Raw genomic sequence first — 47377 nt, forward strand, 5'->3', positions numbered from 1 at the left:
CCGCCGGAGACCCGGAAATGCGCCACCAGCTCGGCCAGCTTGCCGGCATCGGTGTTCAGCATGTGGCCGGCCGCAGTGGCCTCTTCGACCATCGCCGCGTTCTGCTGAGTCACCTGGTCCAGCTGGGTCACGCCGGTGTTGATCTCGTTGAGGCCGGTGGACTGCTCCGCCGCGCCCTCGGCAATGCCGGAGACCAGCTGCGAGATATGGGTGACCTGCTCGACGATGCTCTGCAGCGCCTCGCCGGCCTTGCCGACCAGGTCAACTCCGCGCTCCACCTGTTTGGAGCTGTCGGAGATCAGCGTCTTGATCTCCATCGCCGCGTCCGAGGAACGCTGCGCCAGGGCGCGCACTTCGCTGGCAACGACCGCAAAACCCTTGCCGGCCTCGCCCGCCCGCGCCGCCTCGACGCCGGCATTAAGCGCCAGCAGGTTGGTCTGGAAGGCGATGTCGTCGATCACGGAGATGATCTGGCTGATGTGGTTCGAGGACTGTTCGATCTCGGTCATTGCCGCGACCGCGCTCTGCACCACTTCGCGGTTGTTTTCCGCCTCGGTGCGGGCCTCGGCCATGGTGGCCTCGACGCTGCGGGCGCCGTCGGCGGCGGATTTCACCGATGCCGTCAGCTCATCCAGCGCTGCCGCGGTTTCCTCCAGCGTTGCCGCCTGGCTTTCGGTGCGGTGCGACAGGTCGTCGGAGGCCTGGCTGATCTCGGCAGCGCCGTTGCGGATGCTGCCGGAGGCTTCGATCACCTGCTGCACGGTGGTGCTGAGGTTGCTGACGGTGCTGTTGAAGTTCTGCCGCAGCTGCTCGTACTCTTCCGGGAAGGCGGAGGTGATCGGCTGCGAGAAATCGCCATCGGCGAGCTGCACCAGGCCGAAACTCAGTTTCTCGACCACCTGCTGCTGCTGGCGCTGCATCTCGGCGCGTTCCTCTTCGGCGGCGCGGGCCAGTTTCAGATCGTCCTGCATGGAGACCAGTGTCTTGCCGATCTTGCCGATCTCGTCGCCGCGGCTGGCCGCCTCGACCTCAGTATCGAGATCGCCAGAGGACACGGCCTCCATGTCAGCGCAGATCCGGTCGATCGGCTTGGTCACCGACCGGGCGAACAGCCACCCGAAGAAGGAGATGCCCCCAGCGCAGATCAGAGAGATCAGGATCATGATTTTCCGCTTCTCAACTGCAGGCGCCATCAGTTCTGCCCAATCCTGTTCGGCGATGATTGCCCAGTTGGCAAAGGCCAGCGGCAGCGGTTCGGAATAGGCCAGAACCTTCTGGCCATTGAGGCCGGTTACACCTTGCAGAACATGTGATTCGCCGTCAAAGGCAGTTTGCACCTGTTCCGTTTTCGGCAATTGCGACAGCACGTCGAAACCGCCTTCGAACCGGGAGTTGGTCCGTGCAAGCATGTCTGCGCCGGCCAGATAAACCTGTGTGGTTTGCCCCATGCCCTGCTCGTTGTTGACGATGGCACCCAGCAGGTCCACGGGGATCTGCACGGCCAGCACGCCGACGGTCAGATTGGCATCATTTACCACCGGAGAGGCTGCAAAAGCGGCAGCTGCACCACCGGAGGGCGCATATGGCTTCATGTCGGCAAAGAAGACTTCGCCACGGCTGCCTTCCAGGGCTGCACGGTAAACATCGGCCAGACCGGAGTCCTTGAACGGGCCGGTCATCATGTTGGTGCCGAAGTCGTTTTCCTTGAACACCGAATAGACGATGTCGCCGGCCAGGTTGATCAGGAAAGCATCATAGTAGCCTTTGCTCTCGATCAGTGTCTTGTAGGCCGGGTGGAAGGTCTCATGGTGCATGTGGTAGGGCGACTCACCCTGGCCGCGCACCAAAAGGTGCTTCTGCCCGATCGGATTCGGGTTGTCGTCGATATAGGCCTGGCGCAGGATCTGGCCCGGATTTCCTTCCAGGTCGTTCCAGGTCATCGTCAGCCATTCGATGGCGGTTGCCGTCGATGGAACAGCCGCCAGCGTCTGCACATCCGCGTGAATGCCGTCCAGCAGGGTCTGCACTGAGTACTTCCGGTCCGCCACCATGGAGCGGAACTGGTCTTCCGCGGTTTTCTCGGCGCTTTTTTGGAAGCTGATCGTGCTGATGGTGACGAGAATCGCCGTCACAAGCACACCGAACCCAACAACAAACAGCGGCAATTTATGTGCCAGCTTGAGCGATTTGAACGTTTTCATTCCGTCCTCCTAAGAGAAGTGCGGTCTAGGCCACCGCAATAGTGATGCCAGTCAGATTGGAGGGCAGATGTTAATTTGCCGCTTACGGCGCAGGGCCTCTGCCGCATTTCAATGTGGAATCCGGCCGAATCCTGCTGCGCTCCGGCGTCACTTTCTGAAGACCTGGTAAAGATGCGGCCATAGGTTGTTTTGAGCGCTGAAAAACACGCCTTCTCAGGCCCCGCCGGGTGATTCTCCGACCGTCAGAACACAGATAAAAATTGATCGGATTTCTGCCGCGAAAATTGCGCCGGTCTCCTTATGAATCCCCTTCTGCACGGGTGTGGCGGCAATCAAATGTTAAGGCCCCGCCCCTAAGAATTGCCTCATCGAACTCGAACTGATCGCCGACAACGGGGGTGCGAATCGCCGACAATGACTACGGAAACGCAAAAGCATAATCTGGATCTGCCGAACGCCTTCGCGGAGCTGGATCCGCTGATCGCCTTCCTGCAAGGGGCGCGCGCCAAGGCGGTCGAAATCGACTGCAGCGGTGTTGCCCTGATGCCCTCGCGCTGCTTGCAGCTTCTGCTTGGTGCAGAGCAGCAATGGCGGTCCGAGGGGGTGGGCTTCGCAGTCACCAATATCACCGAATCCTGCCGCAAGTCCCTGACGCTTCTGGGGCTGGAGCCCAACCGTTTTGAAGACGAGGAAACAGCATGAAAACCAAAGTTCTGGCAATCGACGATTCCCGCACGATCAGGAATCTTCTGGCCGCGACCCTGGAAGAAGCGGGTTTTGAATACCATTGTGCGGTTGATGGCCGCGAGGGTGTGGACATGTACCCCGACGTGGATCCCGATGTTGTGATCACCGACATCAATATGCCCAACCTGGACGGGTTCGGCGTGATTGAGGAACTGCGCGGCACCGGCATCAATTCCAAGGTGCCGATCCTGGTTCTGACCACCGAAAGCGCACCTGAGCTGAAGGCCCGTGCCCGCGGCGCCGGTGCCACCGGCTGGATCACCAAGCCGTTTGACGATGCCTCGCTGATTTTCGCGCTCAAGCGCGTGACCGGAGCCGCGGCCTAAGATGTCGGGATCTATTCAGGATACCTTCTTTGAGGAGTGCGAAGAGCTCCTTGAAGCAACGGATGAGGGTCTGACCGCCATCGAAGGAGGCGATCACGACCCTGAGGTGGTCAATGCGATCTTCCGCGCCGTGCACTCGATCAAGGGTGGCGCGGGGGCCTTTGGCCTCGATGATCTGGTGGCCTTTGCCCACCGGTTCGAAACGGTGTTTGACGAAGTGCGGTCCAACCGGCTGGACTTGGATGAGAAGCTGATCCAGCTGCTGCTGCGCTCCAGCGATCAACTGTCAGCACTGGTCGAAGTTGCCCGGGACGGTGGCGAGATCGACGAAGCGCACAATGATACGCTGTTGGCGGCGCTGGATGAATACATTCCGGAAGAAGAGGAAGACCTCACCTTCGAGCCGATGGGGCTCGGCGGCCCGGCACCCATGATGGATCTTGGCGATCTGGGCGGCGCCCCGGCGGAACCGCAGGAAGAAACCTACCGGATCCGCTTCCAGCCGCTGAAGGAAATGTATGGCACCGGCAACGAGCCGTTCTTCCTGTTCCAGGCGCTCAAGGATCTGGGTGAGCTGACCGTCACCATGGACGAGAATGAGTTGCCCGGTTTTGATGCCATGGACATGGCGGAAGCCTATCTGGCCTGGGATCTGGTGCTGGTCACCAAGGAGACGCGTTCGAAGGTTGAGGCCGTGTTCGAATTCGTTGAGGGCCTGTGCGAGCTGTCGATCAACGGTGATGGCGATGCCGAGGCGGAAGCCAATGCGTTGGCCGCGCTGGATGCGATGTTCGCTGCACCGCCAGCCGCAGATGCCGCAGCTGCCCCTGAGGGGGAGGCGCCTGCAGCCCCTTTTGAGCCGCCGGTCCCCGCACCTGAACCCGAAGCCAAACCGGCAGCCGCCGAAGAAAAGGCCTCGGCCCCGAAAGCCGAGAGCGGCAAGCAGGAGCAGCGCGGCGGTCCCAAGCCGACGCTCCGCGTCGAGCTCGAGCGGGTGGACCGGCTGATCAACGCTGTCGGGGAGCTCATCATCAACCATTCGATGCTGGCCCAGCAGATCGCCAATCTCAACGTTTCGGATACCCGCGACGTCGAGACCGAGCTGGAAGGTTTCAAAAACCTTGCACGCGACATCCAGGAAGGTGTCATGGCCATTCGCGCGCAACCCGTGAAGCCGCTGTTCCAGCGGATGGCCCGGATTGTCCGCGAGGCTTCGGCTGCCACCGGAAAGACCTGCAAGCTGGTCACCGAAGGCGAAAACACCGAGGTCGACAAGACGGTCATCGAACGGCTGTCTGACCCGCTGACGCATATCCTGCGCAACGCGGTTGACCACGGCGTGGAGAAGCCCGAGGACAGGGAAGCCGCGGGCAAGTCCAAGGTCGGTGAGATCCGGCTGTCAGCCTCCCACCGGTCCGGCAGCGTCTGCATCGAGATCAAGGACGACGGTGCCGGTGTGAACCGTCCGCGCGTCAAGCAGATTGCGATCGAGAAGGGGCTGATCCCGGAAAACGCTGAACTGACCGATGGCGAGATCGACAACTTGCTGTTTGCGCCCGGCTTTTCAACGGCCAAGGAGATTTCCAATCTCTCCGGCCGCGGCGTCGGCATGGACGTGGTGAAGAATGCGGTGACCGGCCTCGGCGGACGCATCAACATCTCTTCCGCGCCGGGCAAAGGCTCCACCTTCACCATCATCCTGCCGCTGACGCTTGCGGTGATGGACGGCATGGTGGTGTCGGTTGCCGATCAGACCATGGTGGTGCCGATCACCTCGATCGTCGAAACCATGCGCGGCAGCGACGACATGATCAACAGCCTGGGGGCCGACGGCACCCTGCTGTCGATCCGCGGCAATTTCGTGCCGATCTGTGATGTCGCCGGCGCCCTTGGCCTGTACCGTGAAAGCGACCAGCAGGCCGGCGTCTACCTTCTGGTGGAAACTGAAACCGGCCAGCGCTGCGCCTTGGCGGTGGATGACATCCACGACCAGCGCCAGGTGGTGATCAAAAGCCTGGACGGCGTCTGCGGGGAAATCCCCGGCGTCGCCGCGGCGACCATTCTTGGCGACGGTAAAATCGCCATGATCCTGGACCCTGAAAGCATCATTGCGGCCTCGCCCACTGCGGCCGCCTTTGACACCGAGCGGAGAATGAGCAATGCAAGCTGAAGCGAAGCAAACCGATCAGGAAGTGAGACACGCTGAACACAGCGAGTTTGTCAGCTTCACCGTGGCCGGACAGGCGTTCTGCCTGAAGATCACCCAGATCCGGGAAATCCGGCGCTGGTCTCCGGTGACCATCCTGCCGCATGCCCCGGCCGACGTTCTGGGGGTTATGAACCTGCGCGGCGCGGTGATCCCGATCTATGATCTTTCCGCCCGTTTCGGCCTGCAGCAGACCGAAGCAAGCGAGCGCAACGTGGTCATCGTCGTCTCCGTGCACGGAAAACCGGTGGGCCTTCTGGCTGAGTCGGTTTCCGAGATCATCTCGATCAACCCGGACGACATCCAGGACACCCCGCCGGTGGATAGCCGCAACACGATGGAGTACATCCAGGGTATCATCTCGCATGATGACACCATGGTGCGCATCATCAATCTTGATGCGGTGATCTCGGCTCCGGAGCAGGTGATGCCGTGAGCGCTGAAGGTACCATCACTCCCAATGCGGACAGCTTTTCGCTGTCGGACCAGGAATTCGAAGCCATTGCGCAGTTCGCGCATAAACACTTCGGCCTGGCCATGGCGGCCAGCAAAAAGCCCCTGGTGTCGTCGCGCCTGGCCCGCAAGCTGCGCCAGCGTAACATCACCAATTTCAAGGACTATCTTGCCAGCCTGGACGGCCCCAATGCCGACGACGAACGCAGCGGGCTGCTGTCGCTGCTAACCACGAATGTGACCCATTTCTTCCGGGAGCCGCATCACTTCGAAACCCTGCGCAATGACGTGCTGCCACCCTTGGTGGAACAGGCGCGGCGCGGCGGCCGGGTGCGGTTGTGGTCGGCAGGCTGCTCCAACGGGCAGGAGCCCTACTCGATTGCGATGACGCTGCTGGACGTATGCCCGGAAGCCGCAAAGCTCGACATCAAGATCCTGGGCACAGACATCGACCCGGTGGTTGTGCGCCATGCCCAGGCGGCCAAATACCCTGAGGACGAGCTGGCCCAGATCGACGCCAAATACAGCAAGCTGGTGCCGAAACGCGACCCTGACGGGCGGTTGCCGGACAGCCTGCGCAAGCTGATCACATTCGGGGTGCTGAACCTGATTGAACCGTTTCCCTTCAAAGGGAAGTTCGATGCGATTTTCTGCCGGAACGTTGCGATCTATTTCGACAACCCGACCCAGCAGAAAGTCTGGAGCGCCTTTCAGAATGCCCTGAACCCGGGCGGTACCCTCTTCATCGGTCATTCCGAGCGCATGTCAGGCCCGGCTGCGCAGCACCTGAAGACGGCCGGGATCACCACTTACGTCAACTCACCCGCTGGCAGGTAACCCTGGCCACGGCTGCAAGCAGAGCAGAAGGAAAGAAAAATGAGCTTGAAAGACTCTCTCCGCGTCATGGTTGTTGACGATATGTCGACGAGCCGGGGAATCATCACACAAAGCCTGGATGAGATCGGCATCAAGAACTACATGGTCGAAAACTCCGGCCAGGGCGCCTATCAGAAGCTGACCCAGACCCCGGTTCACCTGGTGCTGTCCGATTACAACATGCCTGGCATGGACGGTCTGGGACTGTTGAAGGCACTGCGCAGCCATCAGGTGACCCAGCGCGTCGGTTTCATCCTGGTGACCGGCAAGCCGACACCGGAGATCATCCAGGTTGGCAAGCAGATCGGCCTGAACAACATCGTCCGCAAACCCTTCACGGTAGCCACCATGAAGCAGGCCATCGAACAGGTCGTCGGGCGGCTCTGATCATGGAGCATCCCGACAAAGCCTTGGGCGAACTCTGTGCCGCATCGGCCTGGGAAATGGAGCAGCTGCGCAGCCAGATGCAAGCGCTGGAGGACGTTGTCCTCGACGTTCTGGAACGGGGCACCGCTCCAACCAGCCAGGAGCTGCGCTCGCTGCAAGACTTCGACCTGGTGATCCAGACCTTGTCGGGCCTCTCCGGGTTCTACAGGCGGGTGCAGTCCCAGGTCGACGAGTCCGGCCCGGCAGATCTTCCGGCCGCTGCGGCAGGAGTCACCCTTGAAAAGCTGCGTGACCGGCTCCGCTCGGCCAGCAGCATGGCCAGTACCTGAAACTTCCCTGCCCCGCCCGGAAACAGGTGGGGCAGATGCCGCGGGCAAATTTGCTTTCTATTTGCCGCCGCGAACGCGTACATTGGGGCATAGCAAAATTCGCGAGCCCGGGTACCCGCATGTCCTTTCTTTTCAAACCCTTGATTTTCACACTGTGCCTGCTCACCGCTGCCGGCGCACAGGCTGCAAGCGATCGCATCGCTCTGGTCATCGGCGTGGCGGACTACCAGTATCTGCCGCCGCTTGAGAACACCCGCAACGATGCTGTTGCCATGGCGGATACGCTGGAGGGCATCGGGTTTGATGTGAGCCTGGCCTTGGATCCCGGCACCTCCGAAATGGAGCAGATGCTCGATGATTTTGCCTTCCGCTCTGAAGTCGCCGATCTGGCGCTGGTTTATTTTGCCGGCCACGGGATCGAAGTGCAGGGGGAGAACTTTCTGATCCCTGCCGACGCAAAGGTGGCCAGCAACCTTGATGTGCAGCGCCAGTCACTGTCGCTGAAGCAGCTGCTGAATGCGGTCGACCGGGCGCGCAAGATGCGGATCGTGATCCTGGACAGCTGCCGCGACAACCCGCTTGGGGATTCCATTGCGCTGGAGGCAAGCATCAGCCAAACAACCGAGACCACGGAAACCACCCGCGGCGGCGGCGGCATGGCACCCGCTGACCCGGATCGCGGCACCCTGGTGGCCTTTGCCGCCAAGGACGGCCAGGTGGCGCTGGACGGCAGCGGCAGCAACTCACCCTATGCCACCGCGCTGATGGAAAAGATGGTGCAGCCCGGGCTGGAGATCAGCCTGATGTTCCGCCAGGTGCGCGATCAGGTGCTGCAAAGCACCGCGAACCTGCAGGAACCGCACACCTATGGCTCGCTGACCGGTGTGCCCTTCTACCTGGCGGGCCCCGGCGCAAATGACGCTCCAGTTTCCGTTGCTGATGCGTCTGCTGCTTGGGCCGCATTGAAGCCAGACCAGGAAGAACAGCTGCTGGCACTTGCCGAATTGGGCGACACCCGCTCAATGCTGGGTCTCGCCTACATCCGGCTAAACCCGAACCAGGGCCGTTTCGACCCTAAGGCTGCAGTGGATTTCCTGCAGCGTGCAGCGGATGCCGGCTCACCCGAGGCGCAATTCGAGCTTGCCAAGCTCTATGAGCGCGGCACCGGTGTCGACGCGGACCCCGCCAAAGCGCTGGAGCTTTACCAGGACGCGGCCGCCCAGGATTTCGCCGATGCGATCAACGACCTCGGCTTCCTGCACTATCAGGGCGGCTTAGGTCTGCCGGCCAATCCGAAAAAGGCGCTGACATTCTTTGAACGGGCTGCCGACCTGCGCCATCCGCAGGCCCAGTTCAACTTTGCTGCGCTGATTGATGACGGGCTGATCCCCTCGAAAGGTCCGGGGGATTCCGCCCATTACCTCTATGCTGCGCTGCGCAGCGGAAGTTCTGACGTTCTTGACCTTCTGAGTGAGCGCCCGAACATGTTCACCACCGAAACCCGGAGAGCTCTTCAGCAGAAGCTGAAAGAGAACAACTTCTATGCCGGGGCAATTGACGGAGACTTCGGGCCCGGAACACAGCGGGGCATCCGTCAGGCTTACGGGCTTGAAGGCTGACATTTTATAACGAGGATACGCGTGTGCATCGGTCATTTTTTACTATTCTAACAGTGTTTTGCCTCTCGGGCCCTCTGTACGGGCAAGAAACTGGCGACGAGGGTGAAGGCAGCACAGGAGAAGAAGGCGTTTCTGCTGAAACAGGCGGCAGCCACAGCGGTGAAGGCGGAGCCAGCGCAGAAGGCCGCTCCATCACAACACGGATCACGGCGCCTTCCGGCGTGCCCGCGCGCATTGCGGAAATCGAGGTGTTATGCGGTGCTGCTGGAGATTACAAAATCGACTGTATGGCTGAACGGTTTGAAGCCATGGAGAAGGATATGGCTTTGCTGGCCGGGCATGCGCCGGTGCGTGAAATTCTAGCGCAAACCGCCCGCGGCCTGCGCGGGATCGCCCGCGAGAACCGTGACCCGCAGCAACCAAGGATCAAGCTGCGATCTGGAAGCCCTGAACAATCCTCGCATCGCCCGATTGTCGCGGTAGCCCCGCAACGGAAAGCTGCCGCATTGGCTGCGGCGGTGGCAGTGCTGGAAGAGGCGGAAACTCTTCTGCTGCGCTCTGCCGAGAATTCCGCGTCCCGGGCGGTCAACTACCAGCAAATCGCCGCCGCGATCGGCTCCAGCAAGGTCTTGCTGCGGTCCAGCTAGCATATTCCGGACTCACCGCGCGTCACAGCAGCCCGTCAGCGATCCATTGGTCCAACTGGCGGCGGCTGATTTCAAAATGCATACTGTCTTCGCGCCGGAAACCAGCCCCCCAGACCCAGCCCTGATCGTAAAAGAAATCCGCCATGATGGTGAGCCCAAGCTGGGTTTTGCCATCCGTGAAATTGTCCAGCTTGCCGTCAATGTTCAGATCCACGGCAAGGCCATAGCTGTGGGTGGACAGCGAATTTGTGGTGCCGCGGATCCGCCGCACGCACAGCGCCCCGGCGGTGTTGATCCGGGCATAAAGGTCGGGGTCGGCCTGGCGGATGTTCTCAAACACCACTTTCAGGCTTTCGATGGCCGGGCGCAGCATGCTGACCCGGATCGGCCCGACCTGTTCAGTCACCAACTTTTCCTTGAGATCCGGATTGGTCATCGGCTGGCAGGTGTCGTTCAGATCTTCCCGCGGGCGGCCCAGCCTCTCAGTCAGATAAGAGCCGCCGGTGACCCGCAGGCCGCGGTTCACGTTCAGCCGGTCGGCGATCAGCACCACTTGGGCATAATCCAGATCGGCGCCGCCGGTCTGGTTCCAGATCGCGGCCTCTCCGGCCGCGTCATCAGTGAAAGGGCTTCCGGCGCCTGCCCCTCCTGCGGGCAGGCTGGCGACTTCATTCTGCAGATCTGACATCCGGGCCTGCAGATCTTCGACCTGCTGGCGCAGCATTTCGATCTCGATCCGCGCGGTGGAATCAACGCCTCCGGCGCCTTGATAGTCCTCCTCGCTCAATAGCCAGCTGAGCCCGAACCATATAGCCGGGGCCAGCACCAGGCCAATCGCGATAATCACTGCTGGTAAAACCCGCATTTTTCCTCCAGGACCGTTTGCGCCCATTTCAATCCCTAGCCGCCGGGCAGTAAACCCCCTGTTTACAACTTGCCGGAAACACCGTGTTTTTTTCCCGTGCGCAGCCCTGCCCGCCATTGGCAGCCTGATAGTGCTGGTATAGACTGCCTGCAATGTTGAAACGGTAGGGGAGGGCGCAGAGCATGATCCGCCTGAAAGGTATTTTCACAAGTATTCTGGGCGCCGGCCTGATTTTGGCACCGATGGCGCAGGCGCAGTCGAACAGCGGCGAACTGTCGGTCGAAGAGATCACCGAAGCGTTCAAGAAACAGAAGACCCGCGGTCTGGTCATCGTGCCCAGCAGCACGGACGCAAGCCAGGACAGCACCGAAGAGGCCACAACCGTGGCCGCTGCTGCGGAGGAATATACCCCCGTTGATCAGCAGGCGCAGATCAACATTCAGATCTCCTTTGACTTCGACAGCGCAGCCCTGCGCGCCGATCAGGAGCCGAAACTGGCGAATATGTGCGCCTCGATGAAAGCGCTGGACGGTACCGTCTTCCAGATCATCGGCCATACCGACAGCTCCGGCTCAGCCGCCTACAACGAACGGCTATCCCTTCTGCGCGCGCAGGAAGTGCGCCGCCATCTGATCAGCTCCTGCGGCGTGCGCGAGGATATGCTCAAAGCAATCGGGATGGGTGAGACCGCTCCGTTCAATCAGGACAACACGCGCGCCGATGAAAACCGCCGCGTTGAGTTCCAGGCTCTGGGCTAACAATAGCCCGGACCCGCGCCGGATAAGAGGTCAGGGAGACTTCCATGCTTGAATCGCGCCCTGGCGACTTGTTCCAGCCGGGTGATTTGCTGAACAATACCTACAGGATCGAATGCCTGCTGGGCCGCGGCGGCACGTCCGACGTGTACAAGGCCCGGTCGGAAATTTCCGGCAACCTGGTTGCCCTGAAGGTGCTGAAACAGGAACTCGCCGCGAATGAGGACTTTACCGTCCTGATGGCGCGCGAGGAGAACATCCGCGAAATCCGCCATGCGGCGGTGGTGCGCTATTCTGAGAACCACCGCACGCCGGACGGCCACATTTACCTGCTGATGGACTATGTTGACGGCCCCGGCCTCGACAAGCGCCTGAAGCAGGGGCCGATGCCGGCTGAAGACCTGATGGTGATCTGCCGCCGGGTAGCTCAGGGTCTGCAGGCGGCGCACGCGCGCAATATCGTGCACCGCGATCTCAGCCCGGACAACATCATCCTGCGCGGCGGCGACCCGGCAGAAGCCGTAATCATCGATTTCGGTATTGCCAAAGATACCAACCCGGGTGCCCAAACCATTGTCGGCAATGAATTTGCCGGCAAGTACTCTTACGCTGCGCCGGAACAGATGAGCGGTGATACAGACGCCCGCTCAGACATTTATTCGCTGGGCGCGCTCTTGCTTGCCAACTTCCGAGGCGCCGCGCCCAAGCTGGGCGCCAACCCGATGGAAGTGGTTGAAAACAAGCAAAAGCCGCTGGACACCGACGGTGTGCCTGAGCCGCTCAAGACTTTGATCGGCCGGATGTGCGCGCCAGATCCTGCCGACCGGTTCCAGAATGCAGGCGAAGTGCTGGCTTTCCTCGACAATCCCGACGGCGGCAGTCTGGACGACGTGCTCGATGCCCCGAACGAAGACGCCACCATCATTGTGCCGAAGGCCAGCAAGCCAGCTCCAGCTTCTCCTCCGGCTTCCAAGCCCGCGCCGGACAAAGCAAAGAAGAGCGGTGGCGGCGGGCTCTGGGCTGCGTTGGCTGTCCTCCTGCTGCTGGGCGGCGGCGGGGCGGGCGCCTATTTCGGCGGCTTTCTCGACAGTGTCCTCGATCCTGGCTACCCGGAAGTGCGCCCCTATTCCTTCATTGCCGAAAAACCAGCCGATGGCCCGGTGGAAATTGTCGGAAACGTGCCGTCTGAGGCAGTGCGGGATGCGCTACTGGCGGTGTCTCAAGATGCTGACCTCACTCTGGCATCCGGCGCGATTGCCGACACCTGGGGGGCCGACGTCCTGGATACCGTGAAGCCGCTTGAAGGCCTGCGCGAATGGCGTCTGGTCATCAGCAACAACAAGGCCCGGCTGACCGGCACCACGGATGACACCAACGTGGCAGAGATGCTGAATGAGCTGTTCCGCAACGGATTGCCCGGGGCCTTGGAAGGCAAAGCCGAAATCCGGTTTGAGCTGCCGGTGCTGCCGGTGGCTGAGGTCAAGGCAATCATGGACAGCTTTGCGGACTGCGGACCGCTGGCACGCCAGGGCAATGGCCATTTCGACGGCTACGGCCCTGCAGACCCGATCCTGATCAGCGGCCGTGTTGCCAGCACGGCCACCCGGCTGGAACTGTTCGATGCGCTGCGCGCGCTGGCGCACGAACGCCAGGTGGTTCTGGATGTCGAAGTTTTGAACGACTCGCTCTGCGTGGTTGAACAGCACCTGCCCAAGGCCCCGCCGGGCGGTGCCGAAGTGGAGTTTGCAGTCGGCGGAACCACGGTGGAGCCGAACCCTTCCGGCCGCTTCTTTGTGGGTGAGAACCCGGTGATCGATGTGGTGCTGCCTGATGACGTGACCGACGGCTACCTGACCGTCTCCATCCTCGATGTTTCGGGCAATGTGTTCCACCTGCTGCCCAACATTTCGCGCGAAGACAATGCGGTTGCCAACTTGCGCGACGGCGCCGCCGGAGAGATCCCGGTGCGGGTTGCCTACAGCCTGGAGGAATCGGCGGCCAACGGCGGCATTGCCTTCAAAGTCGACGACAGCACCTTGGGCAAGAGCAAGGTGCTGGTGCTGCATTCCGCTGAACCGCTGTTTGACGGCATGCGCCCGACCTCGGAAAGCGCGGTGGGTTTCGCCGAAGCGCTGAAGGCAAGCTACGAGGCAGACTCCAGCCGCATCCGTTCGCTCGACAGCCGTATCCTGGTCACCGCCAAACCCTGACCGGATATCCATACTGAAACAAAATTCGACCCGGGAAACATACGTTTCCCGGGCCGTCCTCTAAGCCGGAAACAATTGCCCTACAAAACGTCAATCACAACGGCAGTGATGTTGTCCGCGCCGCCTCCGGTCAGGGCAATCTGGATCAGCTGATCCCCCACTGTTTCCAATGGTGCGCTGCCCAGCAAGTCCTCCAGAATTTGGAAAGTGGCATATTTTGTCAGCCCGTCCGAGCAGACCAGGAACCGGTCGCCAGGCTCCGTATCGCCGCGGATCTTGTCGATCTCCAGCTCATCCCCGACCCCGACGGCGCGGGTAATGGCATTGGAATGGGGGTGCTGTTCTGCCTCGTCCCAGGTCATCTTGCCCGCCAGAACGTATTCCGCCACCGCGGAATGATCCTCTGTCAGCATCTCGATATGGCCATTGCGCAGCCGGTAAATCCGGCTGTCCCCGGCCCAGAGACCAACAAAATGCTGGTTTGCCATGATCAGCGCCGCAACGGTTGATCCGATGGTCCCGCCACCGCGGGCCGCGGCCTCGGCGCGGATCGCCTTATGCGCATTCTGGATGGCATCGCGCAGCGCATGCATCCGCGCCGCCGGGTCAAGGCCCAGCGGTATCATCGCCACGGCATCCGCGATCAAGCGGCTGGCAAAATCACCTGCGTCATGGCCTCCCATGCCATCAGCCACCAGCCAGATGTCATGTTCAGGCAACGCCAGAACGGAGTCTTCATTGACCTTACGCTTCAGTCCCACATGGGTCTGCGCGGTATAGCGGTACTTGCGCAGTTGATTCATCATGCAGCCTCAACCCCGGCCCAGACCGGCGCCCCCAGATCAAACAGGCCCAAGGCGACGCTTCCCGCTGGCAGCCCCTTGCAAGCCAGTGTCCGCGGCACCCCGTCCAGAACCGCGGTCCACAGGCTGCAGTCTGCAAGGCCAGGATGGATCCGGCCGTCAGATTCCGAAACCGTCAGCCGCTCCAGGCCTTTGGGCCCGGCCTTGACCACATCCGTTGCCTCTGACTGAACATCATCGGGCACCGTCAGTGCTGCAAGCCGGTCTGCTAGCCTGTCTTTGGTCATGCTGTCCTCCAATGCGTCCAAGGCCAAATCCTCCAGCCGCTCAAACAAGACGCCTGCGCCCAGGTGGCCAGGGCCGTTATCGGCAACCGCCGACAGCGGTGCAACCAAGGTCAGCGGAAACCGCCGCCCGACCCGGTCAACCGACGGCATCATCACGCCCCAGACCGGCGCCACCCCTGCCAGTCCTGCTGGTAAGGTAAACCGCCAGATCGGCGCGGTCATGTAATGCGCGTCAAAGCCAGCGCCGTATGCCGTCTTGCCGTCCAGCATAAGCTGTTGCAGCCAAGCGTCCCAAATGCGCACGAAGCCGCCGGGTGTGTTCAGCCGGAAAAAGTCCCCGGCTGAAGGCATCTTTCCGAAGGCACCAAAGCCCGCCATCACATCGACTTCGGGCAGCTGAACTTCGCCATGGCCGGCAGGGCGAAGGGGTTGATGACAGACCCGGACTGCAGCTCGAACAGTGCCAGCCGCCCACCGACGCGGAAGTTCACCCGCCGCCGGTCAGAGACATTGGTGCGCCGCACCTCCGCCGCGTCCAGCAGCCGGAACCAGGCCCATGGCCCGTCCCGCGACAGCACGTTCTCAGCATCGCGTTTCTGCGGCAGCAGGGTCAGCCGCGCCAGCCCGACCGAGCCCGGCCAGGTTACGGCCACCGGCGTCGGCGCGCCGGATCGGTGGTTATAGGCGACCTTGGTACCGTCGATTTCCAACAGCACCTCCTTGGCCTTGGGATCCAGCGCGTTGACAGTAATCTGGAAATTCACCGCAGGCTGCGCGCCGCCGGCAAAGAACGCCTCCTTGATCTCAGACGCATACTGCATCTGCTGCAGCACCGCGGGGCTGATGCCCAGATCCACGTCATTCACCCGCTTCCAGGTCCAGGGGCGGCTGCGGGTGTCGACATATTTCAGCAGGTGTTCGTTGAAGAAGCTGTCGATCATTCCGTTCGGGGAAAACAGCTTGGCAAAGTCCGCCATCGCCACATCCGCCCGCGCCGAGCGGTTGAACGGATAGCGGTTGGACAGCGCCTTGTCACAGAAAGGCAGCACCGCCGATTGCCAGCGCGCGTTGATCGAAGCGCGGGTGCCTTCCGAGGTGATGCCCGACGAGCCTGCCGAGATCTGCGTGGCCCAGCGGGGCAGCGGCCCGCCCATGCGGCTTGCAGTCTGCTGGAACTGCAACAGCGCCTGACCGCTCTGACCGCCGTTGGCAACGCCAGAGAAGGACATCTTGTTCAGTTCCTGATAGACCAGCTGCAGCTGCCCCATCAGATCATCCAGCTGCGAGGGCTGGCCCTCAGGCCGGTTCACCAGGTCATACAGCCACTGGAACCGTTCCTGCACATAGGCCCCCGGCGGCTTGGCTGCCTGGCCAGGCGCATTTTCGGCAGAGCCGACCAGCGCCTCCAGCAGGATCTGCCCTTGGATCGACAGGTTTGAACGCGCCTCAATCGCTGCGACGTTCTGAGCGCCCGCGGCAAGCGTACCCGCGTCCAGAAGCGATTTGTCCTCGTTCAGCCGGGTTTCGTTGCTGACGTCAGTCAGGATATTGACGATGGGCGAGGTCGGCCCCGACAGCACATTGGTGACTTCCACCGCATGGGACAGCGACTCCAGCGGCACGATGTCGATATCGCCCAGGATCTGATCATAGCGGCTGATGTAGTCGTTGTAGTAGAGATCCAGCACATCGCGGCTGAGCTTCAGCAGCACCGCCTCGTTCTGGGCCGCTTCACTTTGTTCACCCAGCACCCAGGCCTCTCGGTGGACCCGCTCGGCAACGCTGACCGCCTCCGGCAGGAACACGTTGTGGAAGCCGTCATAGGTGAAAATGCCCTCGATCCCATCATTCAGCGGCTTGCCGGAACTGCGCACAAGTACCCGTTTAACCGACGGTCCGCCAACATCGGTGATCCGCCATTTCGGAAGCGCGGTCGCCTGCTGCGAATTCAGGATGCCGTTGTAAACCCGCTGGGCCAGCGGCATCTCCGACAGGATGTTCTGTGCCTGCTCGATCAACGGGCCATTCAGCGCGATCTCCTCCATGGGCTGCGACAGCAACGCCGTAAGGTGATCCATCAAATCAGCGCGCAGCTGATTGCGGGCAATGCCTGGGTAGGCAATGTTTTCCCAGTCCAGCCGCATCCACTCCTTGACCAGATCGGGGTTCATCGGCCCCTGCAGGCCCAGCATCAGATAGATCTTCAGCGCCTCATACAGCGTGTCGGGGTTGTTCATATTCCCCTCAATCTGCTGCTCCAGCCGCACCAGCAGGCGCGGCAGCAAGCGCCGGTTCAGCGCCCCGCGATAAGTCTGCGCCGCCTGGGTGCCGATCACCTCGCCCTGATACAACCCATAGGTCATGGCCCCCTCAGGCTCCGGGTCGGACAGCACGGGATTGCCCGGCATATCGCGCAGATTGTTCAGCGCGGCGGCCACCGGAACTAGATCGGTATCGCCAACCGGGCTGGGCGGCAGCTGCGCCGCGGCGGCCTGATAGGCGGCAACCTGTCCCTCTGCCTGGGCGATCAGGTCGGTGTTCTTAAGATATGACCGCACCCAAAGCGCGCCCATTGCCAGCGCCACCAGCACGGTGGCAGTGATCGCAATCCGGCGGGTCCAGCGGTATCGGCGCTCCACCTTGTCATCGGCGGACACCAGCCCTGCTTCCGGGAACATCACGCTTTCGAACAGACGGGTCAGGAAGAAGCTTCTGCCGGTCCCCTGCCCCGTGCCGATCGCCTGGCGCCCGATACCAAAGGTCTGCGCCATGCCCAGCATCAGCCGGTCAATCGGCGTGCCTTCCTGGGTGCCAGAGGTGAAATAGACCCCGCGCAGCATCTGGCGCTGCTCATAACGGTTGTCCTGAAACACTTCCATCAGGAACTCGCGCGCCACTGCACGCATCGAGGCAACCTGCGCCGGGAAACCGGCAATCAGGGCCCGGCGCTGGTGGTCGGTCTCGGTCTGCATCTTCTCCAGCAGCTGCGCGTTGATCTGCCCTAGCAGCAGGCCGAATTCCTCGTCAAACCCGGCAATCGGCGGCTGTTCCTTCTTGCCCTTGGGCAGCGGCAGGGTGAAGCCCCAGACCTGCTCGCGGTCCTCCTTGCCTAATGAATCATGGAATTCCTGGAAGCCGGCAATCAGGTCGGCCTTGGTGAACAGCACATAGACCGGGAAACGCACGCCCAGTTTCTCGCGCAGCTCCGCCAGGCGGCGGCGCACGGCAGCGGCGTGGCTTTTCTGGGTGATTTCATCCTGCAAGGACAGGTCAGACAGCGAGATCGCAATGATCGCGCCGTTGATCGGCTGCCGCTTGCGGTACTTCTTCAGCAGTCCCAGGAAGCCCAGCCAGGCCGCATTATCCGCCTCGGCATCGCTTTCCTGCGTGGTATAGCGCCCGGCGGTATCAATCAGCACCGCCTCATTGGTGAACCACCAGTCGCAATTGCGGGTGCCGCCAACGCCGCCGATGGCGGCCTTGCCCATCTTCTCAGCCAGGGGAAACTGCAGGCCAGAGTTCACAATGGCAGTGGTCTTGCCCGCGCCCGGCGGGCCGATCATGATGTACCACGGCAGATCGTTCAGATGGCGCCGTCCCCCCTTGGACTTACGCAGCTCCTTCATCGCGTCCTTGAATTTGCCGCGCAGCTCGCCAATTTCCTCCGACAAGACATCGTCTTCCGAGGTGTCGACAGCCTCCGCCATCTCCTCGGTCATCTCCTTGTCCTTGCGGCGGCGGCGCCAGAAGATGATGCCGATAATGATGAAATACAGCAGGAAGATCACCCCGATGGTGATCAGCCGCGCCATCACGCTGTCAAACGGGCGCCACTCCTCGCCGCCGATGAACGGCGCAAAATACCACACGCAGGCCGACAGCACCGCTGCCAGGATCAGCAGGATGGTGTAGATCGACCGGAACAGGGGAAAGATATAACGGCGGATCATCCCTCAACCTCCTGAACCAGCAGAATCTCGATCCGGCGGTTCTTAGCCCGGCCGGCACGTGTGCCGTTGTCTGCAATCGGTTCCTTATCGGCGCGGCCCTCTGCCGACAGCCGGTCCGGGTCGGTCATAACCTTGGCCATGCCCGCCATCACCGATTTCGCCCGCGCCAGCGACAGCGCCATGTTGGACGGGAACCGGGAGGAGCGGATCGGCACGTTGTCGGAATGCCCTGCCACGATGATCTTGCCCTTTTCGTCATTCAGCGACTCGGCCACCCGGTTCACCGGGTTGACGAACGCCTTGCTCAACTGATCCGAGCCGGAACCGAACATGCCGGAGCCGGTCAGCCGGATGATGAGCGTGTTGCCCTTCTGGAAGACCTGCACAATGCCTTCCTTGATCTCAGGCTCCAGAAAACCGGAAACCTTGGCGACCTGTTCTTCGGTCGTCGGCGCCAATGGCGGCGGCGGCGGCGGCGGTGCGCGCCGCTCCAGCTCTGCCTTGGGGCCGGAATCCACAATTGTCAGCTGACCAACCACGTTTTCGGTCTGGTTAGACAGCATCCAGCTGAGGCCCAGAAACTGCAGCGCCAGAATGGCACAGGTCGCCGCCATGGTGATCCACACCAGCCGCCACACAGACAGCGCCTTGAACGGTTTAATGATGCCTTCCCAATGCGGCGACAGATCGCGCTCTACCGGACCGCGCTGGTTGCGGATGATCCGGGCCAGCGCACCGCGGATCTGCAGGTGCTTCTCGGAACCGCCCTGCTCCACCCGAAGTCGGCCCTCGAACCCGAGCGACAGGCACATGTACAGGAACTCGAGCATGTCGATATTGTTGCCCGGCTCCTTCTCCAGCCGTGCCAGCAGGTCATAAAACCGGTCGCCGCCCACCACCTCGCGGTGGAAGGTGGCCACCATCGACTGCAGCCCCCAGGCGGACTGGCCGCCCCAGGGCGTGTTCAGCACCACGTCATCCAGCGTCGCGCACAGCGCGTAACGCGCAACCTTCACCGTCTGCGCGGCAATGCCCGCCTGCAGGGCGCGGTTTTCAAACGCGCGCACTTCGGCCACCACGCTTTTGCGCAATGCGTCCGGATCCATATGCTGCGCCCGGTTGCGGATGCGCGAAATCAGCGCAAACAGGGTCGAGGCGCAGGCCGTCAGCTGGTTCATCCCCGTCAGCGCCATCTTCGGCGCCTTGGCCCCGCCCGCCGCGGCCTGCGGTTTCGGTGCCGCCGCCTGCGGCACCCCATAGGCATCCAGATCAGGCTCCGCAGGTTGTTCCGGCACCGGCTGGGTCTGCTGCGGCACATCGGGCTGCTGCATCGGCGTGGCCGTGCGCCGCCCGCCCGGGTTCGGCTTGATCACCGTCTTGTCGGTATCCCCCGGTTCAGCAAAGGGATCGTCATAATCAGCCATCTCAGCGCCTTCCCTTATGCATTACGGATCGCCCAAAGCTCCATCTTGAGCCCCGGATACTGTCCCGACACATGCACCGCGATACCGCCCGAAGTGGTCATCTTGCGCCAATAGGGGCTGTCCGCATCCATCTCGAAATAGACCACACCTGAATGATAGGGGATCTGCCGCGGCGCCACCGGCAGGGGCCGCAGGGTGATCCCCGGCAGGGCCGAGTTCACCAGCTGGCGGATTTCCTCCACGGGGCCGATCTTGGCCTGGCCGGAGAAATGCTTGCGCACATCCTCGGCCGGAATGTCGGCGCTGACCGCCAGCACAAAACCCGCGTTGCCCAAAAGCTTGCGGTCGGCAATGACCCCCACCGAGATGCCGTATTTGCGCGCCTCCAGCTTGATCGGAATCGCGGTCTGCTCCAGCACCGAGCTCAGATACTGGCGCAGCACCCGGATCACCGGTGCGAAGCATTCGACCAGATTGTCGTGCGTATAGGGCGGAAATTCCGGCGCCTGTTTTTCCGTCGACATGAACACCGACAGCTCCCCCGCCATGCCCGCGCAGGTGGTGAACAGCCGTTCCGGGTGCAGGTTCTCGATGTTGCGCAAGTGGCGCACCTGCGGCAGCATCCGGTTGACCACGGCCAGAAGCATGAAATCCGACACATCCGCGACACCGCGGGCGCCGCCCGCCTCCGACAGGCGTCCCGCCAGCGCCTCCATCCGGTGCGCCAGAAGCCCTTCAAGCTCGCGCAGGAAACCGCTCAGCGCAGGTGCCGCCCGCACGTCCAGGCAGGACGGGATAAAGGCTTGGTCCAGCACAATCTCCTTGTCCGGCCGCACCTCGATGATACGCGCGACCGGCACCGCCAGCAGGTCGGCCAGATCATCAACCTCCAGCGCAAACTGCAGGCGCATCTTGCCCACGTCCAGCTCCACCGGTTTGCGCTCGGTCGAGGTCACATCGGTCACTTCCACCTTGTCGGGACGCAGGCGGCTGGCCGAACGTTCGGCGCCGCTCAGATCCACCTCGGTCGCGCCCTGGCGGCGCTGCGGCACGGTCAGGTAGACAATGCAGTCCTTGACGGTGGTCGGCACTTCCATTGCCGGCGGATGCGGGTCTGCCATCGGCACCCGGAACACCGTGCCGTCATGGGTCAGCCCCTCGCAGGACTTGACCGCGAATTGGCCGATCTTCAGCGCCTCATGGTCGATCTCCAGCCCGTTCACACCCCAGGCATAGGGGCTGAGCCGCCGCGCCAGCCCGGCCACCAGCGCTTCGTTGTAACGGTCGGACTGCTGGAAATGGTGCGGCTGCAGAAACAGCCCCTCCGTCCAAAGTACCTTGCTGTCCCAGGACACCGGGATCTCCTCTTACTTGCGGGCACGCGCGCGGGGCGCGGTGCCGGTCATTCCTTCAGCCTGTCCAGCTGGTCCTTGTAGGCCCGCGCAAATTCGCGGCTGAACAGGTCGTGAAAATCATTCTCAGCCTGGTCGGAAATCTCCGCATAAAGCTGCTCGTAGACGTCCCAATACTGCGCTTTCTTGCCACGCAAGAGGCCGCTGAAGCCGCCCTTGGTCTCGATCTGGCTTTCCAGCGCCTTGGGGTCGAGCCGCTTCAGCACGCCTTTCAGCGCCGCCTCCATGCCGGTGACCATCGCCACCTCATGCGCCTTGATATCCCGCAGCGCCTCTTCGGCAGCAGTCTCAGGCGACAGGTAGCCCTTGGTTGCCGGCCGCACCATCGCCTCGATGGCTTGCTCCGGCGTGATCGAGAATTTCAGCGGGTTGTTCCCGCCGGCGGAAATCATCGTCTGCTCAATGCGGAACTCGGATTTGATTGAGGTCCGCGTCATCAGGATTTCCCGCAGCCCCGTCACCAGCGTCTTCATCACCCGGCCCATCCGCGCCATGGTGCTGGCGTGGTCTGCGGGATCAAGACTTGCTTCCGCACCAACGCCCTTGAGAAAGGCCTCGACCGCCTCTTGCGATGCTTCCGAGGACGCCGGCGCGGCTGGCGCGACGGTCTTTTCACCGCTGTCCTGCTGCGGCGGGATTTCCTGCGGCGGCGCAGGCGGGGCCTCATGCGGCGGGGCCGAAGGCGGCACCTCTGCTGGCGGCGGCGGCACTTCGCGCGGCGGCGGCACAGGCTGCGGATCCGGCTGAGGCGCGGGGACCTCAGGCTCACCGATGCCGGACAGGAAATCATCATCCCAATCGTCCGGGATCAGGCTGGACTGCGACGCAGGCGCAGCAAACCCGTCCGAGGCGGTCGGGTTATGGTTGGGCAGGCTCGCCCCCTCCCCTTCCCGCCCGTCGCTGGCCTTCTGGAAGAACGGATCTTCTTCTTCGCCCAACGGCGGCAGCAACTCGTCGATCGGGTCCACTGGATTGAACTGCGCAGGCCCCTTCGGCCCCTCGCCCAAGAGATCGTCCAGGAAATCACCGCCCGGCCCGGCATCCTCCAGCAATTGCAGCGGATCAGGTGCATTGGCAGCATTCCCGTGCGAGGCAGGCCCTTGTGCCGCAGGCGCTGCAATCATGTCGCCCACATCCGCCAGATCATCGCGGATTTCCACCACCAGCTCATAATTGCCGACACACAGAACATCGCCATTGTTCAGCGGTGTCGGGGTGCGGCCCAGCGGGATCTTCGAATAGTTCAGGAAGGTGCCGTTGGAGCTGAGGTCCACCACCACCACATTGCCATTGTGATCCTCGATCACACAATGGTTGCGCGACAGCATCTGGTCCGGATCCGGCAGCACCAGATCACAGCTCGCGCCGCGCCCCACGGTCAGGCTCGGCCCCCGCATCGGAACAGGGGCCGCATCGCCGGGCATCGCACCCGAGCTCTGGAATTTCAGTGTCACTCCCATGCCTGGGCTTATCCTCCCACCAGAACGGTGACTTCACCCTTGGCAACCATGCCGCCGCAGGCGGTGCTGTCGAGGATGCGCGCGGCCGGCAGGTTGTTGATCAGCACAGTTGCCGACCCCTTGATGATCGGGTGCGGCGATGGCGCCGCGGTGCACATGTCGCTCAGCCGCGCGGCCGGCAGCTTGGCCACCAGCACAGTGACCGCACAGGGCGGCAGAATCGGCGTCGGCACCGGCAGCACCGGCGGCGGCGGGGTGGAGGGCAGCATGCAGGCATGCAGATCCGTCACCCGGGCCTGTGGCATTCCCATCTGTTACAACCCTCCCATTCAGTCGTGCGCAGCCTGCATCGGGACTTCGATCACCTGCCCCTTGCCACCGCGCGCAATATCCAGCGCCCGCTCGATCAGAACGGCGCCGTGTTCTTCAAACTTATCAGACAATTGACCCAAGGCCACCATATTCATGGCAAAGGCAGCCGCCTCAGAGGCCCCTGCCGGGGCAGGATATTGATTCAATTCTCCGGGTCCCAGCGTTCCGGCCGCATAAAGCACCGCCAGCGCGCAATTCACCGTGTCATCATCCACATAAGCATGATCCAGGGTGATCCGCGCCTTGTCGCGGTTTTCCTCGCTGGGCTCGAAAACCCAGGCCTCTGACGCGGTCAGCGAGGCCGGGTCCTTGTCCGACCGCGGCCCGATGTAATCGCGCGCTGCCAGGCAAGCCCACCACACCCGCTCCCGCGGGGGCAGCAGCACGGCCAGCGTGCGCAGCAGATCAACCAGAGCGCCCTTGCGGTCCAGCTCTTCCAGCACAGCCCCTGCCTGCGCCGTAGGCGGCGCCTCCAGCGGGGTTTTCAGGATGACATTTGCCCGAGACAGCAGCTTCGCTACCGGGTCAGCGGGCATTTTCACCAGCTTTTCAAATCTTGCCGACATCTGCACCCGCCTAGTTGATCATCGTGAGGCCGCCCTTCAGGGTCAGCATGGCCTCGCCTTTGACGGTGGTCATCGGCGCTTTTGCCTCAACCATCCCGGTGCCTTCAATCTTGATCATCGGCCCCTTGATGGTGACGCCCGAGTTGTCGATCTTGACCGAGGACGCGCCTACGGTCAGCTTGATCTCCTGGCCCGCGCTCATCGCGATCTTGCCTGCCGTCACATCCACGGTCAGGTTGCCCAGCGACACGGTTTCCGAATGGTTTCCCTTGGCAATGGTTTCGGTCAGGTTGCCGGTATCCACGTCCAGGGTCATGTTGCCCTTTTCGATGGTCTCGGACTTATCACCCATCTTGACGGTCTCGGTGCGGTCGCCCTTGTTCACCGTCTCGGTGACATGCTGCTCAACCGTCATGACATAGCTTTTCTCATCCGCCGAGGTCACCTCCGGCGATGGCGCATCCAGGCCAACCGTCACCGTCGAGCGGTCTTTGACCAGCATCTGGTGATCCTTCTCGGCCTGCACCCGCATCAGTTCGCTGTCTTTCTTGTCGTCGAACATCAGCTCGTTATAGCCGCCCCCGCCCTTCGAGGAATTTGTCTTGATCCCCAGCTGTGTCTGATCGTCGGGGTAGGTATAGGGCGGCATGGTTTCGGCATTATAAAGCATGCCGGTGCAGATCGGCCGGTCCGGGTTGCCGTCCTCGAACTGGATCACAACTTCCTGCCCCATCCGCGGGATCGCCACCATGCCCCAGTTCTTGCCCGACCAGGGCGTCACCACCCGCACAAAGCAGGACGAAGTCTCGTTCTTCTTGCCCTCGCGGTCCCAGTGGAACTGGATCTTGATGCGGCCATGCTCGTCGGTCCAAATCTCCTCACCGCTCTTGCCGACCACAGTGGCGGTCTGCAGCCCCTGCACTTCCGGCCAGGGCGTCACCAGCGGCGCCCGGAACTGGTCCGACTTCAAAATCGCCGAGAACGTCGACGCGTAAACGTCGTGCTCCATCTCCTCCGGCACATCCATGTTTTTAGGCTTCAGATCCCGCCGCATGGCGCCCTTGGTGGCAACCTGTTTGGTCTTCTGGCTTTCGCGCTCGCCGTAATCCCAAGCCACCTTGATGTGGTGCTCGGCATTGATGACCAGGTATTCCTTGTTATTCTCGGAGACCGGGTGCTTCTTCATTTTGAAGGTGTTGCCAGTGACCAGCGTCGCAACACTTGAGGCCCCGCGCCAAGTGATGTGCTTGATCGCTTCCGCTTCCATCTGCACACGGGCAAGCTTGGTCCCCAGGCCGGAGTTCTTCCGGTAGTGGCCCTGGTAATCGTAGACCTCGTAGTCCTTGTAGGAATGCTTGCCCTTCTGAATGGATGACGTCGCCTTCAGATCCGCCGATGGCGTCAGAAAATCAAAGTCATTCAGCGTGACCTTGCCGCGTGTGATGCGCTCATCCTTGGTCCATTCCGAGATATGCTCCTCGCGCCGCCGGTCGCTGTCGTCGCGTGCGTGGAACTCGACATCGGAACCGCCATTGATCAAGGGATGGGCGCCGACACCATCGCACAGTACCAGCTTTTCGACAGCGGTATCGCCAGCTACGCTGTCGAAGTAAAAGTAGATCCCTTCTTCCTCCATCAGCCGGCACAGGAACGCATAATCGCTCTCGCGGTACTGCAGGCAATATTCCCGCTTTTCATAAGACTCGCTCAGCTTGTCAGAAAAATCGCTGAAACCGTATTCCCCGAACAGCTGCTTGATGATCTCCACCGTGGTCTTGTCCTGGAACACCCGCAAATCGGCGGTCCGTGTCAGCATCCAGAACCACGGGCGCACCTCGGCCACATACATCTCATAGCCGTTGCGGAATCCCAGGTACTCGACAGAGACGCACATGCCGTTGAACTGATGCTCCGTCTGCTGGCGCATCACATGCACGTTCATCTGCTTGCCGACCAGATCCTCCAGCTTGGGCTGCTTCTTGGTGGCGGCAAATTCGATCGTGGTCTCGGTGAGTTTGCTCAACCCCTCGCGCACAATGGCCCGGCTCATCATCAGGCCGTCGGTGGAATATGTCCCCGACATCCAGGCGAGGTCGTTCTCATGGCCCTTGCTTACAACCATGTCTCCTCCTTTCCGCGACGGGAACGGGGCCGGTAATCGCCGGCAGTGTTCTCAAACATTCGCATCACAAATCATCCAAAAGCGCGGCGAGGTCCGCATCCATTTCGTCATCATCCCCATCGTCGCCGTCATCGTCATCCCCAAACGATGACAGCAAGTCATCCAGATCCCCGAGGCCATCGTCATCCCCGTCATCGCCTCCGAAATCAAGATCATCCAGGCCGAGATCGTCCTCATCGTCTCCGCCCAAATCCAAATCAAGATCCAGCTCTTCGTCTTCATCGCCACCCCCGGCAGGCGGCTTGGGCTTCGGCAGCCCGCGCGGGTCCGGCGGCGAGGGCTCAGGCGCCGGCAATCCGGTCCAGGGCCCCAGGATCTCAGCACCCTTCAGGGAGTTGAAAGAGGTCAGCCGCACCTCATCCCGCCCCTTGACCGCACTCACCGCCATAAACCCGCGTTCCTGTGCCAGCGCGATCTTGTCCAGATCAATATTGCGCTCAGTGCAGGGCAACGCCACCTGGTCGCCGAATTTGTCGTTCACATAATGATAGGGCATCCCGCCCAGAGACATAATTTTCCCCAGCTGCAACGATGGCCCGTTTTCCTTGAAGGAGCGCCCGAGCAAAATCGCAACCAGCACCACCGGATTGGCCCAGAGCAAGCCCTTCAGGCCTTCCGTTTCGGTAAACTCCTCGAAATCAAACTCATAGCAGGGATCGGTTTTTTCACCATAGGGCCGGCGCAGCAGGAACCGCGGGCTGGCCAGCCCCAGATGGCCGGCCTCCGCCATGCCCTGAAGCGTGTTCCAAGAATCAGCCACCAGCTTGGGCCGCTCTGCTTTGGGCGTTTTCAGAAACTCCGGTGAAATCGACGCAAAGAACGGCGCATCCACATGTGCCGCGACTCTTGCGATCCGGCCCAGCAGCTCTGCATGCGGCGGGGTTTCCTCGAACTGATACATCCCGATCAGCGCCGAATAGCCGCCGCGCCCGTTTTCCTCGTCCAGCGGCTCCTCTGTCAGCAGCCGCACGAGGCCGGTCTTGGACAGGTCGTCTTCGGCCGCCAGATCCGCCGCCAGCTCCTCTGCCGAGATGTCATAGAGCATCACATCCAGCGTATCGTCTGCCTCAATGGAGCGCGCCATCAGGTCCAACGAGCGCCACTGCGCCTCGACCGACTGGAACTCCGGGTGATGCAGCACCAGCCGCATTGCATCCGACAGCGCTTCATCCACCGCCTTCTGCATCTCGGCCACCTGCGGGTCCGGCAGTGCCCGGATATGCGGGCCAACAACGCGCGCCAGCAGTTCCTCCACCGGCGAGGCCTCGCGCAGCGTGTTGCCGGTATCGCCAATCAGTTGCTGAAAGGCGCTCAGCCGCTTGTCCGCCGGCACCGAGTTCCCGGCAGATGTCCGCTTGGGCGCCCGCGCCTTGGTGCCGAATTTCTCAGCCCAGGCTTTCAGCGTCTTGGCTGCATGATCCGCCGTCGCGCCGCTTTGCAATTGCTTGCGCAGGCCCACCAGCTCGGAAAACAGTTCCACGTTTTCATACAACTCATCCGGGTGCAGCCCGTCCAGGTCCTCCAGCTTGACCGCAATGCCCGCACCGTCCTTGCCAATCGGCAGCACCAGTTCGGTGGCAAAACCTTCGATCACATCTTCGACCGTATCCGGGTCCAGAAGGATTGCCTTGCGCGCCGCCAGCGCATCACCGGTCTCAACCTGCCCCTTGGCCGCCCGCCCGGAAAAGTCCCCCAGAACAGCCATCCGGAACCGCTTGCGCTCCAGCCTCGAGGCCGCGGGCCGTTCGGCACTCATGGTGCCATAGGCAAACTCCGGCTCGTCCGAGGCCTCTGCCGCCGCCGCTGCCGGTTCATCGCCGCCTGCGTCCAGATCCCCCAGAAGCGCATCCAGATCGTCGCCGCCCGCCTCGGCGGAGTCCTCGTCATCACCGCCAAGCCCGCCCAGCAGATCATCCAGGTCCATATCCCCGCCGTCACCGCCAATCAGGCTGTCGAGATCCGCATCCGCGTCCCCCAGCCCGCCCAGCAGCGCGTCGAGATCATCTTCGGCGCTGTCCGCGTCCTCTGCCTCTTCGGCCTCCGCTTCCTCGCCAAGCCCCGCCAGCAAACCGTCCAGATCGCCGTTCTCTTCCTCATCGCTGCCAAGATCGCCCAGCAGGTCATCCAGATCGGCATTCCCGCCAGCCTCATCCAGGCCGCCAAGCAGCGCGTCCAGATCATCCTCCGCGTTTGCGGAATCCTCTTCGCCAGCAAAAAGTGCATCCAGATCAGAACTGTCTGTGTCTTCCGCTTCCGTATCCAGACCGCCCAGAAGATCATCCAACCCGTCTTCGCCGTCAGCAGCCTCAGTTGCGGTCTCTTCCTCCGCACCGCCCATGAGCGCATCAAGATCGTCCGCGGCATCATCCTCGCCGCCCAGGTCTCCCAACAGGCTGTCCAGATCGCTGTCTCCCGCGGAGTCTTCCGCCAGCAAGGTCTCCAAACCGGCCCCGCCGCCTTCAGCATCCTCGTCAATGCCGGCGTCCGCGAGGCCCGCCAGCACATCATCAGCGCCATCCTCCGCGGCCTCTTCCGGTTCATCACTGCCAAGATCCGCAAGCAGATCATCCAGACCGCCGTCGTCTGCTTCAGCGTCTTCAGGAGCCTCCAGCGTATCCAGCGCCGCGCTCAGATCCTCTTCGCCGGCGTCGTCCTCCGGTTCCTCAAGACCGCTCAGGATGTCATCCAGATCAGTGCCGGCACCGGTGTCTTCCTCAGGCGCGTCCTCTGCCAGCCCGGCCAGAATATCCCCGGCATCATCCGCCTCTCCGGCTTCTTCGGGCGCATCAAGGCTGTCCAGAACGGCGCCTAGGTCGCCGTCTTCCGCGTCATCCTCTTCAGGCGCAGCGTCAAGCAGTCCGTCCAGAATATCGTCGGAGCCGTCATCTTCCGCATCTTCAATCTCAACGGCGGCGAGGCTTTCCAGCGCATCTTCCGCATCGCTGGCGGTTTCGTCCTCCCCGGGCGCCTCCTGCAGCAGCCCGTCAAGCACGTCGTCCAGTCCGGCGTCCTCCTCATCATCGGACACAACCGCGTCCGCCAGGCTCTCCAGGGCAGCAGCCGCTTCTTCGCCGCTGTCTTCCTCTGCCAGATCCGTATCTGCAAGCCCGGTCAGAACATCGGAAGTATCGTCATCTTCGTCTTCGGCAACATCCACCGCAGCCAGGCTTTCCAAAGCCGCACCAGACTCATCCTCCTCCTCAGCCGCGTCCGGTTCCAGATCTGCCAGCCCCTCCAGAATGTCCGAATGGTCCTCATCTTCAGTCTCAGCCACCTCTGCGGCTGCAAGGCTGTCCAACGCGGCGCCCGCAGCATCATCGGCCTCATCCTCTACTTCGATCGCGGCCAGGTCATCCAAAACCGAGGCATGGTCCTCTTCCTCGTCAGCGTCCGGCACATCCGCAGCCGCAAGGCTCTCCAAGGCCGCGCCGGCAGTGTCGTCTTCCGCGGCATCGCCGGTTTCCAAAGCGGCCAGGCTTTCGAGCGCATCCTCCGCCGCGGTGTCTTCATCCTCTTCCACCGCGGCATCTGCCAGCGCATCCAGAACGCCGGAATGATCTTCTTCGCCATCCTCCGCAATTTCGACAGAGGCGAGGCTCTCCAGCGCATCATCAGCAGCCGTATCGGCTTCCTCCGGCACTTCCAGATCCGCCAGCGCATCCAGCACACCAGCGTGATCCTCTTCTTCCGCGTCAGTCACTTCAACGGACGCCAGGCTTTCCAGCGCCGCTCCCGCGGTATCTTCTTCGGCCGCCTCCTCCACGTCCTGCGCCGCCAGCCCGGCCAGCACATCGCCGGAGGTGTCCTCCTCCTCTTCGGGGAGGTCGGCCTGCGCCAGCCCTTCGAGGACAGAACCCGTCTGATCATCTTCTTCAGCATCCGGAATTTCCGCCGCAGCCAGCGAGGCCAGCGCTTCTCCGGCCTCATCGCCCTGGTCTTCTTCTTCGGGTGCGGCAGCGCTCAGTCCCGCCAGCACATCAGCGGACCCATCATCCGTTTCAGCCTGCTCAGGCGCAGCAGCCCGCAAGTCATCCAGAACGCTGCCGGAGCCATCCTCTGCTTCAGCTTCTTGCGGGGCCTGTGCGGAAAGCCCGGCCAGCACCTCACCGGACGTATCTTCCTCTTCTTCCGGAAGGTCAGCCTGGGCCAGCCCCTCCAGCACCGCCGCAGAGGTGTCCTCCTCAGCGGTCTCGGGAACCTCAGCCGCCACCAGCGACGCCAGGGCATCTGCGGCTTCATCCGGCTGGTCTGTGTCCTCAGGCGCCGCCGCGCTCAAACCGGCCAGCACGTCCGCTGACGTGTCTTCTGTCTCCGCAGCTTCCGGCGCGGCGTCGCGCAGCGCATCCAGAACCCCGCCGGAGGTATCCTCAGGCCCGGCATCTTCCGGCGCCTTCACGGCGAGGCCGGCCAGCACGTCACCCGTGGTGTCCGCCTCTTCCTCCGGCAGTTCCAGATTGCGCAGGCTGTCCAGCGCCGCGGCACTGTCCGCATCCGCTGCCGGTGCCGATACTGCCGCCAGCAGCGACGGGTCGTTCAGGATCGTCTCGATCAGCGCCTCGGCGCCGGTCTTGCCGTCCATATACGCCATCAGGTTCTGCAGCTGGGTACGCGCCTCCAAAAGCGGGCGCAGCGCATCCACTTTGGCGGCAATCGCGCCGGGCGCGAAATCCGCCATGCTCTCAAACGTCAGATCCACCGCCAGGTTGCCCTCGCCGGTCAGCGTGTTGGGCACGGTGAAGGCGGCGCGCGGCGCCAGGCCCTTCATCCGCTCGTCAAAATTGTCGACGTCAATTTCCAGGAACTTGCGGTCCGCAACCGCGGGCTGCTCAACCGTGGACTTGCCAATCAGATCGCTCATCACCCCCATGACAAAGGGCAGCTGCACCTTCTTCTCGGCGCCATAAAGCTCCACGTCATATTCAATCTGCACCCTGGGCGCCCGGTTCCGGGCGATGAACTTCTGCGAACTGTCAGCCATTGCCCTGCCCCTTCAGCTCGGCAATCTCCGCCCGCAGCGCCTTGATCTCGTCATGCAGCTCCATCACATGCGCATCCACCACGTCGGTCTCCGACTTCACCAGATCACGCAGCTTCTCGAACTCCGCCTCGGCATCGGCCTCCACCGCCGACTGCATGGTGTTGACCAGCAGGCCGATGAACAGGTTCAGCACCGAAAACGCGGTGATCACGATGAACGGCACAAAGAACGACCATGCAAACGGGAATTCCTCCATCACCGGGCGCACGATCCCCATCGACCAGCTTTCCAGCGTCATGATCTGGAACAGCGAATAGAGCGACCGGCCGAGCGTGCCGAACCATTCGTCAAAGGCGGCGCCATACATCATCGTCGCCATCACGCCAAAGACGTAGAACACGATGGAGATCATCACAATCACCGCGCCCATGCCGGGCAAGGCATCCAGAAGCGCCTGCACAACAGCCCGCATCTGCGGAATGACCGACAGCAGGCGCAGTGCCCGCACCACCCGCAGGCCGCGAAGCGCCGACAGGCCCTGGCTGTCCGGGAACAGCCCGAAGGAGACGACAACCAGGTCGAAGATGTTCCAGGCAGAGGAGAAGAACCGGAAGCCATAGGCAAACAGCTTCAGCGCCAGCTCCAGCACAAAGATCGCCAGAACAGCGGTGTCGATCACATCCAGCAGCCCGCCCGCATGCGCCCGCACCGCCGCCGAGGTGCCAAGGCCCAGCGTGATCGCATTGAAGATGATGATGCCCAGAATGGCATTGGTCACCGACCTGCGTTCAACAAATTCGCGGGCCTTGTCCCGAAGCGTCTCTGCGGATTGCGCGCTGCTGTCCAATGTGTGTCTCCACCGGTCTTTCAGTTATCCGGACGCAGTCTGCGCCCAGCTGTCTTGTTTGGTCTCAGGCCGCGTCAAACACGGTTCCGTCCAGCACCTTGCTGGTGATCTTGTCATAGGCATAGCCGCCAACCGCGCCGCCCACACCCAGGGCCAGATCCTTGGCGCCGGTGGCGATCGAGTTGCCGTCGATCGGCGACAGCGCCAGGGCTGCGAACTTCAGCCCTTCGCGGAACACCTTCAACGCCTTCGGATCCTTGATCGTCAGTGCCTTCACCCGCTTCATCAGGTCCTTGATGTTGTTGGCCCAGCCGCGGGCGTCCGCATACATGATCTGGATCTTGTCGATGGCTTTCTGAACTTCAGCGTAGTTGCCCGCCAGGGCCGTATCCAGCGCCTTGCTGATCATCACCAGCTGAGTCTTTTTGTCCTTCACCGGGTGCTTCTTCAGCTTCTTGCCAACCTCCGCCAGAAATTCCTTCTTGAGCTTTTCCTGCTCCTTCAGGATCTTGTTCAGCGTCTTCGACAGGTCATGCATCTTGACGACCATCTGGGCATATTTCGCCTTCAGCGTATCGGCCGCATCCTCCACCGTCTTGACCGACGGCTGTGAGATGCCCAGGAACTCCTGGAACACCGCTGCCGAAACCTCATTCGCGGCATTCAGCGCCGGGTTGGAGGCTGCCTTTTCCACCACCACCAGGTTTTTCACCAGAATGGTCTTGGACTGGTTGATGTCGATCGCCAGCTTGCCGATGTCCTTGGCCAGCGACACGCCGGACTTGATCAGCCCGATGATACCAAAGGCCGCGCCGGCGCCACCGGAAAACGGCGAGGTCGCCATCGCCGCGATGCTCACCGCCAGCCCGGCCAGAGTGCCGGCAATCGACACGCCTACCTTGATCTTGAACTTGGACCATTCCTTTTTCTTCTTCTGAAGGTTCGTCCAGGCCTTCTGCGCGGCCAGTTCCGCCGCCTTCTCGCCGACCTTGATGTCGTTCTTGATGGCGTCGTTCAGCCCCTTCAGCTGCTTCTCCATCGCCTTCTTGTCGGCGCCTTTGTTGGCCATCTCGACAAAGGCCTTGTCGAACACCTTGCACTTCTTCTCGATGGTATCGCGGGTCTGTTCAAAGACCTCGCTGGCACCGGCATGGAATTCCTGCTGCAGAAGCGGGTCTTTCTCGACCCCCTTCTCCATTTTCTTGTCCAGTTCGACCACAACTTTGAAGGACAATTGGGGCGGCTTGACCATCTCCAGCCCCGAAGCGCCGACTTCGACGTTCTTCATGTCCATGACAACATGTTTAACCATAGGAACTCCTTCCCTACTTGTTACCGTTTTGTGCGATCATTCGAATGCGTAGGTGAACTCTCCGTCCTTGACATCGATGGCGACTTTCTCGACTTCCGCGCCCTCCATCAAGCGGCGCAGGAACTCGTTGGAAATCTCCGGCAGCATAGTGTTGGTGACAATCGCGTCGATCATCCGCCCGCCGCTGTCCAGCTCCTGGCAACGGTTGACGATCTCTTCCACCACAGCATCCGAATACTCGAACGGCACCCCATGCGCCTCCTGTACCCGTTTCTGGATGCGGCCCAGCTGCAGCTTGGTGATCTCGCCGATCATCTCCGGGCTGAGCGGGTAATAGGGAATTGCCACCAGACGCCCCAGCAGCGCCGGCGGGAACACTTTCAAGAGCGGATCGCGGATCGCCTTTGCCATGCCCTCCGGGTCCGGCATCAGTTCCGGGTCGGAACACAGGTCCATGATCGTCTCGGTGCCGACGTTGGAGGTCAGCAGGATCAGCGTGTTCTTGAAGTCGATGATGCGGCCTTCGCCGTCTTCCATCACGCCCTTGTCGAACACCTGGAAAAAGATCTCATGCACATCCGGATGCGCCTTCTCGACCTCATCCAGCAGCACCACGGAATAAGGCTTGCGCCGCACCGCTTCGGTCAGCACCCCGCCCTCGCCATAGCCGACATAGCCCGGAGGCGCGCCTTTCAGCGAGCTGACGGTATGGGCTTCCTGATACTCCGACATGTTGATGGTGATGACGTTCTGCTCGCCGCCATACAGCACCTCTGCCAGCGCCAGCGCGGTTTCGGTCTTACCGACGCCGGAGGTGCCGGCCAGCATGAACACCCCGATCGGCTTGTTCGGATTGTCCAGCCCGGCGCGGCTGGTCTGGATGCGCTTGGCGATCATCTTCATCGCGTGATCCTGGCCGATCACACGCTGCGACAGCCGTTCTTCCAGGTTCAGGATGGTCTCGATCTCATCCTTGACCATGCGGCCCACCGGGATGCCGGTCCAGTCCCCCACGACCGAGGCCACCGCCTGATGATCGACAATCGGAAGGATCAGCGCAGAGTCGCCCTGCAGCGCTTCCAGCTCCGCGTTCTTGTCCTTCAGCTCCTGCATCAGCTTGGCGCGTTCTTCATCCGACAGCGGGCTACCGGCAGCGCCCTCCGCGCCGTCTTCCCCGGCATCCGCCGGGGCGTCCACGGGCGCGGCGCCCTCCCGCAGCTTGGCGCGCAGTTCCAGAATGCCCTCAACCACCGCCTTTTCGTTGTCCCAGCGCTCGGTCAGCCCGGCCAGCCGTTCCTCCTCTGCAGCCTTGGCGGCTTCCACCGCCTCGCGCCGGTCCGCAACCTCATAGCCTGCGGTCTCGTCGCGGCCGATGATCTCAAGCTCGGTGGTCAGCGCCTCGATCCTGCGCTGGCTGTCGTCGACCTCGGCGGGAACCGCGTGCTGGCTTACCGCCACCCGCGCACAGGCCGTATCCAGCAGGCTGACGGACTTGTCTGGCAGCTGCCGCGCCGGGATATAGCGCGCCGACAGGCTGACGGCCGCCTCGATCCCCTCGTCCAGCACCTGAACCCGGTGGTGGTTTTCCAGCATCGAGGCAATGCCGCGCATCATCAGGATCGCCTTCGGGATGCCCGGCTCCTCGACCTTGACCACCTGGAAGCGGCGGGTCAGCGCCGGGTCTTTCTCGATGTATTTCTTGTACTCGGCCCAGGTGGTGGCGCCGATGGTCCTGAGCGTCCCGCGCGCCAGCGCCGGTTTCAAGAGGTTCGCCGCATCGCCGGTGCCGGCCGCACCGCCCGCACCGACCAGCGTGTGGGTTTCATCCACGAACATCACAATCGGCGTCGGGCTTGCCTGAACCTCGTCGATCACCTGGCGCAGGCGGTTTTCAAACTCGCCCTTCATGCTGGCACCTGCCTGCAGCAGGCCCACGTCCAGCACCAAGAGCCGCACATCCTTCAGCGCGGGCGGCACGTCGCCGCGGGCGATCCGCAGGGCAAAGCCCTCGACCACAGCCGTTTTACCCACGCCCGCCTCACCGGTCAGGATCGGGTTGTTCTGCCGCCGCCGCATCAGGATATCGACGATCTGGCGGATCTCCTCGTCCCGGCCCACGATCGGGTCGATCTCGCCATTTCGGGCCTGTTCGGTCAGGTCGGTGCAGAATTGCTCCAGCGCCTCGCCCTTGCCCATCGCGCCCGGCGCCATCGAGCCGGAGGCCTCGCCCGGTTCAGCGCCGCCGCCGGTCACGTTGGAGCCGTCCTGCGCCCCCAGCCGTTCCTCGGGCGAGCCATCGGTGGCCTTGTGGAAATTGTCGGCCAGATCATCCGCGCCGATCTTGGCCAGCTCCGGCGACATGTTCGACAGGATGTTGCGCAGCGCCGGTGTCTTCAGCATCCCCAAGAGCAGATGGCCGCTGCGGACCTGACCCGCGGAATAGAGCAGCGAGCCCCAGACCCAGCCGCGTTCCATCGCATCCATCAGATGATCTGACAGGTCGGAAATCGTCGAGGCCCCGCGCGGCAGCATATCCAGCGCCCGGGTCAGCTCGCTGGCAATCTTGCCGGTGTCCAGGTCGTAATGCTGGATGATCCGGTGCATGTCGCTGTCCTGCTGCGCCAAGAGCTGATGCATCCAATGCACCAGTTCCACATAAGGGTTCCCGCGCATCTTGCAGAACACGGTTGCGCTCTCGACGGCCTGGTATCCCAGCTTATTCAACTTGCCAAACAGCGCCACGCGGCTGATCTCGGTCATCTCAAATCCCTCCCTCTACAGGCATCTCAGCCCCGGCGCCTAATCCCGGGTACAGGTACAAATCATTCACATCCGGCTGATCCGCATCCGGATCCGGGCGCGAGCGCACCCAGCTGGTATGCCCCAGCCGCGTGGTGCCGCCCAAGGATGCCCGCGGCACCTCGTCGCCCGCCAGAACCAGGTTCACATCCCAGTCCAGCACATCGCCGGCATAGGACCGCACAATGGCCCGCAGCCGCTTCAAGGCCTCACCGCCCGGCAGCAGCCGCTCATAATCTTCCAGCTTCAGCGGCCCGATGCGGATGCGGAATTTCGCGGTGCGGCTCCAGACCTTGTCGCCGATGCTGGTGGTCTGCCCCAGCCCCCCATAGCCCAGCTGCCAGCGGTCATCCGGCTCCAGCTCCAGCCAGCTGCCGATATATTCCTCCAGCGTCACCGGCACCTCAAAGAACGCCGACAGGATCGACACCAGCCCCTCGGCGTTCTTGGCCCCCTTCGCCAGATGGCCCGCAAAATGCAGCTTGGCGAGGTCCGGCATGTCGTCGCGGTCGCCGAATTTGAACCCGTTGTATCCGATCAGCGACGCAACCTTGCGCGCCATCGGATCATCAGCCCGGTCGAAACTCACAGCCGGCGAGCCTTGCGTCCAGGCCCGGTACAGAAGGCTCATCAGCCGGTGCGTCAGCATATCGGCAAAGGCCACCATCGTCGGATCGCGGTGGTTTCTTTTGCGGTCGCGGGCGTATTCGGTCAGATGCAGCGGCAGCGGGCCCTGCGGGCCGAACAAGCCGAAGAAGCGGTTGGTCAGAACTGCCGGTTTGTCCCCCTCCGCCGGTTTGAACGCGGCAATGGTGGAGGGCGGGAAAGCCAGTTCCGCCTCCTGCCCCAGACGCAGCCGGTCCTGCCGCGGGCGGCGGCTTTCGCCCAGGCGCGGGGCGTCATCGAAATGCGCCTCCAATACACGCAGGGCCTGAAAAACGTGGTGTTTTTCAGGATCCATGGCCAGCCGGCCATAAAGACTCAGATCATCCGGCCGAGGCCCTTTTCCGGTCGCCATCTGGCAATTTCCCCGCGTTTTTCGGTTTTCAGGACGGTCTCCGTGAACGAGTTGATGCTGGCATAGCCGCGGAAGAACCGTTCCAGCACGGCCCCCAGCGCATAGATATTGCTGCCCTCGAAAAAGCTCTCGTCAAAGCCCAGGGTAATCTCCAGCCCGCGCACCGCGGTGGACAGCACCTCATCGCTCATCCGGCGCACGATGGGCCGGGCGCTGACCGACAGGATGCCCTCCAGCTGCTTTTCCGTCACCCGGTCGCCCAGGGGCGCATAAAGCCCGACCAGCTCCCGCAGCGCTTCCGCCGACTGGCCCTTGCCGGTTTCGGCAATCGAGACATAGTTCAGGCTGAGGTGAGAAATCAGACGCCAGGCGGTATCCCCCTGCGCCAGGGTGGGATGCGGACGGGTTGGCGACACCGGCAGCGTCACTTTCTTGACCGGACCGCCCTCGGGCAACTGGAACACATCGTCATTGCCGGTGGCCAGCAGCATCGGCAGATCGCGGTTGGTGCACAACGCCTTGACCGCCAGCTGCTCCAGCCCGGCGGAATAGGGTGCCTGCGCCCGGTCCACCAGCGTCAGGAACACTTCCGATCCCAGATAAGAACTGCGCACCCCGCGCAGGCGTTCCTTCTCCGACCGCTGCCGCATCCGCCGCTTGATTGTGTAATAGGCCGGGTGGCTTTCGCCGGCAGCGGTGAAATCATTGGCGGAATAGAACGGGCGGAACACCACGTCGTCCTCGCCCTCACCGCTGATGCCCACCACGCTTTGCAAACCGTAGATCTCGAAATCAAGGCCCGCAGTACGGTTCGGGATCACATGGTGCTCGGTGTCAATCGGCGCGATCCGCACCCGGTCGCAGCGCTTCTCGAACAGGTTCACGGCTGGCACCGCGTTCAGCTTGAACACCTCCGGCACCACGATCGGCGCAATCTCCGGCATCCCCTCGCGCAGCAGGATATAGAGATCAACCTCATTGCCTTCGGATTTCCGCAAACCCTCGCGCAGCCCCTGCAGCTCGACAAAACGGAACCGCTCCGGCATCGCGAAATATTCCTGCAGCAGCCGGTAGCCGTCATAGACCCGGCGCGGCAGCGGCAGCAGCGCTTCCTCTGGGCTGAACCCCTTTTGCGCCACCCGGGCCTCGCGCAGCGGCAGCTGCCAGTCGGCGCGGCGGTCGGTGGAGCGCGCCACGATCCCTTGCACCTGCGTGCACAAGAGTTCCAGCAGCGGCCAGCTGTTGCCCGCCTCGCCGGTCAGGTACAGCGTCAGCTTGTCCATTTCCAGCTTGCTGATCGGGTCGCCGTCAATGCGCTTGATCCGCAGCCGGATGCCTGCGCGCGCGTCATATCCGGTGGCAACCCCTGCCGCCACCAGCTCACCGCGGCCGTCAATATACTGCGCCTCGGTGATCTGGATCGGCCACATGGTCAGATCAGCGGCGGTGCGGAATTCACAAGGCGTCTGCTCGCCCTCGGTCAGCCGCGACCGCAGGGTTGAGCCGCGCTGCAGCACATAGCCGCTTTTGACGGCAGAGTTCGCCACATCCGGCTCAAACGCCGCGATCATCATCGAGGGCGTCGGCGCGAGGTAATGCGGATAGATGATTTCCAGGAGGTTGGAGGTGAAATTCGGATACTGCAGCTCCAGTTCCAGCTGCACCCGCGCGGTCAGGAACGCGGCGCCCTCCAGCAGACGCTCCACATAAGGGTCAAGAACCTCGACCCCTTCCATGCCCAGACGGGCCGCAATCTTGGGATAGGCAGCCGCAAACTCCGCGCCCATGTCGCGCAGATAGTTCAGCTCATTCTCGTAATGGGTCAGCAACCGTGTATCCATCACATGGCCCTTTCCATTTCCACCTCGCCGGTGGTCAGATCGACCTTGCTGCGCAGGTAAAGCTCCAGCGGCATCGGCTGTGCCCACATGTCGGCGCGGATTTCCAGCCCCACGGTCATCTCGGTCGCGTCGGTGCCATCCTGCAACCGCACATCGACAGAGCCTTCGATGATCCTCGGCTCATAGGTGGCAATCGCCTGCTTGATCGAGCGCCGGATCGCCTCTGCCTTCTCGGTGGTCGAGGCCTCCCCCGCCACTTCAATCAGACCGTAGTTCAGCACCGAGGCCGACACCGCCGGGTATTTCTCCGCATCGAAATGGCTTTCGACATTCTGCGTGTTCAACAGCCACGACAGATCGCGCTGGATGATTTCCCGCAGCCGCACCAGATCAATCACCCGGCTCTCGCGGGTTTCCTTCTGATCGGCAGGCGCATTGTCGGTCAGCCGGTCCAGCAGCGAGGGCTGCAGGCGCTCGGCCAGTGTCTTGTCAGCCATTCTCTTCGCCGTGCCCATCCATCCGGAGTGTGCGCACGTCCATGATGGCAATGTCCTCATCGCCGATCGCCAGCAGCCGCTGGCCCAGACCGGTATAGGTTTCCGCGCCGGCATCCTGCCACACGGTGGCGCGCGCCAGCATCGACAGCCCGTCTGCCTTCTCGCTGCCGGGATAACGGGTCGGGATCATCGCCGCTACTTCACCGCCGCCCGCCAGGGTCAGCGTGCCCGCGGTCCAAACCGCATCGCGCAGGTCGCTCGGCTCCTCTGCTTCAAAGGAGACGATCTTGGAAAACGGCAGCCAGTAGTATTTACCGTTGATCACCGCTTCCAGCACCGGTCCCAGCCGCATGTCAGCATCCGCGATCCACTCGAACCGCTTGCCGTTCACCTCACCGGGGCTGGCAGGTGCCGCATCAAACGCCTTGGCGCGCAGCTCTGCTGCTTCCTTGGGATTGCCGGTTGCCAGCAGTTTCTGCGCCTCGATCAGATGCGCCAGCCATTCCTCCGGCTCGCCCAGGATCAGCGGCGACTTCTCACCCGCAAACACCTTCTCGCGGTAGACCTCGCAGATGATCGCCTCGCGGTAGGCCTGCGCCATCACGGTGGCGCCTTCGTCCAATCCCGCCGCCGCCTTCAGCTGCGCAATCGCCCGGTTCCAGTCGCCCAGAACGCACAGCAGCTGAAACAGAAACACCCGCAGCTTGGGATTGCTCGCATCCGCGCGGATCTTGGCTTGCAGCGCCTCCAGCGCCGCCTTGGGATCACCAGCTTTCAAATGCTCTTCAGGTGTCATGGGGCTCTACTCCGCAACGGGGATGGATGCTGGAAATACGTCAGAAAAAACGGACCCCGGGCGGCAATACGCCCGGGGCCAGTCAAATGGTTTACTCGACCTTGCCGGTCTGCACGTTCCACTTGAAGGTGCCTTCAGTGGTGAGCTTGCCGGTTTTCTGGTTGGTCGACTTGTACTCGTGCTCGATCGCAGCATAGGCCAGCGACCAGGTCTCTTCCGGAATGCCGTCTTCGCTGGCGGAAATCGAGTAGCTGTCGACAACCACGTCTTTCAGCTTCCAGACCGAATAGACCAGCAGGCCCTGGCTGGCGCTGTCACCCGAACGGCACCAGTGCATGATGATTTCCGGGCGCACGGTGCCATTGGCAACCGACAGCGCCAGGTCGTTCGAGGCTTTGCCCATCTGCGAGGTCAGCTCGATCTTGCCGAAGTTGGAGTTCGCGTGCATCCGCTGGGTCGAGCCCAGATCGGTCATTTCCACCGCGCGCTCCACGTTCCAGCTCGCCGACTGGATCACGATCCACTTCTTGTGGTTTTCCTCGGTTGCATCGCCATCGATGTCCGAGATCTGTACGAACATGTTTGCAGCCATTTTGCTATCCTTTCAAAAATTAAGAACTCTACTGCACTATGCTTGGTTAAGGCTGGGGAGTGGGAAATCAGCCTCCTTTTTCCGAGGGCAGTTTCGATACCAGACGCAGCGAGACAGAAAGCCCCTCCAGCTGGTAATGCGGGCGCAGGAAGAATTTTGAGGTGTAATACCCCGGGTTGCCCTCGACCTCTTCCACAACCACTTCGGCTGCGGCCAGAGGTTTGCGCGCCTTCTCGTTCTCCGAAGAGATGTCTGCGTTGAAATCAACATAGTTGTTGATCCAGTCCTGCAGCCAGGACTCCATGTCCTGACGGCTTTTGAACGAGCCGACTTTGTCTCGCACCATGCACTTCAGATAGTGCGCGAACCGGCATGTGGCGAACAGATACGGCAGCCGCGCGCCCAGGTTGGCGTTAGCGGTGGCGTCCGGATCGTCGTATTCGGCCGGCTTGTGCAGCGACTGCGCCCCCATAAAGGTCGCAACGTCGGTGTTCTTGCGGTGAATAAGCGGCATCATGCCGTTCTTCGCCAGCTCCGCCTCGCGCCGGTCATCAATGGCAATCTCGGTCGGGCATTTCTGATCGACGCCGCCATCGGTGGTCGGGAAGGTGTGGCTGGGCAGGTTCTCCAGCGTGCCGCCGCTTTCAACGCCGCGGATCCGCGAGCACCAGCCGTACATCTTGAACGAACGGGTGATGTTCACCGCCATGCCATAGGCCGCGTTGACCCAGCCGTATTTGTCGCTGCCGGCACCGGCGGTGTCTTCCTCGAATGCAAACTCCTCAACCGGGTCGGTCTTGGAGCCATAGGGCAGACGGCCCAGGAAGCGCGGCATCGCGAGACCCACGTATTTCGCATCCTCGCTGTCGCGCAGCGACCGCCATGCGGCATATTCAGGGGTCTGGAAGATCTTGGTCAGATCGCGCGGGTTCGACAGTTCCGCCCAGCTGTCCATCTGGAACAGGGTCGGCTTGGCGCCGGTGATCAGCGGCGCATGCGCGGCTGCTGCAATCTTGGACATCTCGCCCAGCAGCTCGATATCCGGCGGCGAATGGTCAAAGTGGTAGTCCGCCACCAGAGAGCCGTAGGGCTCGCCGCCCAGCTGGCTGAATTCCTCGGTGTAGATCTTCTTGAAGATCGGCGACTGATCCCATGCCGTGCCCTTGAATTTCTTCAGGGTCTTCGACATTTCCTTCTTGGTGATCGGCATCACCCGGATTTTCAGCTGCTCATCGGTCTCGGTGTTGTTGACCAGATAATGCAGGCCCCGCCAGGCGCTTTCCAGCTGCTGGAATTCCTCGTTGTGCAGGATCAGGTTGACCTGCTCGGTCAGCTTCTCGTCAATCGCCGCCACGATGCTCTCGATCGAGCGCAGCGCGTCATCGGAAATCAGCGCAGTGTTTGCCAGCGCCTGTTCGGCCAGGGTTTTGACCGCGCTTTCAACCGCAGTCTTGGCCTGATCCGACTTGGGGCGGAATTCTTTCTGCAGCAGGCTCGCGAATTCGGCAGAGCCAAAGGCGGCTTCACCGGCAGCGGCTTCCGCCTGGAGTTCTTCTTCAGCCATCTTCGTCCTCCGCTCTTATTCTTCGCTGTCGGCTTCGCCGCCGGGCTTCGGCTGCGCGGCCAGGGTTTTCAGCAGGCTCGGGTCCTGGATGATCTTGGAGATCAGATCCTCGGCGCCGGTCTTGCCGTCCATATAGGTCATCAGGTTCGACAGCTGGGTGCGCGCTTCCAGCAGCTCGCGCAGCGGCTCCACCTTGGCGGCAATCGCAGCAGGCTTGAAATCGTCCATGCTCTCGAACGTGATGTCGACCGCCATGTTGCCCTCGCCGGTCAGCGTGTTGGGCACGGTGAAGGCGGCACGCGGTGCCATCGACTTCATCCGGTCATCGAAGTTGTCCACGTCGATTTCCAGGAACTTGCGGTCCGCGACTGCAGGCTGCTCCACTTCGGATTTGCCCACCAGGTCGCTCATCACGCCCATCACGAAGGGCAGCTGCACCTTCTTCTCGGCGCCGTACAGCTCCACGTCATATTCGATCTGGACCCTTGGTGCCCGGTTGCGGGCAATGAATTTCTGTGAACTTCCGGCCATCTAGGTCTCCTTACTCGTCTTGCTTTCACGGGATCCGCAGCAGGTTCCGCCGCAGAAATCCCCGTGTCCGTCAGTCGTCATCGTCTTCATCAATGCCGCCGATCAGGTGGACGTTCTCCACCCCCTGCGGCGCCATGTCATTCATAATGGTGAGGAAGTCGGCCCCCACCAGCCGTTTGCACCGCTCCAGCAGGATCGGCAGCGGGCTGGAAGGTTCCGCCCGCCGGTAATAGCTGATGATGCGGTCCAGCGTGTTGGACACATCGGCATGAGAGTTGATCGCCCCAGGCGCGGATGGCATCGCGCGTCCGCCACCAGCCGGCGCCGCGCCGCCGCCGCCGTCTTCCGCACCGTCCTCTTCGGCCTCATCCCCGGCAGCATCGTCCTCGGCGCTCAAATTGGCATAGGTGCCGATCCGCTTGCCGATCTGCTGCAGCAGCTTGATCAGCGCGCTCAGGTCCGGCCCCTGCCCCGGTGTCTGCTCGTCAAACACCGCAGAGATCGCGCGCACGTTTTCCTCAGCCGTTTTCACCGCCGCCAGCCGCGCCGCAACGATTTCCTCGTCGCTGTCCTGGAACGCCGCGCCGATGGTGGCGCTGTCCGGGATATGCTCCATGCTCTCCGGCGCCGCCATCACCCCTTCGGCGATTTCAATGTCGCGCAGGCAGAACCGGCCAAAGCCGCGGCTTTCGCTCAGCGGCGCCCGGCGCAGCGAGCGGTACAAGGGCGACGCCCCCGCCATCCCGTCCGGCTGGCCGCAAAGGTCCTGAATCGCATTGATCCGCATCGTGGGGTCGCCGTCGTCCTCATCCAGCTCCGGATGGCAGGTCTCCCAGAACTCCTCCAGGCAGCCGCGGATATAGGTGGTCACATCGGCAAAGCCGGGCAGCCCCTCGGAATGCAAAAGCGCATCGCCCAGAAACACCGCCGCGCGCAGATCGTGGCTGCGCTCCAGCACCTCCAGCGCTTTCTTCTGAACTTCGCGGTAATCGGGATCAGTGGCTTCGATCGTCTCGTTGCCCACCACCGATTCCTCGCCCGGTTGGGCCGCCAGCTCCATCTCGGTGAAAGCCGGATCATATTCGAGATTCTCACCGCTAGGGGCATCATCCCCTTTGGATTGCAGCAATACTGCAGGATCCATTGTCTTTCGCCCCCCTGGGTGCATTCTTTTTTGGTCACGTTCCCGTGTGGTAACGTAACGGAAAGCAGGTGCCACTCTTTTTGAGCCTGGTGGTTAAACCCGCGGAAACCTCAAACAATAACTTGACCCCAACAGAGCCTTATCGCCATCCTAATGTCAAACCTTTTCCAAGCATTCAATAGCGGCTGAATGATGAGTATTGATCGTATTTCTGGCAAGGAAGTCAAAGAGATGGTTCGCGAAGGGGCCAAGAAGCGGATGAGTTTCGCCTTCTGCCTCGACGCCAGCAAGGACCCGCTCCTGATGATCCAGCCGGGCAAGAAACCTGAAACGCTGAAGGCCCCGATGAAGAAAGAGGGGGGCGGCCCGCCCATGGCCTGGGGCACCTATGTGGTCCGCTCCGGCAATATGGAGATGATCTGCGAAAGCGCGCCGCAGCGCATGGTCACTGAACTCAAGAAATTCCTCAAACGCAACCCGGCCAAGGTCAACGTGCTGTTCTATGATGACGGCGGCAACCTCCTGGACAGTCTCAAACCTGAGGCCTCCGACAGCCAGGTGACAGAGGATGACGCCTCCGACATCAACGCCTCCGGCATCGACGCCAAGGCAATCGCACCGCTAAAACGCCGCCTGAAACGGATCCAGCCGCGCATCGGCCTTGCGCCCGGCCCCCTGGAGCTGAAACTGAAACGCGCGCTGGCCAAATCCGTCAGCCTGATCAACGACGGCCGCCTGCAGGAGGCCGAAACCATGATCGTAGTGATCGAACGTGCCGTCGCCCGCATCGGCGCCGACCGCGAGGATGAGGCCAAGTCGATGAAACGCGGCCAGCGCGAGATGGACCAGCGCTCGCTCGGTGCCCAGGTCAAACGCGCCCAGTCTCTGCAGGCCAATGTCGCCCGCGCCCCGGGCAAGGTCCGCGACCGGCTGGGCCGTGCCCTGCATGTGGCCGCCCGCCACCTCAAGCGCCGCGATCTCGACTCGGCCCGCGACGCAATGGACAAGATCGAAAAGGCTCTGACCGCCCTGGTCTGACCCCGAACACAGCCCGGCCCGCAGCGGTTGCGGGCTGGGCATCCCACCGGACCCCGGAGACAGTGATGCCCATGACCCGCCTGCTGACTGCCCTCGCCCTGACCTGCCTGCCGCTCACCGCAGCGGCGGACACCGGCCCGCTGCGGGTTGAGCTGAACAAGACAGAAGAAATCGAGGGCGGCGGCTGCCGCGCCTTCTTCCTGTTCCGCAACCAGACCGGCAAAAGCTTCGAAGGCTTCGAGATGTCGTTGGCCATCCTCGACGGCCAGGGCGTGATCGACCGCCTCCTGTCGATCGACGCCGCCCCCCTGCCTGTCCAGCGCACCACCCTGAAACTGTTCGAGATCCCGGTGATATCCTGCAGCAACATCTCTGAGATCCTGCTGCACGACATCACCTCCTGCCAGCCCCAGAACGAGGATCCGATAGACTGTTTCCCGATCCTGGAACTTGGCTCCCGCGCTGCCGCGCCGCTGGTGAAATAAGCCATGGCCGGCACCTGGGATATGCTCGGCACCGGCGGGCCAGTGATCGTGATCCTGGCGCTGATGTCGCTTCTGTCGCTGACGGTGATTGCCGTCAAACTGATCCAGCTCTGGCCGGTGCGATCCGGCGGGCAAGCCCGCGAACAGGCGCTGACCCAATGGAAAGACGGCGACCGCAAGCAGGCGCAGGACAGCGTTGCGGGCGGTAAATCCCCCGCCGACCGGGTCATGACCTACGCCATGCAGGCGCTGCAAGAAGGTCTGCGCGGCCCGCTCCTGCAAGACGAACTGCAACGCCGCGGCAATGAGGAAGTAAGCCGCATGAACTCCCTCATCCGCCTCCTGGAACTGATCGCCATGGTCTCGCCCCTACTCGGCCTCCTCGGCACCGTCCTTGGCATGATCCAGTCGTTTCAGGAACTGGAACTGGCGCAGGGCGCCGCCAACGCGTCGGTGCTCGCGGGCGGCATCTGGCAGGCGCTCCTGACCACCGCCGCAGGCCTTCTGGTCGCCATCCCCGCCGCCATAGCCGCAGGCCTGTTCGCCGCCCGCATCGACGCCGCCGCCCAGGCCATCGAAAGCGCCGCCGGCCGCCTGCTGCTGATCGACGGGTCGCGCTGACACGGGGGAACGCCGCCATGATGATCAACCGGCCCGCCCGCCCCCGCGCCCTGATTTCGCTGGTACCGATGATCGACGTCATGCTGATCCTTCTGGTGTTCTTCATGGTGACCTCCACCTATCTGAACCTCGACATGATCCCGGCGGTGAAACCGTCCGAGGCCACCGCAACGGGCGACACCCAATCCCCGGCAGGCACCCTGATGATCCGCCTCGGCGCCGATGGCGTGCCGGTGCTGCGCGGCACCGCACTGGACGCGGAAACCCTGCAATCCACGCTCTCTGCCGCCGTCGCAGAGGAAACCCTCACCCAAGTGGTGATCCTGCCCTCCGGTGCCGCGCAAACCCAGGCGCTGATCACCGTGATGGACGCCGCCGCCCTGGCCGGGGTCACCCGCCTGCGCGTCCTGCGGCTGGAGGCGGCGCAATGAAACTCAACCGCCCGGCCCGCGGGTCCCATTCCGAAACCATCATCGCCCTCATTGACGTGGTGTTCTTCCTCCTGGTGTTTTTCATGCTGATCGGCCGCATGGACGCCACCGCGCCCTTCGATGTCCGCCCCGCCACCGCCGTCACCGGCCGCGACATGCCCGCTGGCGGCATCACCCTGGCTGTGTCGGCCACCGGCGACCTGGCCCTTGACGGCGAAGCGATCCCCCGCGACGCCCTCTCCCCTGCCCTCTCGGCCCTCTTGGCAGACGATCCGGACCTGCGGCTGCGCATCAACGCCCACCGCACAGCCGAGCTGCGCAACGTGCTGCCGCTGGTGGCCGAGGGCGAGGCGCTGGGGTTCACTGACGTGGTGCTGGTGGTCACCCCGGAAACCGGCGGATGATGCGCGCGCCCTTCATATGGGCGCTGGGGCTGGCCGCCTCCGCCGTGGTCCACGCAGGCGGCGCCGGCGCGCTGCTGATCTCGCTGACCCCAGACCCGCTGCCGCAGCAGCCAACGCCCGAAAGCAGCCTCAAACTCCAGGCCCACCGCATCCCAAGGTCAGAGGCCGTGCCGCAGGCAGCCGAAGGCGAACAAGCCCCTGAAAGTCAAGCACAAACCCAGGGCCTCGCCGCTGGCAGCATCCCCCAGTCGAGGGCGCAGCCCAAGACCCCCGCCGCAGCCAGCCTCACTCCCGCGGCGGCCAAAATCTCCACAACCGCGCCCGCACAGGCACCCGCAGACAGGCTTGCCAGCGCCGCCCCCGCAGCCGCTGCCCTTCCCGCCGCCGCCATGGCCCCTACCC

Annotated in this window: 39 protein-coding genes and 2 pseudogenes; 17 read left to right on the forward strand and 24 right to left on the reverse strand. The window is 62.5% G+C overall.

All coding sequences use genetic code 11. From position 1 onward, the window contains the following. A partial coding sequence (locus RA26_RS18945) for a methyl-accepting chemotaxis protein (RefSeq protein ID WP_039186440.1) occupies positions 1 to 2201 on the reverse strand: 2201 nt, incomplete at its 3' end. Positions 2202 to 2615: 414 nt separating this feature from the next. Here RA26_RS18945 and RA26_RS18950 point away from each other — a divergent pair. The 9 genes from RA26_RS18950 to RA26_RS22775 all read left to right on the forward strand — a co-directional run bounded on the left by RA26_RS18950 (position 2616) and on the right by RA26_RS22775 (position 9791). Continuing rightward, on the forward strand, positions 2616 to 2903 hold the full coding sequence (locus RA26_RS18950; protein ID WP_039186441.1) for an STAS domain-containing protein: 288 nt from the start codon (positions 2616 to 2618) through the stop codon (positions 2901 to 2903). Then, positions 2900 to 3274, forward strand: coding sequence for a response regulator (locus RA26_RS18955; RefSeq protein ID WP_019297430.1), 375 nt, complete (start codon positions 2900 to 2902; stop codon positions 3272 to 3274). The genes RA26_RS18950 and RA26_RS18955 overlap by 4 nt, the downstream gene beginning before the upstream one ends. Before the next feature lies 1 nt (position 3275). Beyond that, complete coding sequence (locus RA26_RS18960; protein ID WP_039186443.1) at positions 3276 to 5444, forward strand: chemotaxis protein CheA; 2169 nt, start codon at positions 3276 to 3278, stop codon at positions 5442 to 5444. After that, positions 5434 to 5916: a chemotaxis protein CheW gene (locus RA26_RS18965; RefSeq protein ID WP_039186445.1), complete on the forward strand. Its 483-nt coding sequence runs from the start codon at positions 5434 to 5436 to the stop codon at positions 5914 to 5916. The genes RA26_RS18960 and RA26_RS18965 overlap by 11 nt, the downstream gene beginning before the upstream one ends. Then, entirely contained in the window at positions 5913 to 6770 is an 858-nt protein-coding gene (locus RA26_RS18970; RefSeq protein ID WP_039186447.1) for a CheR family methyltransferase, read from the forward strand. Before RA26_RS18965 ends, RA26_RS18970 begins: the two co-directional genes overlap by 4 nt. A gap of 39 nt (positions 6771 to 6809) precedes the next feature. After that, positions 6810 to 7196, forward strand: a complete 387-nt coding sequence (locus RA26_RS18975; RefSeq protein ID WP_039152568.1) for a response regulator — start codon at positions 6810 to 6812, stop codon at positions 7194 to 7196. Positions 7197 to 7198: 2 nt separating this feature from the next. Then, positions 7199 to 7525: a hypothetical protein gene (locus RA26_RS18980; RefSeq protein ID WP_039186450.1), complete on the forward strand. Its 327-nt coding sequence runs from the start codon at positions 7199 to 7201 to the stop codon at positions 7523 to 7525. A gap of 119 nt (positions 7526 to 7644) precedes the next feature. After that, entirely contained in the window at positions 7645 to 9144 is a 1500-nt protein-coding gene (locus RA26_RS18985; protein ID WP_039186452.1) for a caspase family protein, read from the forward strand. A 308-nt stretch (positions 9145 to 9452) separates the two neighbouring features. After that, positions 9453 to 9791, forward strand: coding sequence for a hypothetical protein (locus tag RA26_RS22775; protein ID WP_193747641.1), 339 nt, complete (start codon positions 9453 to 9455; stop codon positions 9789 to 9791). 22 nt (positions 9792 to 9813) lie between these two features. Here the strand turns inward: RA26_RS22775 and RA26_RS18995 are convergent, their stop codons facing one another. Continuing rightward, positions 9814 to 10656, reverse strand: a complete 843-nt coding sequence (locus RA26_RS18995; RefSeq protein ID WP_039186454.1) for a M15 family metallopeptidase — start codon at positions 10654 to 10656, stop codon at positions 9814 to 9816. A 182-nt stretch (positions 10657 to 10838) separates the two neighbouring features. On the opposite strand from RA26_RS18995, the gene RA26_RS19000 reads away from it, so the two are divergent. Then, positions 10839 to 11414 carry an OmpA family protein gene (locus RA26_RS19000; protein WP_039186457.1) on the forward strand — a complete coding sequence of 192 codons (576 nt, stop codon included), beginning with the start codon at positions 10839 to 10841 and terminating at the stop codon, positions 11412 to 11414. A 44-nt stretch (positions 11415 to 11458) separates the two neighbouring features. Further along, positions 11459 to 13621 (forward strand): serine/threonine protein kinase, encoded by a 2163-nt coding sequence (locus tag RA26_RS19005; protein WP_039186460.1) that lies wholly within the window; start codon positions 11459 to 11461, stop codon positions 13619 to 13621. An 80-nt stretch (positions 13622 to 13701) separates the two neighbouring features. Here the strand turns inward: RA26_RS19005 and RA26_RS19010 are convergent, their stop codons facing one another. The 22 genes and pseudogenes from RA26_RS19010 to tssA form a co-directional block, all read right to left on the reverse strand. Beyond that, entirely contained in the window at positions 13702 to 14424 is a 723-nt protein-coding gene (locus tag RA26_RS19010) for a PP2C family protein-serine/threonine phosphatase (protein WP_052272495.1), read from the reverse strand. Then, a complete protein-coding gene (gene tagF, locus RA26_RS19015; RefSeq protein ID WP_039186465.1) occupies positions 14424 to 15089 on the reverse strand; it encodes a type VI secretion system-associated protein TagF in 666 nt (221 codons plus the stop codon). The genes RA26_RS19010 and tagF overlap by 1 nt, the downstream gene beginning before the upstream one ends. Further along, entirely contained in the window at positions 15089 to 18661 is a 3573-nt protein-coding gene (gene tssM / locus RA26_RS19020) for a type VI secretion system membrane subunit TssM (protein WP_039186467.1), read from the reverse strand. The genes tagF and tssM overlap by 1 nt, the downstream gene beginning before the upstream one ends. Next, a complete protein-coding gene (gene icmH / locus RA26_RS19025; protein ID WP_039186468.1) occupies positions 18658 to 20085 on the reverse strand; it encodes a type IVB secretion system protein IcmH/DotU in 1428 nt (475 codons plus the stop codon). The genes tssM and icmH overlap by 4 nt, the downstream gene beginning before the upstream one ends. Before the next feature lie 14 nt (positions 20086 to 20099). Then, entirely contained in the window at positions 20100 to 21440 is a 1341-nt protein-coding gene (tssK, locus tag RA26_RS19030) for a type VI secretion system baseplate subunit TssK (RefSeq protein WP_039186470.1), read from the reverse strand. A 47-nt stretch (positions 21441 to 21487) separates the two neighbouring features. Beyond that, positions 21488 to 22957, reverse strand: coding sequence for a type VI secretion system-associated FHA domain protein TagH (tagH, locus tag RA26_RS19035; RefSeq protein WP_039186472.1), 1470 nt, complete (start codon positions 22955 to 22957; stop codon positions 21488 to 21490). Between the two features lie 8 nt (positions 22958 to 22965). Beyond that, entirely contained in the window at positions 22966 to 23268 is a 303-nt protein-coding gene (locus tag RA26_RS19040) for a PAAR domain-containing protein (protein ID WP_039186474.1), read from the reverse strand. Positions 23269 to 23286: 18 nt separating this feature from the next. Beyond that, positions 23287 to 23895: a DUF6931 family protein gene (locus RA26_RS19045; RefSeq protein WP_039186476.1), complete on the reverse strand. Its 609-nt coding sequence runs from the start codon at positions 23893 to 23895 to the stop codon at positions 23287 to 23289. 10 nt (positions 23896 to 23905) lie between these two features. Continuing rightward, positions 23906 to 26017: a type VI secretion system Vgr family protein gene (locus RA26_RS19050; RefSeq protein WP_039186479.1), complete on the reverse strand. Its 2112-nt coding sequence runs from the start codon at positions 26015 to 26017 to the stop codon at positions 23906 to 23908. Between the two features lie 64 nt (positions 26018 to 26081). Continuing rightward, on the reverse strand, positions 26082 to 28415 hold the full coding sequence (locus RA26_RS23250; RefSeq protein WP_342586119.1) for a type VI secretion system contractile sheath domain-containing protein: 2334 nt from the start codon (positions 28413 to 28415) through the stop codon (positions 26082 to 26084). Between the two features lie 2142 nt (positions 28416 to 30557). Next, positions 30558 to 31055, reverse strand: a pseudogene (gene tssB, locus RA26_RS23255) (type VI secretion system contractile sheath small subunit); the annotation flags it as partial. Then, entirely contained in the window at positions 31048 to 31902 is an 855-nt protein-coding gene (locus tag RA26_RS19060; protein WP_039186482.1) for an ion transporter, read from the reverse strand. The gene RA26_RS19060 and the pseudogene tssB (RA26_RS23255), both read right to left, overlap by 8 nt. A gap of 64 nt (positions 31903 to 31966) precedes the next feature. Next, positions 31967 to 33214 carry a hypothetical protein gene (locus tag RA26_RS19065; protein WP_241482692.1) on the reverse strand — a complete coding sequence of 416 codons (1248 nt, stop codon included), beginning with the start codon at positions 33212 to 33214 and terminating at the stop codon, positions 31967 to 31969. A gap of 36 nt (positions 33215 to 33250) precedes the next feature. Beyond that, positions 33251 to 35974 carry a type VI secretion system ATPase TssH gene (gene tssH / locus RA26_RS19070; RefSeq protein ID WP_039186484.1) on the reverse strand — a complete coding sequence of 908 codons (2724 nt, stop codon included), beginning with the start codon at positions 35972 to 35974 and terminating at the stop codon, positions 33251 to 33253. Position 35975: 1 nt separating this feature from the next. Next, positions 35976 to 37031 (reverse strand): type VI secretion system baseplate subunit TssG, encoded by a 1056-nt coding sequence (gene tssG / locus RA26_RS19075; RefSeq protein ID WP_039186486.1) that lies wholly within the window; start codon positions 37029 to 37031, stop codon positions 35976 to 35978. Next, positions 36995 to 38872: a type VI secretion system baseplate subunit TssF gene (tssF, locus tag RA26_RS19080; protein ID WP_039186489.1), complete on the reverse strand. Its 1878-nt coding sequence runs from the start codon at positions 38870 to 38872 to the stop codon at positions 36995 to 36997. The genes tssG and tssF overlap by 37 nt, the downstream gene beginning before the upstream one ends. Beyond that, positions 38872 to 39369, reverse strand: coding sequence for a type VI secretion system baseplate subunit TssE (tssE, locus tag RA26_RS19085; RefSeq protein WP_039186491.1), 498 nt, complete (start codon positions 39367 to 39369; stop codon positions 38872 to 38874). Before tssE ends, tssF begins: the two co-directional genes overlap by 1 nt. Continuing rightward, positions 39362 to 40165 carry a type VI secretion system accessory protein TagJ gene (locus RA26_RS19090; RefSeq protein WP_039186492.1) on the reverse strand — a complete coding sequence of 268 codons (804 nt, stop codon included), beginning with the start codon at positions 40163 to 40165 and terminating at the stop codon, positions 39362 to 39364. The genes tssE and RA26_RS19090 overlap by 8 nt, the downstream gene beginning before the upstream one ends. Before the next feature lie 91 nt (positions 40166 to 40256). Further along, entirely contained in the window at positions 40257 to 40745 is a 489-nt protein-coding gene (locus RA26_RS19095) for an Hcp family type VI secretion system effector (protein ID WP_241482693.1), read from the reverse strand. Positions 40746 to 40824: 79 nt separating this feature from the next. Next, complete coding sequence (tssC, locus tag RA26_RS19100; protein WP_039186498.1) at positions 40825 to 42321, reverse strand: type VI secretion system contractile sheath large subunit; 1497 nt, start codon at positions 42319 to 42321, stop codon at positions 40825 to 40827. Between the two features lie 15 nt (positions 42322 to 42336). Then, entirely contained in the window at positions 42337 to 42852 is a 516-nt protein-coding gene (gene tssB, locus RA26_RS19105) for a type VI secretion system contractile sheath small subunit (RefSeq protein WP_039186500.1), read from the reverse strand. A gap of 70 nt (positions 42853 to 42922) precedes the next feature. After that, positions 42923 to 43996, reverse strand: coding sequence for a type VI secretion system protein TssA (gene tssA, locus RA26_RS19110; protein ID WP_039186501.1), 1074 nt, complete (start codon positions 43994 to 43996; stop codon positions 42923 to 42925). Between the two features lie 189 nt (positions 43997 to 44185). Here tssA and RA26_RS19115 point away from each other — a divergent pair, with 189 nt between their 5' ends. The 6 genes and pseudogenes from RA26_RS19115 to RA26_RS19140 form a co-directional block, all read left to right on the forward strand. Next, on the forward strand, positions 44186 to 45034 hold the full coding sequence (locus tag RA26_RS19115; RefSeq protein ID WP_241482694.1) for a hypothetical protein: 849 nt from the start codon (positions 44186 to 44188) through the stop codon (positions 45032 to 45034). A gap of 65 nt (positions 45035 to 45099) precedes the next feature. Beyond that, a complete protein-coding gene (locus RA26_RS19120; protein WP_039186503.1) occupies positions 45100 to 45519 on the forward strand; it encodes a hypothetical protein in 420 nt (139 codons plus the stop codon). 3 nt (positions 45520 to 45522) lie between these two features. Then, positions 45523 to 46140, forward strand: a complete 618-nt coding sequence (locus RA26_RS19125; protein ID WP_039186506.1) for a MotA/TolQ/ExbB proton channel family protein — start codon at positions 45523 to 45525, stop codon at positions 46138 to 46140. Between the two features lie 17 nt (positions 46141 to 46157). Next, positions 46158 to 46571, forward strand: a complete 414-nt coding sequence (locus RA26_RS19130; protein ID WP_039186508.1) for an ExbD/TolR family protein — start codon at positions 46158 to 46160, stop codon at positions 46569 to 46571. Further along, a complete protein-coding gene (locus RA26_RS19135; RefSeq protein WP_039186510.1) occupies positions 46568 to 46975 on the forward strand; it encodes an ExbD/TolR family protein in 408 nt (135 codons plus the stop codon). The genes RA26_RS19130 and RA26_RS19135 overlap by 4 nt, the downstream gene beginning before the upstream one ends. Next, positions 46972 to 47377 (forward strand): annotated as a pseudogene (locus RA26_RS19140) (hypothetical protein); the annotation flags it as partial. The gene RA26_RS19135 and the pseudogene RA26_RS19140, both read left to right, overlap by 4 nt.

The sequence above is a fragment of the Leisingera sp. ANG-M7 genome (assembly GCF_000813965.1).
In the GTDB taxonomy this organism is placed as follows: domain Bacteria; phylum Pseudomonadota; class Alphaproteobacteria; order Rhodobacterales; family Rhodobacteraceae; genus Leisingera.

Bases quoted from the DNA above. Each gene is read 5' to 3' on its own strand.
- RA26_RS18950 (WP_039186441.1), top strand. From the start codon at position 2,616: ATGACTACGGAAACGCAAAAGCATAATCTGGATCTGCCGAACGCCTTC.
- RA26_RS18955 (WP_019297430.1), top strand. From the start codon at position 2,900: ATGAAAACCAAAGTTCTGGCAATCGACGATTCCCGCACGATCAGGAAT.
- RA26_RS18960 (WP_039186443.1), top strand. From the start codon at position 3,276: ATGTCGGGATCTATTCAGGATACCTTCTTTGAGGAGTGCGAAGAGCTC.
- RA26_RS18965 (WP_039186445.1), top strand. From the start codon at position 5,434: ATGCAAGCTGAAGCGAAGCAAACCGATCAGGAAGTGAGACACGCTGAA.
- RA26_RS18975 (WP_039152568.1), top strand. From the start codon at position 6,810: ATGAGCTTGAAAGACTCTCTCCGCGTCATGGTTGTTGACGATATGTCG.
- RA26_RS18980 (WP_039186450.1), top strand. From the start codon at position 7,199: ATGGAGCATCCCGACAAAGCCTTGGGCGAACTCTGTGCCGCATCGGCC.
- RA26_RS18985 (WP_039186452.1), top strand. From the start codon at position 7,645: ATGTCCTTTCTTTTCAAACCCTTGATTTTCACACTGTGCCTGCTCACC.
- RA26_RS22775 (WP_193747641.1), top strand. From the start codon at position 9,453: ATGGAGAAGGATATGGCTTTGCTGGCCGGGCATGCGCCGGTGCGTGAA.
- RA26_RS18995 (WP_039186454.1), bottom strand. From the start codon at position 10,656: ATGCGGGTTTTACCAGCAGTGATTATCGCGATTGGCCTGGTGCTGGCC.
- RA26_RS19000 (WP_039186457.1), top strand. From the start codon at position 10,839: ATGATCCGCCTGAAAGGTATTTTCACAAGTATTCTGGGCGCCGGCCTG.
- RA26_RS19005 (WP_039186460.1), top strand. From the start codon at position 11,459: ATGCTTGAATCGCGCCCTGGCGACTTGTTCCAGCCGGGTGATTTGCTG.
- RA26_RS19010 (WP_052272495.1), bottom strand. From the start codon at position 14,424: ATGAATCAACTGCGCAAGTACCGCTATACCGCGCAGACCCATGTGGGA.
- tagF (WP_039186465.1), bottom strand. From the start codon at position 15,089: ATGGCGGGCTTTGGTGCCTTCGGAAAGATGCCTTCAGCCGGGGACTTT.
- tssM (WP_039186467.1), bottom strand. From the start codon at position 18,661: ATGATCCGCCGTTATATCTTTCCCCTGTTCCGGTCGATCTACACCATC.
- icmH (WP_039186468.1), bottom strand. From the start codon at position 20,085: ATGGCTGATTATGACGATCCCTTTGCTGAACCGGGGGATACCGACAAG.
- tagH (WP_039186472.1), bottom strand. From the start codon at position 22,957: ATGGGAGTGACACTGAAATTCCAGAGCTCGGGTGCGATGCCCGGCGAT.
- RA26_RS19040 (WP_039186474.1), bottom strand. From the start codon at position 23,268: ATGGGAATGCCACAGGCCCGGGTGACGGATCTGCATGCCTGCATGCTG.
- RA26_RS19045 (WP_039186476.1), bottom strand. From the start codon at position 23,895: ATGTCGGCAAGATTTGAAAAGCTGGTGAAAATGCCCGCTGACCCGGTA.
- RA26_RS19050 (WP_039186479.1), bottom strand. From the start codon at position 26,017: ATGGTTGTAAGCAAGGGCCATGAGAACGACCTCGCCTGGATGTCGGGG.
- RA26_RS23250 (WP_342586119.1), bottom strand. From the start codon at position 28,415: ATGGGCGGTGCGGAGGAAGAGACCGCAACTGAGGCTGCTGACGGCGAA.
- RA26_RS19065 (WP_241482692.1), bottom strand. From the start codon at position 33,214: ATGGTTAAACATGTTGTCATGGACATGAAGAACGTCGAAGTCGGCGCT.
- tssH (WP_039186484.1), bottom strand. From the start codon at position 35,974: ATGACCGAGATCAGCCGCGTGGCGCTGTTTGGCAAGTTGAATAAGCTG.
- tssG (WP_039186486.1), bottom strand. From the start codon at position 37,031: ATGGCGACCGGAAAAGGGCCTCGGCCGGATGATCTGAGTCTTTATGGC.
- tssF (WP_039186489.1), bottom strand. From the start codon at position 38,872: ATGGATACACGGTTGCTGACCCATTACGAGAATGAGCTGAACTATCTG.
- tssE (WP_039186491.1), bottom strand. From the start codon at position 39,369: ATGGCTGACAAGACACTGGCCGAGCGCCTGCAGCCCTCGCTGCTGGAC.
- RA26_RS19090 (WP_039186492.1), bottom strand. From the start codon at position 40,165: ATGACACCTGAAGAGCATTTGAAAGCTGGTGATCCCAAGGCGGCGCTG.
- RA26_RS19095 (WP_241482693.1), bottom strand. From the start codon at position 40,745: ATGTTCGTACAGATCTCGGACATCGATGGCGATGCAACCGAGGAAAAC.
- tssC (WP_039186498.1), bottom strand. From the start codon at position 42,321: ATGGCTGAAGAAGAACTCCAGGCGGAAGCCGCTGCCGGTGAAGCCGCC.
- tssB (WP_039186500.1), bottom strand. From the start codon at position 42,852: ATGGCCGGAAGTTCACAGAAATTCATTGCCCGCAACCGGGCACCAAGG.
- tssA (WP_039186501.1), bottom strand. From the start codon at position 43,996: ATGGATCCTGCAGTATTGCTGCAATCCAAAGGGGATGATGCCCCTAGC.
- RA26_RS19115 (WP_241482694.1), top strand. From the start codon at position 44,186: ATGATGAGTATTGATCGTATTTCTGGCAAGGAAGTCAAAGAGATGGTT.
- RA26_RS19120 (WP_039186503.1), top strand. From the start codon at position 45,100: ATGCCCATGACCCGCCTGCTGACTGCCCTCGCCCTGACCTGCCTGCCG.
- RA26_RS19125 (WP_039186506.1), top strand. From the start codon at position 45,523: ATGGCCGGCACCTGGGATATGCTCGGCACCGGCGGGCCAGTGATCGTG.
- RA26_RS19130 (WP_039186508.1), top strand. From the start codon at position 46,158: ATGATGATCAACCGGCCCGCCCGCCCCCGCGCCCTGATTTCGCTGGTA.
- RA26_RS19135 (WP_039186510.1), top strand. From the start codon at position 46,568: ATGAAACTCAACCGCCCGGCCCGCGGGTCCCATTCCGAAACCATCATC.